Annotated in this window: 43 protein-coding genes (1 of these 43 cut by a window edge); 29 read left to right on the top strand and 14 right to left on the bottom strand. The window is 63.4% G+C overall.

The genetic code is table 11. The annotated features are described in order from the left end of the window. Positions 1–284: hypothetical protein (locus OXT71_07540; protein ID MDE2926232.1), on the bottom strand; the 284-nt coding region annotated here is incomplete at its 3' end. Positions 285–669: 385 nt separating this feature from the next. On the opposite strand from OXT71_07540, the gene OXT71_07545 reads away from it, so the two are divergent. Beyond that, complete coding sequence (locus OXT71_07545) at positions 670–3864, top strand: glycosyl hydrolase (protein MDE2926233.1); 3195 nt, start codon at positions 670–672, stop codon at positions 3862–3864. Positions 3865–3900: 36 nt separating this feature from the next. On the opposite strand, the gene OXT71_07550 is transcribed toward OXT71_07545, so the two are convergent. Continuing rightward, positions 3901–6213 carry a dienelactone hydrolase family protein gene (locus OXT71_07550; GenBank protein ID MDE2926234.1) on the bottom strand — a complete coding sequence of 771 codons (2313 nt, stop codon included), beginning with the start codon at positions 6211–6213 and terminating at the stop codon, positions 3901–3903. Positions 6214–6269: 56 nt separating this feature from the next. After that, positions 6270–6620: a hypothetical protein gene (locus OXT71_07555; protein MDE2926235.1), complete on the bottom strand. Its 351-nt coding sequence runs from the start codon at positions 6618–6620 to the stop codon at positions 6270–6272. A 190-nt stretch (positions 6621–6810) separates the two neighbouring features. Here OXT71_07555 and OXT71_07560 point away from each other — a divergent pair, with 190 nt between their 5' ends. Next, positions 6811–8010, top strand: a complete 1200-nt coding sequence (locus OXT71_07560; GenBank protein ID MDE2926236.1) for a DSD1 family PLP-dependent enzyme — start codon at positions 6811–6813, stop codon at positions 8008–8010. A gap of 59 nt (positions 8011–8069) precedes the next feature. After that, positions 8070–9689: a thiamine pyrophosphate-binding protein gene (locus OXT71_07565; protein ID MDE2926237.1), complete on the top strand. Its 1620-nt coding sequence runs from the start codon at positions 8070–8072 to the stop codon at positions 9687–9689. On the opposite strand, the gene OXT71_07570 is transcribed toward OXT71_07565, so the two are convergent. Continuing rightward, positions 9686–10834, bottom strand: coding sequence for a serine/threonine protein kinase (locus tag OXT71_07570; GenBank protein ID MDE2926238.1), 1149 nt, complete (start codon positions 10832–10834; stop codon positions 9686–9688). The genes OXT71_07565 and OXT71_07570 overlap by 4 nt on opposite strands. Positions 10835–10867: 33 nt before the next feature. Between OXT71_07570 and OXT71_07575 the strand changes: the two genes are divergently transcribed. Together OXT71_07575 and OXT71_07580 are read left to right on the top strand one after the other, a co-directional pair. After that, positions 10868–12055, top strand: a complete 1188-nt coding sequence (locus tag OXT71_07575) for a hypothetical protein (GenBank protein MDE2926239.1) — start codon at positions 10868–10870, stop codon at positions 12053–12055. Between the two features lie 39 nt (positions 12056–12094). Further along, complete coding sequence (locus OXT71_07580; protein MDE2926240.1) at positions 12095–13090, top strand: hypothetical protein; 996 nt, start codon at positions 12095–12097, stop codon at positions 13088–13090. A 125-nt stretch (positions 13091–13215) separates the two neighbouring features. Here the strand turns inward: OXT71_07580 and OXT71_07585 are convergent, their stop codons facing one another. The 6 genes from OXT71_07585 to OXT71_07610 all read right to left on the bottom strand — a co-directional run bounded on the left by OXT71_07585 (position 13216) and on the right by OXT71_07610 (position 23924). Next, positions 13216–14454 (bottom strand): hypothetical protein, encoded by a 1239-nt coding sequence (locus tag OXT71_07585; GenBank protein ID MDE2926241.1) that lies wholly within the window; start codon positions 14452–14454, stop codon positions 13216–13218. Between the two features lie 123 nt (positions 14455–14577). Next, positions 14578–15900, bottom strand: coding sequence for a sialidase family protein (locus tag OXT71_07590; GenBank protein MDE2926242.1), 1323 nt, complete (start codon positions 15898–15900; stop codon positions 14578–14580). 45 nt (positions 15901–15945) lie between these two features. Then, a complete protein-coding gene (locus OXT71_07595) occupies positions 15946–18651 on the bottom strand; it encodes a hypothetical protein (GenBank protein MDE2926243.1) in 2706 nt (901 codons plus the stop codon). Positions 18652–18774: 123 nt separating this feature from the next. Then, positions 18775–20325 carry a carboxypeptidase regulatory-like domain-containing protein gene (locus tag OXT71_07600; protein ID MDE2926244.1) on the bottom strand — a complete coding sequence of 517 codons (1551 nt, stop codon included), beginning with the start codon at positions 20323–20325 and terminating at the stop codon, positions 18775–18777. A gap of 216 nt (positions 20326–20541) precedes the next feature. Then, positions 20542–23205, bottom strand: a complete 2664-nt coding sequence (locus tag OXT71_07605; protein ID MDE2926245.1) for a hypothetical protein — start codon at positions 23203–23205, stop codon at positions 20542–20544. 308 nt (positions 23206–23513) lie between these two features. Beyond that, positions 23514–23924 (bottom strand): hypothetical protein, encoded by a 411-nt coding sequence (locus OXT71_07610; protein MDE2926246.1) that lies wholly within the window; start codon positions 23922–23924, stop codon positions 23514–23516. A gap of 153 nt (positions 23925–24077) precedes the next feature. On the opposite strand from OXT71_07610, the gene OXT71_07615 reads away from it, so the two are divergent. Together OXT71_07615 and OXT71_07620 are read left to right on the top strand one after the other, a co-directional pair. Next, complete coding sequence (locus tag OXT71_07615; protein MDE2926247.1) at positions 24078–25211, top strand: efflux RND transporter periplasmic adaptor subunit; 1134 nt, start codon at positions 24078–24080, stop codon at positions 25209–25211. After that, positions 25208–28339, top strand: coding sequence for an efflux RND transporter permease subunit (locus OXT71_07620; GenBank protein MDE2926248.1), 3132 nt, complete (start codon positions 25208–25210; stop codon positions 28337–28339). Before OXT71_07615 ends, OXT71_07620 begins: the two co-directional genes overlap by 4 nt. A gap of 15 nt (positions 28340–28354) precedes the next feature. Here the strand turns inward: OXT71_07620 and OXT71_07625 are convergent, their stop codons facing one another. Both OXT71_07625 and OXT71_07630 read right to left on the bottom strand, forming a co-directional pair. After that, positions 28355–29407: a threonine aldolase family protein gene (locus OXT71_07625; GenBank protein MDE2926249.1), complete on the bottom strand. Its 1053-nt coding sequence runs from the start codon at positions 29405–29407 to the stop codon at positions 28355–28357. 4 nt (positions 29408–29411) lie between these two features. Further along, positions 29412–30152 carry an isoprenylcysteine carboxylmethyltransferase family protein gene (locus OXT71_07630; GenBank protein ID MDE2926250.1) on the bottom strand — a complete coding sequence of 247 codons (741 nt, stop codon included), beginning with the start codon at positions 30150–30152 and terminating at the stop codon, positions 29412–29414. Between the two features lie 99 nt (positions 30153–30251). On the opposite strand from OXT71_07630, the gene OXT71_07635 reads away from it, so the two are divergent. Genes OXT71_07635 through OXT71_07645 form a run of 3 tightly spaced genes read left to right on the top strand, consistent with a single transcriptional unit; the run spans position 30252 to position 33515 of the window. Next, entirely contained in the window at positions 30252–31727 is a 1476-nt protein-coding gene (locus tag OXT71_07635) for a hypothetical protein (GenBank protein ID MDE2926251.1), read from the top strand. A gap of 37 nt (positions 31728–31764) precedes the next feature. Continuing rightward, on the top strand, positions 31765–32541 hold the full coding sequence (locus OXT71_07640) for a hypothetical protein (GenBank protein ID MDE2926252.1): 777 nt from the start codon (positions 31765–31767) through the stop codon (positions 32539–32541). 8 nt (positions 32542–32549) lie between these two features. Further along, a complete protein-coding gene (locus tag OXT71_07645) occupies positions 32550–33515 on the top strand; it encodes a hypothetical protein (GenBank protein MDE2926253.1) in 966 nt (321 codons plus the stop codon). Between the two features lie 15 nt (positions 33516–33530). Here OXT71_07645 and OXT71_07650 read toward each other — a convergent pair whose 3' ends face one another. Beyond that, complete coding sequence (locus OXT71_07650; protein ID MDE2926254.1) at positions 33531–35066, bottom strand: sulfatase; 1536 nt, start codon at positions 35064–35066, stop codon at positions 33531–33533. A 144-nt stretch (positions 35067–35210) separates the two neighbouring features. Between OXT71_07650 and OXT71_07655 the strand changes: the two genes are divergently transcribed. Next, a complete protein-coding gene (locus tag OXT71_07655) occupies positions 35211–35579 on the top strand; it encodes a helix-turn-helix transcriptional regulator (protein MDE2926255.1) in 369 nt (122 codons plus the stop codon). 5 nt (positions 35580–35584) lie between these two features. Further along, entirely contained in the window at positions 35585–36961 is a 1377-nt protein-coding gene (locus OXT71_07660) for a permease prefix domain 1-containing protein (protein MDE2926256.1), read from the top strand. A gap of 13 nt (positions 36962–36974) precedes the next feature. Here the strand turns inward: OXT71_07660 and OXT71_07665 are convergent, their stop codons facing one another. Next, the gene (locus tag OXT71_07665; protein ID MDE2926257.1) at positions 36975–38297 is read right to left on the bottom strand and encodes a VCBS repeat-containing protein; all 1323 of its coding nucleotides are present in this window, start codon (positions 38295–38297) and stop codon (positions 36975–36977) included. A 282-nt stretch (positions 38298–38579) separates the two neighbouring features. Between OXT71_07665 and OXT71_07670 the strand changes: the two genes are divergently transcribed. The 17 genes from OXT71_07670 to OXT71_07750 form a co-directional block, all read left to right on the top strand. Further along, a complete protein-coding gene (locus OXT71_07670; protein ID MDE2926258.1) occupies positions 38580–38918 on the top strand; it encodes an STAS domain-containing protein in 339 nt (112 codons plus the stop codon). Between the two features lie 193 nt (positions 38919–39111). Then, on the top strand, positions 39112–40302 hold the full coding sequence (locus OXT71_07675; GenBank protein MDE2926259.1) for a SpoIIE family protein phosphatase: 1191 nt from the start codon (positions 39112–39114) through the stop codon (positions 40300–40302). After that, on the top strand, positions 40299–40718 hold the full coding sequence (locus OXT71_07680) for an ATP-binding protein (protein ID MDE2926260.1): 420 nt from the start codon (positions 40299–40301) through the stop codon (positions 40716–40718). The genes OXT71_07675 and OXT71_07680 overlap by 4 nt, the downstream gene beginning before the upstream one ends. 197 nt (positions 40719–40915) lie before the next feature. After that, entirely contained in the window at positions 40916–41785 is an 870-nt protein-coding gene (gene hpnC / locus OXT71_07685) for a squalene synthase HpnC (protein ID MDE2926261.1), read from the top strand. Between the two features lie 93 nt (positions 41786–41878). Next, positions 41879–42766 (top strand): presqualene diphosphate synthase HpnD, encoded by an 888-nt coding sequence (gene hpnD, locus OXT71_07690; GenBank protein MDE2926262.1) that lies wholly within the window; start codon positions 41879–41881, stop codon positions 42764–42766. Positions 42767–42778: 12 nt separating this feature from the next. Beyond that, positions 42779–44056 (top strand): hydroxysqualene dehydroxylase HpnE, encoded by a 1278-nt coding sequence (gene hpnE, locus OXT71_07695; GenBank protein ID MDE2926263.1) that lies wholly within the window; start codon positions 42779–42781, stop codon positions 44054–44056. Positions 44057–44443: 387 nt separating this feature from the next. Continuing rightward, positions 44444–45616 carry an oxygenase MpaB family protein gene (locus OXT71_07700; GenBank protein ID MDE2926264.1) on the top strand — a complete coding sequence of 391 codons (1173 nt, stop codon included), beginning with the start codon at positions 44444–44446 and terminating at the stop codon, positions 45614–45616. An 8-nt stretch (positions 45617–45624) separates the two neighbouring features. Then, positions 45625–47916, top strand: coding sequence for an MMPL family transporter (locus OXT71_07705; protein ID MDE2926265.1), 2292 nt, complete (start codon positions 45625–45627; stop codon positions 47914–47916). Next, positions 47913–48737 carry an outer membrane lipoprotein-sorting protein gene (locus OXT71_07710; GenBank protein MDE2926266.1) on the top strand — a complete coding sequence of 275 codons (825 nt, stop codon included), beginning with the start codon at positions 47913–47915 and terminating at the stop codon, positions 48735–48737. The genes OXT71_07705 and OXT71_07710 overlap by 4 nt, the downstream gene beginning before the upstream one ends. Positions 48738–48850: 113 nt before the next feature. After that, positions 48851–49987, top strand: a complete 1137-nt coding sequence (locus OXT71_07715) for a hypothetical protein (protein ID MDE2926267.1) — start codon at positions 48851–48853, stop codon at positions 49985–49987. A 236-nt stretch (positions 49988–50223) separates the two neighbouring features. Beyond that, positions 50224–50562 (top strand): STAS domain-containing protein, encoded by a 339-nt coding sequence (locus OXT71_07720; protein MDE2926268.1) that lies wholly within the window; start codon positions 50224–50226, stop codon positions 50560–50562. A gap of 168 nt (positions 50563–50730) precedes the next feature. Continuing rightward, positions 50731–51150: an ATP-binding protein gene (locus OXT71_07725; protein ID MDE2926269.1), complete on the top strand. Its 420-nt coding sequence runs from the start codon at positions 50731–50733 to the stop codon at positions 51148–51150. Next, positions 51147–52331 (top strand): ABC transporter substrate-binding protein, encoded by a 1185-nt coding sequence (locus tag OXT71_07730; GenBank protein ID MDE2926270.1) that lies wholly within the window; start codon positions 51147–51149, stop codon positions 52329–52331. Before OXT71_07725 ends, OXT71_07730 begins: the two co-directional genes overlap by 4 nt. After that, on the top strand, positions 52328–54505 hold the full coding sequence (locus OXT71_07735) for an ATP-binding protein (protein ID MDE2926271.1): 2178 nt from the start codon (positions 52328–52330) through the stop codon (positions 54503–54505). Before OXT71_07730 ends, OXT71_07735 begins: the two co-directional genes overlap by 4 nt. A gap of 111 nt (positions 54506–54616) precedes the next feature. Continuing rightward, entirely contained in the window at positions 54617–56050 is a 1434-nt protein-coding gene (locus OXT71_07740; protein ID MDE2926272.1) for a circularly permuted type 2 ATP-grasp protein, read from the top strand. Between the two features lie 80 nt (positions 56051–56130). Then, positions 56131–57522: an ammonium transporter gene (locus OXT71_07745; GenBank protein MDE2926273.1), complete on the top strand. Its 1392-nt coding sequence runs from the start codon at positions 56131–56133 to the stop codon at positions 57520–57522. 30 nt (positions 57523–57552) lie between these two features. After that, a protein-coding gene (locus tag OXT71_07750; protein MDE2926274.1) for an alpha-E domain-containing protein crosses the window boundary here: on the top strand, positions 57553–57671 show its start. The gene runs 871 nt beyond the window's last position; 119 of the gene's 990 nt are visible here — the first part of the coding sequence; its start codon is at positions 57553–57555; its stop codon lies off the right edge, out of view.

Genomic DNA, 57671 nt, shown 5'->3' on the forward strand with positions numbered 1-57671 from the left:
AATGCGGCTGTATTGGCCTCCATTTCGGAGCGCAACGCTGCCGTATTGGCCTCCAAGTCGGAACGCAACGCCGCCGAACTGGCCTCCAGGTCGGAACGCAACGCCGCCGAACTGGCCTCCAGGTCGGAGCGCAACGCTGCCACATTCGAGTCCAGGTCCCGTTTCGTGGCGGCGGTGTCTCGACTCTCCTGAATAGCGAAAACGATCGCCTCGGCCTGTTTGGTTGCAATTCCGGTGGCTTCAAGTCTGCGGGCGGTGGCCAAGGAATCGAATGGAGTGCTCATCTGTGTATCTCCCAAATCATGGCGGAACGGAGTATTGACTTCAATACACACAACGAGTCCGGGGGTGTTTCCATGAATGGCAAGCATTGACCTCGTGCAGGAAAGCAGGACTGCGCATCGCCCGGGAGGAATCCCCACGCCTGCAATCGCGGCGCCGAGTGGGTGTGATTCCGGCGTCCTTCCCCGCGGAACCAGACGATTCCCGGGTTGTGGACTCGATACCTTCGACCCTCTACCATTACTGCCCGTACCAAGAGCCTCCGTGGCATCCGGATGGCGCACGAATGCGTTGGCAATCGGAAAGGGCGGCCGCGGGATTCGCTGCCGTTTCCGCTTGGTCGCGGGACTCTGACCACGGATTGTTATCGCCGACAAGGAGAACTTCATGCCAGTAACTTCATGGACGGAGGAGTCGTTTTCGGGCCTCAGATGGCGTCTGGCGGGACCGTTCCGGGGGGGGCGGGTGGTGGCGGTGGCGGGCCATCCCACCGACCCAATGGTCTTCTACTTCGGCGCCGTCGCCGGCGGCGTCTGGAAGACGGAAGACGGCGGCACCTACTGGGAGAACATCTCCGACGGCTTCTTCAACACCTCATCCATCGGCGCCCTGGCCGTCTCCCCGTCCGATCCCAACGTCATCTACGCCGGGACCGGAGAGACCACCATCCGCACCGACGTCTCCTACGGCGACGGCGTCTACCGCTCCACCGACGGCGGCAAGACCTGGACTCACCTGGGGCTGGAGGAGACCCGGCATATCGGAGAGATTCGAATCCATCCCGAGGACCCGGACCTGGTCTATGTCGCCGCCCTGGGGCACGCCTTCGGGCCCAATCCCGAGCGAGGGGTCTATCGCAGCCGGGACGGCGGCGCCAACTGGGAGCAGGTGCTGTTTCAAAGTCCCCGCGCAGGAGCGGTGGATCTGGCCATGGACGCGGCCAATCCAAGGATCCTCTTCGCCACCGTCTGGCAGACCCACCGCCACTTCTGGGAGCTCTCCAGCGGCGGCCCCGACAGCACCATCTACCGCTCCACCGACGGCGGAGACACCTGGACCGACATCGGACGGAACAAGGGCCTGCCCAAGGGCATCCTGGGAAAAATAGGGATCACCGTCAGCCCGGCCCGGCCGCAACGGGTCTGGGCCATCATCGAGGCTGAAAAGGCCGGCGTCTACCGCTCCGACGACGGCGGGGACACCTGGGAGCGGCTCAACAGCTCCCGGGACCTGTTGAACCGTCCCTGGTACTACCTTCACATCTTCGCGGACCCGCAGGATCCGGAAACGGTCTGGGTCACGAATCTCAGCACCTGGAAGTCGACCGACGGGGGACGAAACTTCTCCCGGATCTCCACCCCCCACGGCGACGACCACGACATGTGGTTCGATCCCGCCGATCCGCAGCGCATGATTCAGGGAAACGACGGGGGAGCCTGCGTCAGCTTCAACGGCGGCGCCACCTGGTCCACCATCTACAACCAGCCAACGGCCCAGATCTACCGCATCGACGTGGACAACCGGTATCCCTACCGGATCTACGGGACCCAGCAGGACAACTCCAGCATCGCGGTTCCCAGCGCCACCGAGTTCGGCGCCATTCCCTGGGGGATGTGTTACGCCGCCGGCACCGGGGAGAGCGGATACATCGCGGTTCATCCGGAGGACCCCGACATCGTCTACGTCGGCGCCGTGGGCAGCTCGCCGGGTGGGGGGGCTCCGCTGCAGCGCTACGACCGGAAGACCCGCCAGATCCGCTTGGTGACGGTCTGGCCTGATCTGGCTTCCGGCCGTCCTCCGGCCGATCTGAAATACCGGTTCAACTGGACTTTCCCCATCCTGTTCTCCCCCCACGACCCCGGTCTGCTGTACGCCGCCGGCAATCGGGTCTTCCGCACCCGGGACGAGGGGAGCAGTTGGCAGCTCATGAGCCCGGACCTCAGCCGCCAGGACCGGTCCAAGCTGACCGCTTCGGGCGGCCCCCTCACCAAGGACGTCAGCGGAGCCGAGGTCTACGCCAACGTCTCCACCCTGGTCGAGTCGCCACTCACTCCGGGGCTGCTCTGGGCCGGGACCGACGATGGCCTGGTCCATGTCACCCGGGACGGCGGCGAGAACTGGAGGGAGATCACGCCCCCCGAGGTGGGCGATTGGTCCCTGATCTCCAGAGTGGCGGCGTCGCCTCACGACCCGGCCGCCGCCTACGTGGCCGCGACCCGCTACAAGCTGGACGATTACGATCCCTACCTCTACGTGACCCACGACTATGGTGAGACTTGGCACGATCTGGGACGAGCCCTGCCGAGAGGAGAAATAACGCGGGTGATCCGGGAGGACCCGGTTCGGAAGGGTCTGCTCTACGTGGGGACCGAGACCGGCGTGTTCGTCTCCCTGGACGCGGGGGAGTCCTGGTTTCGGCTTCGAAACAACCTGCCGGTGGCTCCCGTCTACGACCTGGCGGTCAAGGACGAAGATCTGGTGGCGGCCACTCATGGGCGGTCCATCTGGATCCTGGATGACGTGACGCCCCTGAGAGAGGCGGCAGGCGGAGACCCGGAGGATCCGGCCGCCCTGCTTCCGCCGCGGACGACGACTCGGATGTGGCTCCAGTGGGGCGCGGCCGCGGGCGACCGGCCGGACAAGAACTACATGTTGGGACTGGGAATGGAAGGCACCTACCGCCAGGATCCCACCGAGGAGAACGAGCCCCGTCTCCAGGGCCTGAACGTGGGCGAGAACCCGCCCCGGGGTGTCATCGTCTACTACTACCTGGGCGAGGTCCCTTCCGAGGACCTTCGTCTGACCTTCCTGGACGCAGAGGGAAACGAGATCAAGACCGTTCACCGCAAGCATGAAGGAGACGAGTCTCCGGCCGGTGACGACAACGGCGACGCTTCCAGGAAAGAGCGCTATCTGACCGGGCACGCCGGCGTCAACCGCTTCGTTTGGGATCTCTGCTATCCGGAGGCGGAGAGTTTCGCCGGCGACGTCGCCGCCAAGGGGGCGGAAACCTCCGTGATGGCCGCGCCGGGAACCTATCGAGTGGTGCTGAAGCTGGGGGACCGGAGTTGGACGCAGGATTTCCGGCTCACCAAGGATCCCGGGTCGTCCGCTTCGCAGGAGGACCTGGAGGCCCAGTTCCGGACCCTGATTCGAATCCGGGACAAGGTGACCGTAACCCACCGGGGCCTCGCGCGGATCGCCCGGATTCGGGACCAGGTGAAGCGGTGGGTCGACCGGTTGCAGGAGGCCGGTCCGGAGGAGGCCGCCCGGGAAGCGACGAAACAGGCGGATGGTCTGGGCCGGAAGCTGGATGTGATCGAGGCTGAACTGGTGACCTTCAAAGCCGAGGGAGACTTCGACTGGATCCGGATCCCGGCAGGTCTCAACTTCCGGCTGATCTCCTTGATGAGCGTCGTCTCCTCCGCCGATGAGGCTCCGACGCAGCAGGCTCTGGACGTATTCGAGCACCTCTCGGCCGAAGTGGATGCCGCCCTAGGAGAACTGGACGATGTGGTGGACCGCGAAGTGGCCACTTTCAATCGCCTGGTGGCGGAGACGGGAATTCCTGCGGTGGGGTGACGCCCGGCGCGCCGGGACGGCCGCCCGGACCCGCCGTCACTCTCTCTTTTCCGGCCAGTTCAAGTGCTTGTGCAGGAACGAGAAGGTGCCTTGGCCGTTGATGGTGTGCGGTCCCACGAACCACTCGATCTCGACCCGGTCGGCCAGGCCCAGGCGCGCGGAGTACAGGTGGCGCACCTTGGCGAATTCATAGCCCACCATCTCGTCGGGGGCCACGCCGTCGAAATGTCCCCGCTCCACCATGAAGGGCCGGGGGGCAATCAGGGCCGCCATCTCCGCGTAGTTGAACGTGCTGCCCAGGTCGAACTCGAAGATCTCGTACTCTCCATGGAAGACGTAGCTGTACCTGGCTCGGGATGAGGCGTTCTTCCAGACCCACTCGTTGAAGTCGGCCGAGCAGATGGAGAGGGCGTAGTCGGTCAACAGGGCAGGAACCCGCATGGCCGTCTTCCCTCCATAGCTCAGGCCGTAGAAGCCGATCCGGCCGGGGTCCACCCAGGGGAGGGTCTTGAGCCAGTCCAGGATCTGCTGGTGTTGGGCGGCGATGATGGAGAAGAGGGACTTCTTGAGGGGGTTGGCCTTCCGCTGCAGCGTGCGGAAGCGGTCCCGGAAGATGTAGAGATTCTGAGGGGCGAAGGTGATGAAGCCCCGTTCGGCGAGCTTGGCCGTAAAGTCGTGATAGGCCCTGTGGTCGCCGCGGATGGTTTCCTGGGGCCGCCCTTCCAGGCCGTGCTGGCAGACCACCACCGGCCGCCGCTCGCCGGGGACCAGATCCTTGGGAAGAAGCAGAATCCCGTAGGCGATGACGTCGGGGTAGACGTCGAGGACCACCTCGTGCCCGGTCCAGCCGGGGGCGTCGTAGATCGGGCGGGTGCGGGGATTGAACGGCAGTCGATCGTCGTGGAACCAGCCGATGACCTCCTCCCGGAAGATCTCGCGGTAGTCCCGCGTACTCTTCCGATAGGCTTCCAGGGAGGTGGTGTCCAGATTCTCCATGAAGGTTTGACGGACGTAGGGGCTCTCGGAGAGCAGCCACTGGTTGTGGCGGTCCATTTCGCCGACCTGGCGCTCCATGCGGACCCCGGGATCGAAAGAGTCCGGCAGGAAAGAGGGGGCAGGACCGGAGGGAGCCGGTTCGAGTCCGCTTGAGAGCGATCCAAGCAGAGAGGTCAGGGCGGGGTCGCCGCCTGCGGGACCGGCGCCCCGGGGACCACGGGTCACGAGTTGGATCCGGTCTGCGGGTTTCAGTCCGGCCACGAATTCCTGGGCCCGTCGGACCTCCCGGCGAACGGTTTCGAGTGGCGGCGTGTCCAGAATCGCCGGAGCCCCACCTTCTCCGGGCAGCGTCAACTCGGGACCCCTTGCCGCTTCGACGATCAAGGAACGAGGTGCGATCATCGAGGCCAGTTCCGCGTCCCCGAACTGCTCCAGCAGCCCGAAGACGTTGCGGTCGATGGGTTGTTTCCAAATGTTGCGCCGGTCGCTGAAATACCCGCTCACCAGGGCGGCGTCGATTCGGGTGTCCAGGGCGGCCGCATAGAGCGCGAGGCCACCTCCCTCGCCATAACCGGCAATACCGATACGGGGGTCGCCGCCTTCGGCGTCCTGTGTGAACCAGTCCACCAGGGCCAGGAGCTTCTGGATCTCGTAACCCAGCAGGTGCCGGCCCAGTTCGAAGGCGGACCGGTAGATGAACTCCCGATGCGTCAGGAGGGGACGCCCGATCCGCCTCTTCCTATCCCGGCTGATGAGGGCCGGAACCACGACCCGGCAGCCGCTCTCGGCCAAGCGGCGCGCGAACTGGGATGCGGCAGGGACCCCGGGAATCAGGCCGGCGATCTGTTCCGGGCTCTGGTCCGCGTCCGGGACGGCGATGACGTCGGCGGCAGGCCGGCCCTGCCGGGGAACCAGGAGCAGCCCTTCTCCATGCATCTGGCCGACGGAGGGCCAGCGGATGGAGAACACATCGTAGGATTCGGTCCCCCCGATGCGGGCGCTTTGCCGGACCGTGGCCATCAGTTCCGGACTCGAAAAGGGCACCCGAGGATCCCGGACTCCCAGGATGTGAGCCAGCCTCTTCCGGTTCGGCTCCAGGGATCGGGCGTAGTTCCCGGGGGATGAGAAGTCGCGGTTCCAGTGTCGCGCCCGGGTCCGGCGGGAGTTCTCCAATTTGCCCAGGAGGAAGCGGTCGGCGCCGGCCACCAGGTGGGAAGCGATGTCTCCCGTCATCTCCAATGGCTGCGTCCGGCGCGAGAGCTCTGAAGCGGGCTGCCCGAAGGCTATCCGGCCATCCGCCCAAGACGCCAACAGGACACCCGCCAGAACCAAGAAGGGAGAAATCTTCACCATTGGGACCCTACGGGTGCGGCGGCCGGTTTGCAATTCCAGTTGGCGGACCGTGCCGCTCACAGCGGATAACCTTGGATACGGGCCGAGATCCATGCCGCGACGGCGCCCGCCGCCAGGTAACCGGCCATCCCGGCCAGGAGTCCGGCCCAGAGGCGGGACCGAAGCCTGAGACCCCACCAGGCGCCGGCGATCGCTCCGGCGGTCATCCCTGCAAAGGGGACATAGAATCCGAGCTTCCCCTGGCTGCACCAGGGGCACCAGGGTCCCTGGAGGTTATGCACGTTGCAGGAGGCCATCCCCTCCATGAGCGTGCAGCCGCATCCGAAAAGAAGACCGCAGTAGGCGGTGACGGTGGCCGCCTCCACGACGAGCAGGAGCGCAACGCAGATCAACAGCCGTGCCAGCATATCCGGAACCCAGTGTACACCGCCGCCTCCGTCCCGGCTGGAAAGAGAATGCTCGCCAGGGTGATGGGCGATAATGATCCCGCCGGCCGGGTTTGCCGTCGCTGGCGGGGATTTCGGTCATTTGAACTGCCTTCGGCCCAGCGCATAGTATGGAGGCGTTTTTTACTTGTGGAACGAGAGGAAGGAGGCCATGAGCACCACCGGGAAGACGTTGGCTCGCGGTGATCGGGTTGCAGGGTACAACTTGGAGGAGATTGAGGCGCGCCTGGAGTCCTGCGAGGGGATCTCCGGCGTGTGCAAGACCGATCTTGCCACTCCTTCCCTGCTGCTGGATCTGGATCTCTTCGAGGCCAACGTCGAGACCATGGCCCGCCACGCTGCAAGCCGCTCCATCGGAATGCGGCCTCACTCCAAGACCCACAAATGCCCGGAGGTTGCGCGGCGCCAACTGGATGCCGGCGCTCTGGGAATCTCCACGGCCACCGTCTCCGAAGCCGAGACCATGGCCCGAGCCGGCATTACCGGCCTCCTGATCACCTCCGAGATGGCGGACCCCAACAAATTTCAGCGGCTGGTCCGCTTGACCCGGCGCCATCCCGACACCATGGCGGTGGTCGACCATGTGTGGCAGGCGGAGCAGATGAACCATGCGGCCGTGGCTGGAGGAGTGCACCTCAATATCATGCTGGACATCGATCCGGCCAACCGCCGAACCGGGGTCGAAGCCGGACAGCCGGCGCTCCGTCTGGCCCGGGCCGTGGACCGCCTCTCGAATCTGAATCTGAGAGGGGTCCACTGCTACTGCGGAAAGTCGTCCCACGTCCACGGTTTCGAAGAGCGGCGGCGGCACTCGCAGGAATCCATGGCCGCTCCACTGGAGACCTTCTCCAGGATGCGGAAGGATGGGCTCCCGGTGGAAATCTTCTCCGGTTGCAGCACCGGGACCTACAATATCGATTCCGAAATCGAGGGCATCACCGAGATGCAGGCAGGTTCCTACGTCTTCATGGACCTGGATTACATGCGCATCGGTGGCCGAGGGGGCGATGTCTACGATGACTTCGATCCTGCCCTGACGGTCCTCTCCACGGTCACCAGCAGGAACCTCTCCGGCCAGGCCACGCTGGATGCCGGGCTCAAGGCCTTTTCCACCGATCGGGCCTTCGGGCCGCGGCCGGTGGGGATCGAAGGCGCGGGCTTTCGATGGGGCGGGGACGAACACGGCATCCTGACCCTGGAAGCGGCCGGCGCCGATGTCCGTCTGGGCGACAAGCTGGAATTCTATCCCCCCCACTGCGACCCCACGGTCAACCTCTACGATCGCATCTACTGCACCCGGGGCGATCAGGTGGTGGAAGTCTGGCCGATCCTCGCCCGCGGCCATCGCTAAAAAGGTCCCGCGCCGGCGGTAGATCCGGATGCACCCGGGGGGCACGGAGGGAGGCAAGAATGCAGCTGTCCGAACTGATCGTCCGGGAAGCCAGGGAACGGGGCCTGAACCACTACTTCGGCATCCCGGGAAGCGGGCTGCCCCTGGACATCATGGATTGGGGGCGGCGTCTGGATCTCGACTTCGTCACGGTGGCCCATGAGTCCTCGGCGGCCATCATGGCTGCCTACTATGGACTCGTGAGAGAGACGGCGGGTCTGGCCCTGGCGGTCAAGGGCGTCGGAGCCGGGAACCTGGCGGGTGGGGCCGTCAACGCCTACTTCGAGCGCGTCCCCGTCGTCTGTTGCTGCGAGCGGAGTCCATTGTCCACCGGCCACCTGGAGCTGGTCTGCCAGTGCTCCCACGGGAAGCTCTTCGACTCGGTGGTCAAGTCGCAGTGTACGGTCTCTCTCGACTCGGCTCGGGAGAGTCTTCGCGACGCCTTCTTCCAGGCGTCCGATGGCCGTCCGGGTCCGGTGCTGCTGGACGTTCCTACCGACCTGTCGACGGCTTCCGTGCCGGGTGGGACGCTCGCTTCGCTTGAGGCTCGTCCGTCCGCACAGCCCGACGAATCGAAGCTCGCAGTTCTCCGGAAGGCGTTGTCAGAGTCCCAAAGACCGGTGGTCCTGGCGGGACAGGACGTGGTCCGGGCCGGTGCCTGCGCATTCCTGCACTCGCTGGTCGAATCCCTGGGAGCCGCGGTTCTGGTGGAGATGGACGCCCACGGAGTCTTTCCCGAGTCCCACCCCCTGTGGGCCGGGACCTTCGTGGGACACCAGATTCCCCACACGGTGGAGGGAGAGCTGGTCCCGCAAGCCGACTTGGCGCTTCTGGTCGGCTGCGACAGCCTGGTTTCGGACAAGAAGTGGGAGTCGGCGGCCCCCGTCTTCGAATTGGCCCAGCGGGAAGAGTACGAATCGCTGGCGGCCAGTCCCCGCCTTCGGATCGACGGCGATCTGAAAACCTCTTTGACGCGGCTGCTTCCGCCGGCCCCCCAGGCCGGATTTCCGCCGTCGCAAATCGCGAAGACCCGGGAGCAGGTTTTGCGGCACTTCCGGCGTCCGGGTGACGCCCGGCTGGCGGCTCAGGACATTATCGAGATCACGCGGACCCATCTGCCGGATGACGGCCTTCTGATTTCCGAAACGGGGATCTTCATCCTGATGTTGCATCATCTCTGGCCCGTGGATCGCCCCGGCAGCCATCTCTGCACTTCCGGCGGACGCACCATGGGCCTGATGCTTCCGGCGATCCTGGGGGCCAAACTGGCCCGGCCCGAACAACCCATGGTGGGCATTGGAGCCGATGGCAGCACCTTGATGCGGCTGGGGGAGTTGGAGGTCTTCGCCCGCACCGGAGTCCGGGTCCCTCTGGTGATCCTGAATGACCACGCGCTGGGCACCATGAAGTCGAGGCAGCAAAGCCGGGGTATGGAGGACTACGGGCTGGATCTGCACCCCATCGATCTGGCGGCCGTGGCCCGGGCCTCGGGTCTGGCCGGTGTCGTGGTCCGGACGCCCGAGGAATACGAAACGGAACTCAAGAAGGCTCTGGTTGCCGACACCACCACTCTGATCGACGCGCGGGTGGACCCTCAGGCCTACCAGGACAGCTTCGCCGCCACCATCGGGATCATCTAGCCACCCTCCCGCAACGGCAGCCAGCGGGGGTGATCGGCTCCCCGGCCCTGCAGGCCGCGGGTGAGGCGCCTGGCGTTGGTTCCGTTGGACTCCACGCACCAGATCTCCGGCATCCGCCCTGTCTTGGCCCGGCAGAAAACGATGGTGCGGCCGTCGGGAGATTCGCTTGCCCTCAGGTCCCAAACGGGGGGGCGGCTCCCGGTCAAGTACCGGATTTCGCCGCCGCCGGGGTCGATCCGGCAGATCTCCGTGCCGCCCCGGGCCGATGCTGGCTTGTAGTCGCGGTTGAAATGGTCCGTGTCCGGACGCTGCGGCTGGTATTCCCAGGGCACCTTGCTGCCCGGGAGCTTTCGCGAAAAGAGAATGGCGCCGTCTCGAGTCCAAGAGAGCATATTTGACCCGCCGCCGCGGTTTCCCGGACTGCCGTAGCTGGCGCCGAACCAGTGGGACTGTCCCCGGGTCAGCACCCGCTGCTCCGATCCGTTGGGGCGGCTGACGCAGACATCGGACCAGTCGTGACCCGGATCTTGCCGGAAGCGGCAATCCAGGTAGGCGAGCCATGCTCCGTCGGGCGACCAGGCGGGCCCGAAGTAGAGATGGTCCGGATGGGCCGCAACCAGGGTGCGGCGGCGGCCTTCGAAATCGCTGGTCCAGACCTGGTAACCCGCCGGGCCGGCCAGGTGAAAGGCGACCCGTCTCCTCTCCCGGTTCAGGCTGAAGCCGTAGGGGAGGCCTTCTCCCGCAGCCGTGAACTCGCGGGCATCGCTGCCATCCAGGTTCATGCTGAAGATCTGTCCGACCTGGTTTCGGAAGACCTGCACCAACATGCGTTGGTCGTCCAGCAGCAGTTGGGGAGTGTAGAAGACCGCCATCCGGTCCCGGGTGGCGATTTCGGTGAGACGTTTGTCCTGGAGGTTATAGGTCCAGATATGGGTGGGGGTCCGGGTGTAGTACTGGGCGAAGGGGCGGCCCGGACCGTCCCGGCGCGCTTCCATGCTCAAGAGCAGGATTCTCCGGCCGTCGCGGAAGAACCCGGCCGGCTGCCACGTCACCTGGTCCGGCTCCTGGAAATCCAGAACTTGCAGATCCCCGCCGGCAGCGTCCATGATGGCCGTCCTGCCCGCCGTCGTGAAGATGATACGCATTGCCGAGCCGGGCGAGGCCGACGTCGCGGAGGCATGACGGGCATTCGAGGTCAGGGCGGACGCGGAGAGGAGAGAAACCAGGAGATCGCGGCGGGAAAGGCAGTCTTCCATGGCCCGTTTCTGCTCCGGCCACCAGTGATGGAGAGTCCGCATGGTGACGTCAACCCCCGGGTCTGTAAAGTCGTTGCGGTGAAGGAAGGATCGAGCCGTTCCGCCTCCTTGGCCATCCTTGCGGCGGCATCCCTTCTGCTCGCGGGCTGCGCGGCGGGTCCACGCGATGGGGAGGCTGGTCATGAACCGCCGGCGGATCTGGACTTCCACCGTCTCCAGGTCGAGCCCCTGGTCCACTCCACCTATCCCACCTATCGGCGCTACCACGACGCCCTGGCCCCCCAGGTGGTGGTCATCACGGCACGGGGTCTGGAGCGGATCGGCTGGGAGGATCGTCCTGAGAGGGCCTCCTGGCTCCTCAGGCTGCCGGAGGAGATTTACGTCAATGGACGGAAGCTCCACTACCAGGTGGGGATGCGATGGGTGAATGCGGGAGAGCGGTGGACCTATTCCGGCGCGCCGGTCAGGGATCTCAACGGGCTCTGGAAGCTGGATCCAAAGCACGATTTCTATTACTACCTGCTCGACGAAGCCGCGGCGACGAAAGCTGTTCTGGGCCGTCAGTCGGCCGGCATCCATGCGGACTCCACGGGCGCACACTATTCCGTGTCAGTCACCAACAGCTCCGGTGAACCCTGGAGAGATGTCCATGCATGGATCTGCCTGGACCATTATCACGCGCCGGTCACCGGATACCGGCCCTATCTCAAGGTGGGATCGTCCTGGACCGAATACCAGAGCCTGCCCGGTGTCGGAGCTGCCACGTTTCTTCCGGTGGAGGGAAGAAACGGTGAATTTTTCCGGGTCCGGCCCGGGTCGAAGGCGTCCTCCTCCGTGAGCTTCCCGGGGGTCGTCTGCTGGAACATCACGGACAAGGGGCACCTCCTGACCGCGCATTTTTCGCAAGATGCTCTGGCTGTGCTGGCGAATCAGAATGCCCCCTGCACCGATCTGCTACTCTGGTTCGGCGACCTGCGGCCCGGCCAGCGGGTCACCCGCGGCGGAAGCGTCCTCATCGTTCGCGCCAGCCTGGAGGAATTCCGGCGGCGGGAGGGCAGCGTGATGCGACTCTTGGATCGAAGCGGGAAAGAGAACCCGCCGGGTCCGTAGTATCCTCATGCAGCCGGCTCCCGAACTGGAGACTGAAAAATGATTGTTGCAGGCGACACCCGCGGGACGAGACGCTTCCGAGAGGCCAGGGACAAGGGCTGTGCGTTTCTATTGGACCAATTGCGAACCGACGGCGGCTTCGGAGACTCCGAAAAGGGCCTGCTCGAGTACCACAAAGTCCCTGCGGCCTTGGCCGCGTGCGGCGAAACCTCCGCGGCCAACCGCCTCTGCAGTTGGATTCGGGAGAACGGAACGCTTCCCGACGGGGACTTCGGGCCCAGGCCCGAGGCGATCCGCGGTTACGGCTACACCTACTTCAACGCGTGGGTGATCAAGGCCGCTCACCGCTTGGGACATTTCGACCTTTCGCAGCGGGGCATGGATTTCCTGATGAGTTTCCGGGACAGCCGGACCGGCGGGTTCCTGTCCAGTCCGGTGGAACACGATCCCCTGGAGCAACAGGACCTCTGGGTGGTCGCGGGATGCGGCTGGTCCGCCCTCTACACCGGCAGGATCGAAGTTGCCCGGGGAGTGGGCCGGTGGATGAAGACCCTCATGGAGGTCCAGCCCAACTATCCGGCCCAGTTTTACGCGGTCTACAGCAGGGAACAGGGGTTGCACGTCGAGCATGACGCCGCCGACGCGTTCCGGTATGTCCTGAACCGGGACGCCGAGCGGGATGAACCCTTCTACAACCCGGGAATCGCGGGCGGGTTTCTCGCCCTCCTCTATCAGGCCACCGGCGAGGAAGAGTGGCTGGAACTCGCCAGGGAGTACATGCTTCTGGCGGAAGGCGCCAGTGAATATCTCTACAGCCTGGTCCGCGCCGGAAAACCGGGATGGGCGGCATCCGTGATGTACACCCTGACTGCCGAGGAGAAGTACCGGGAGATGGCGGTTCGCGTGGGCGACGGCCTGATCGCGTCTCAGTCGCCTGAGGGTTGGTGGGGCAACGTCGGCGAGACGGCGGCCAACAGCGACATCACCGCCGAAATGGTCTTCTGGCTGGACCATATCTGCCAGGCCGTTTCCTGACGGCATTTGCGAGAGCATTCCCAACGTCCCGTCTACCGTTGCCCCTTGACCTGCATCCCTACCTGCAGGCCTGTGGAGGCCGCCGAGCCGCGTGGGGTTCTCGACGCCGGGTCCTGAACGCCCGTTCACGGCAATATCCGGGCGTCCGTCAAGACCCGGCGGAAGTTGCCGTAAGTCATGTTCCTGGCAATGACGTAACAGGCGTCCTCGGCGGTATTCACCACGCCGTACCAGTCGAAGTCGCGCCGGATCCCGTTGTAGACCGGCAGCTTCAACTCGCCTCCCTCCGAATCCAGGGCCAACTCGGGGGCGTCAGGTTCCGGCCAGCAGAGCTTTCCGTGGACCTCCCGAACCTGGAGATCGAGACCCTGGACGGGAATCCGGGCGTAGAGCAGAGGATCCTTGAGCCGGCACCAGGCCCGGGTGTACAGACCCACCAGGCGCCCCCCGGTTGCTTCCCAGAGATAAAGGCGCAGGTTGGAATCCAGGTCGACCCGCTCCCGGAATCGGGATCCCATCAGGAACGAGGCGCCGCTGACGGAAAGGTCGTACCGGTTGTCCACGGGGGTCTGAAGCCCCAGATAGGGGGCCAGCATCTGCTTGTAGGTCATGGCGCACTGCTCGAACCCCTCGCCGAAGGCGACTCCCTGCGTCGTGGCGGGATCGTATCTCAGGTTGCGCTTCCGGAATTCGTTCCGGATGTCCCACGCGGCCAGCCGGCTGAAGTAGAGCACCTCCAGCACGGCTGGATTCCAGGTGGCGGCCACGGCGCCGGCTTCGTCGATGGCCTCCCGGATCTCCGCCGCCAACTCCTCCCGGATCTCCGCCGGCACTCCATCCAGGAACTCGTCTCGCCCCGGCAAGTCCGGCTCCGACAGGAATCGCTCCAGAGGATGGTCCAGCTTCCGCCACTCCGCCGGCGGTTGCTTCAGCTCCCGGTCCACGAGAACGGCTCGCCGTCCCAGAGTGCGGCTGGCGTAGTCTTGCAACTCGAGCATGGGTGCCTTGTCGCCGATGGGGAAAAGGAGCAAGACCTCGTCCGCCTTCATCCTGGACATGAGGTCCTTCTGGAGACGGTTGACCTCCAGCTCCTTCCGGTAGGTCGCGTCCCAGACGGGCCGGCTGTAGGGGCTGTGTTCGTCCCAGTCCCCGGGCGGAGGATCCAGTCCCGCCGTCTGCCAGCAGACCGGGTGGAACATGAAGTAGATCTTCCGCACGTCCAGCGGTCCGGGTCCGGCATCGGCTCCTGAGAAAGTTTCTCCGCAGCCGATCAGGGGAAGGATCAGAAGAAGAATGGAGGCCAGGACGCTCAACGGGACGAGAGTTCGCAGACGTGGTGAGCGAGCGCCGAATCGAAAGGTCATTTCTTGTCTTCAGAACCGGTTCTTGGGAGCGAGTCTAGCACGGCCCGGGAAAGGGAATTTCGTATCGGCCTGCCGCGCCGGGGCCGTTGGCGAATGCAGTTCGTTGACGGGAAATCTCCACAGTCAGGGCCGGACGACGATCCGGCGCGCCTCGTAGAGCGTCTTCATGTCCCGCAGGAAATGCTCGCTGTCGTTTTCCCACATCCGGAGTGTTTCACCCAGCGATTTCCCAGGCAAAACGAAACGATAGGAGAGCACGACGCAGGAGTCGGGGCCGGTGGCGGCGATCTGAGTGTACCCTTGCGTCAACGGTTCGGCGATCTTGCGGGGTTGAGTCCAGGTATACCCCTTGTCGGGACTGAACATGACGTAGTCTCCCGCCGCCGCCGAAGGATCTTCAATTCCGACCTGGCTCTTGTAGCGCTTGTGATAGTCGGCGAGGCCCGCGGGGTAGTACCCGCCGTTGGGATCCTCCCAGTAGATGTACCGCATGGGGCGCCAGCCGAAGCTGCAGGCCAGGATCCCATTCTCCAACAGGGTCATTCTCGGCCGCAGGCCCAGCGTCTCCAGGGAGACCGGCTCGCTCCAGGTCCGTCCTCCGTCCATGGAACGGCACTGAAAAAGGGGCGCGTAGCGGCCGGTTCGCATGATCGCCAGCAGTTCCCCGCCGCCGAAATCCACGAGGGCCGGCTCGCAGAAACTCTCCTGCCCGGTCTTGCCGTCGTAGGCAATGGTCGAAAGATATTCCCAATTCTTCCCGTCATCGGTGGAGGCCAATATGTAGGTGCGGTACATGGGCGCGACGCCCAGTTTGGTGTCGAATCCGCTGATGGGCACGTCGTCGCCGACGAAGTTGCCGTAGGAGAGCCCCAGCAGCGTTCCGTCCGGCAGCTCATGGGCGAGCTCGACATGGGGAGCTCGAGACACGGTCTTGTAATCGTCAGCGATGACAGGCTTGAACCGGGGCACGGAGATGGCGGTTTCCTGCCAGGATTCATCGCCAACGTCCTTGAAGTCGCCGAGCCCGTTCAATTTCATATGTCCGGCGAGGAAAACTCCCGGCCGTTCTGACGGCCGGACGCCCCGCTTGAGCAGATAGAACGAACCGTCCCGGCGCTGTAGCGCCTGGTATCTGGAGATCGCGACCGGCTGTTTCCGCCAAGTGCGGCCGCCGTCGGTGGAACGCAGGATCTTGTCCGCGCTCCCAATGAGGATGATGGAACCGTCGAGCAGCTTGAGCAGCGGCGTGTAGCGAGAGTAATAGGGGGGCGCCGCCCCATCTTCGTGCACGATGGAGGGCTCGGAGACGGTCACCGACGTGACCGCGGCCCTTGAATGGAGCAGCATCGGTTTCTCTTGTGGCGGGGCCGCCGGCACGTGCGCGCCGGCAAAGGCAATTCCCAGCAGACGACTCAGCAACAGAGTCCCGGTCACTGCAACAGGCATGGTCTCTTTCCTCGCTGTCCGATTCAGATCAAACGCACCGTGAGTCTATCTGAAGGTGAAACCGTAGAGGCGGGCTCGGCCGTCGAGCGTAAAGCGGAGCCGTAGCGTTCCCGTGCCCGGGTGCTCGACCCTTCGGGTCCGGGTCCACCGGACCGGGACCGCTACTCCATCCTGGTTCAGGACTCGACCGGTGGCCAGCACTTGCCGGGCATCGATCAACTCGACGGCGATTCGGCCCGCGTTACGGGAGAGTCCTTCGACATTCACCTCAAGATCCGGAGGGATAGACTTTCCGGCCAGAGGAATCGTGGTGAACCACCCCGAGTCCTTCCCTTCCGCGACCTCCAGGCTCACGAATCCGTCTTTGCGGATGGTGGCCAGACCGCTCTCCATGGGCAGGTCGATCCAGTCGTGGTACGGCCCGATGCTCACCGGACTGCCCGAGTAGTAGAGCCACAGGTCGTCTCCCACGGCCACCGGCAGATCCGCAGGGGAGGTCCAGCCGCCGTCCCAGGCGCCGGGCGGCCCCAACTCGACGGCGGGGACGCCGTCGAAGACGTGAACGAAGTTGCGCCCGTCCCGGCTCACGGCCAGTTGTTGGGGGCTCAACTGCAGGGCGTCCCAAGCGTCGAACAGACCCAGATACACCTGGCCGGCGATCCAGACGGACATGGCATGTTGCTCCACTTCGGTTCCGGCGCGTGGATAGAAGACCGGATTCCGGGGGTCGGAAGTCCAATGGATCAGGTCGGGGCTCCAGTACCGGCAGGTTCGGCGGGTGTATCGCGGAACCAGCAGGCCGGTCCCGAAACAGTGGCGGCCGAACACTTTCCAGCGGCGCTCCGGATCGGTCTCCAGCGAATCGTGGAACAGATTCCTCCGGTCTCCGAAGCGGCCCGGATTCGTGCCGCCGCCGGGAAGCCGGTTCGGATTGACCAGGATCCCGCCGGACCAGCGGATGCCGTCCGCCGAGTAGTGGAGCCGGTTGCCGTCCGTGTGGTCCACCATCGCCTTGTAGCGCTTCTCCGGGTCGGGATCCCGTTCGTCCTTGACCACCATGGCCCAATGGCCGTGCGGCCGGTAGCTCAGGTCGACGATGTTGTTCCGCTTTGATCCCCGGTGTTCCACCTGGTCGAGAACCGGCTTGACCCAGTGGATGCCGTCTTCGCTCTCGGCGTAACCGACCCGGTAACCGCCCGAGTACCGGTTTCTCACGGTGTCCCGGTCGGTGCCCGAATACCAGATTCGAAATTTGCCGTCGTCGAGCAGAACCTCTCCGTAGGCGATGGCTCGTGCGTCGTCCCAGGTCCCGGGGGAACCTCTGCGCAGGACCGGGTTGGCCGGGTGCTTGCGCATGGGGTGAAAGGAGCGCCGCAGGTTGTCCAGAGCGCTCACTTCCAGCATGTCGAGGAAGAGGATCTTGCGGCCCGGCTCCGGATTCAGGTCCGGGACCTTCAAGGTGTCGAAGAAGACGCCTCCGCCGCTGCCCCGGGTGGCGAGGGCCATCCCCAGGGCTTCCGCGTTCCCTCCCGTCCCTTTGCCCACGGTGTGGAAGTGACTGAGGGCGGGCGCCCGGGTCATCGCCTCGTGGGAAACCGGATCGCCGCCGGCCGTTCGTCCTCTGCAGGCCGCGCCGAACCGGGAGCCCAGCCACCGGGAATAGAAGGTGTGGCTCCGCGTCGTATTGGTCCAGAAGACCCAACCGGCGTCGTGCGGATCCCGAACCAGAATGGGGTGATGGAAATGCTCCGGACTCGAGTGCAGTCCCTGGACGCTCCAGGATTCTCCGTCGAAAAAGGCGTACAGGATCTGATGCTCCACCTTTTCCCAGGCCACCAGGGCGTGCCGGCCCCAGCCGATGACGCTGTGGCTGACGAATCCGGTTCCGGTCCAGGGGACATGGGGGGCGGAGGTGGTGAAGTCGCGCTGACGGTCGAAGCCGTCGGTGAAATTGGGGAATTGGAGATAGAAGAGGAAGTTGAACCCTTTTCTCGAGGAGGTCAGGTGCAATGTGCCGGAGCGGTCCAGATCGGCGACCGGGGCGCCAAAATCGCCCGGACGCGTCAGGGGCCGCCGGATCCAGCCTCCCTCTCTTGGCGAAGCCGCCCAGAGTTGCCGGGCCGGCCGGCGGGCGCGCCTCGAGTACGAATGGCCCTTGTCCCGGAACTCATAGATGTTCTCGGCGGCGGCCGGAACGGCCTGGCTGTAGAGGATCCAGGGCCGGCCCCGGGCATCGGTCACCAGGTCCCCGAATTCGGTCCCCTCGCCGTGATCGATTCTTTCGGGACCTGGGGTCTTGCCGTCGGCCCGGGTCCAATTCTTTCTCCTTCCCAGGCTCGCTGACGGGTCCATGCTTCCGGCTGGGCACCGCGCATACCAGATCCCTTGCGGCTCGGAACTCTGGAAGACCAGGTGCAGGATGTCGTCCCGGCCGATGACCAGGCTCGCCGCCCGCGCGCCCGTGAACGGACCGGTCAGGACCGGCCGGCTCGACCCCCCTGCCATGGCCATGGCAGGGGTGAAATCGCCGGCAAATTCAGGACGGGGGTCTTTGGAGGTCGATAGGAAAACCGTCGGGTTCCCATCGGCGGCGCCGTCGTGGGCCAGGAACCAGATTCCCTTGGAGTTGCCGGCGATCTGTCGTCCATTGGTCCGAGGGAAAGGAGGAACTCCGTTGTGGCTGCCTGTCCGCAGCGTCAGAACCGCAGCCACGTCGGGCGTGGTCCAGAGCACGCAGACGGAAAGAATCATTACACGTATGCAAGCGCGGATTCGGGGCTTGACTGAGACGAAAATCCCTGTTGTGGGGACGATTGCGGCGGAAGAATCGGCACGGAGTGGATTCATCGAGCCGTCAATGATAGCTGATCCGCCCTACCTCTCAGATAGTACGAGCTCCAGTACGGTGGGAATGTCATCTCGGATCGCCACATCCGGAAATACCCGATGAAACGAGCTGTCACCATAGCCGGCAACAGTCAGGGAATAGGTCCCGGCAGGAATGTGCCTGAAGGCAAATTGTCCGTGCTCGGAGAGTATTTTGCTCGACCCTCCTCGACCAGTTTCCTTGTCGTTCAGACTGATACTGAAATCCTGCACCGGCCTACCCTTTTGGTCTACGACCCGGCCCAGGAGTTCTCCGCGGCCACTCAGATGGAGCTCAATGTAGGGTTGGTATTCCTGCATGACCACGGCCTCGGAGAAGCCGAAGCCAAGGTGAACGGCTGAGGCGAATATTCGGACAGGGTACGTCGTGGCGTAGTATTGCTTGTCTTCTCCGGATGCCTTCAAATCGTCACCAGGTGATTCATGTAGCACCAGTCCGTCGTCTTCTAGTGATCTGCCCTCCACCCCTGCATCTTTCACCGGCCTTCCGCTCGGATCGTACACACGCACGGTAAAGATTTCGCGCTTGCTCAGAGTGATATTCCTGGTGATGTCGCCAGTTAGCCTCAGTTGTTCCTGGTGGCTGGAGTAGCCTGAGGCGTTCACAAACATCCTTGCCTTACCCGTAGGTATCATCATTTCAAAATAGCCGTTGGCGTCGGTCGAGGTCCCTCGCCTTGGCATTGCCCTGGGTTTCACAATCAACATTGCGCTGGTAACGGGTTGTCCGGATCCGTCCACCACCTCGCCGGACAATCTGACCAGTCCTGTCTCCTCTGCCAGGATGATTTGAATCGGCTCAGTCCCGGGAATCAGGATCCCCTCCTCCAGAATCGGCTTGTGCAGCAGCTTGCTCACATGAACCTTGTAAGTTCCGCGCGGAATCCCGACCTCAAACCAGCCGCCCTGGCGTGTCTTCGTTCGAAAGAGAGTGCCCTCCGCCTTTCCACGCGTCATGTGCTTGAAGAGTACAGATGCCTCCTCAACTCCCTGGCCATACTGATTCCTCACGATGCCTGTTGCATGGGTCTTGGGCGGGAGGGCGATCGTTCTTCGAATCGTAGGTGTCAGCGAGTCGGCCCGGAAGCGAGGTGACCCTCCGGCCTTGGCGTACTCGGGGTGTCTTGCGGTGACCCGGTATTCGCCGAATTCGAGATTCAGCAGGACTCGCCCGCTCCCGTCACTCGCATGAGATGACTCGACAGTTCTCGTCTGCAAGTTGAGAACTGTAAGAGTCGCCGCCGGGATTGGCGACCGGGAGTCCTCATCCAGGATCAGGATTTCGACACGAGTACTCTCTGCCGTATTCTTTCTCTTGGCTTCACTGAGTCTGTTCCGACGAAATCCCCCTGGCGCGGCTTGAACGGTCTTGCGAGGAGACTCATTCGGGCCGGAGACCGGCTCTGCGAAAGTTGTCCGTGCTTGCTCGCTCGACGTTGTCGTCTTTTCTTGCCGTTTCCAATACTCCAACGAGAGAAGAACGGCCAACGAGACAAGTGCCAGAGTGATCACTCGGCGCCGCATAATTCTGTTCCTCATGCCATATCCTTCTCAACTTGGCTTCTTGACTGTGGTTTGCGGGGCTTTTGTCTGCCCCCTCTTCTTTGTACAACGTCCGGAAGTCAGGTTTGGTCACAGAAAAGTTCTATTTTTTCTGAGTCGCGCGTCGATTGGGCGCTGGAGCGGATTGACGGCTCGACTCAGGCGAGTGGAAACATACGACCGGGAGATTCGCTCAGCAGTCTCATCGAGCCATCACCGATAGGTGATCCAGATAGGGGACGACCAGGCGACATGTCCATCGGCCTGCTGGAGCCGGACGTAGTAGAAGTGGGTTCCGGGCTCCGGATCCGTTTCGAGGAAGGAAAAGTCGACCCGGCTCCCGCCCGGCTTTCGCGTGTAGACGACCCGGTTGTCCCGGATCAGGACCACGTCGGCAACCGGTCCGGTCCCCTCGGCGTGGACCCGCAACGTGGCCCCCGAGTCGGCGTCGAAGGCATCCCCCATGATGTGGATGCGGCCGCCCTGTTCCGCCCTGAAATCGAGGACGATGTTGTCGGTGGCGGCGTAGGCGTGGCGGCGGCGCATGGCGTCCATCAACCCTTCGGCGTCGAAACGCTCCACCAGCAGGCAGGCGTAGGAGTAGTGGGTGGACCAGTGATCGGAGCTGGCCTGGACGCCCAGCCGGTATCCCTTCTCCCAGGCCTTCCAGACGAAGCCCTCCTCGAGATAGCCGCCCCGGTGAGTGGCGTCGTCGTCCCGAACCGCCGCCAGAGGCGCTCCCGGACGTTCGTAGGAGGTCCGGTCCCCCTGGAAGATCTCCACCAGCGGCTCCACGTCCTCGGCATGGTCCCGCCAATCGGTCCCCATGGTCGGGGTTCCCGGCGTATGGGGCATGGCGAGTCCGTCGTACTTCCTGAGGTAGTCGTAGAGGACGTCTCCGCTGTTGACGATTCCCGAACGCTCCTGGGGTGCGGCGTCAAGCACGGGGGCGCCTCTACCGGCGAAGACCACGTTGCGGTGGCCGTTGGGATAACCCAGGTTCCGCTCGTATCCCAGCAGCGGGACGAACCTGCCGGGGAGGTGGAACTGCTGGATCGATTTCTGCGTCTCCCACCAGACGTACTTTCCCGGATAATGGTCGGTGATGGCCAGAAAGTCCAGAGAGGCGGCGTCCAGGGCGTAGCGGTAGGTCTCGTGCAGCGAGCTGTCCAGACCCCCGTCCTGGGAGTAGTCGGTGTGGCGGTGCATGTCTCCCCGGACGATCCGATAGGTCTTTCCCTCCACGTTCACGCGGTAGGAGCGGATCCGGGCCAGGTCGCCCGGCTCGTCCCGGTGGTAGGGTTCGATGGATTCTTCCCGAGGCTGATGATCTTCCAGTTGAGCAACCTCGCCGGTGCGGGACAGCTCCAACCTCCCCACCACCACGTCCTCCTGCAGGGTCCGGGAATCGGGAGATGCGCGGTGGATTCTTCGGTGGTCCGTGAGCCAGGCCATCCAGAGCGTCCCGTTCGCGGAGACGTCCAGCGCCAAGGGCATGTCCAGTCTCCCGATGCTGCGGGGGACCATCATGGGCGCGGACCACGAGGAGCCCTGGTAGAAGACGCCGTAGACTTCCCAACCCGGCCGTAGCGTGGATCCGTCCCCTGCCGTGGACTCCTGGTGGCGAAAGAAGAGCCACATTCGTCCCTGCCGGTCCCAGATCAACCGCGGCAGTTCGTTGTCGTTCCGAAACCGGATTCGGGTTGCGGGCGGGCGATAGATTCTCAGGCCGCTGCGGGAAAGCTTGGAAAAATGGTCTTCCAGGACTTGGGAGACGTCTTCCAGCGGACGGCTCCATCGGTCCCCGTCGTATACGGCGACACGGATGGTCCGCTCGTCCAGGAAGGTCTGCCGGGAACGGTCGACCCAGAAGCCCGAGTCCTTGCCCCAGTTGGGACCCGATTCGTTCCAGGCGATCCAGACCCGGTCCCGGGCGTCGCAGGCCACGTCGGCGTAGCCCTCGAAGTTCCTGGAGCGGGACACCGGGACGACCTCGCCCATTTCCTGGGGACCAACCCGGCGCAGATGAAGATCGTAGTCGCCTCTCTCGTACGTGTCCCAGACCACGTGGACGCCACCCTGGGAATCCACCGCAAGGGCCGGCTTCCAGTCATTGGCCGTCGAGTCGCTCACTCTCCTTGCGGGGCCCCAGGAACCGTCTCGGAGGGTCCTGATCAGCACGTCCGACTGAGAGCCGCGAAACCCCTGCCAGACCAGGTGGACCTCGCCGCTGCGCCCGGCGGCGGCCCGCGGATACAGGTCGGGAAGGGGATCCTGGGTGAGACGCGTCAGCCGCCCCGGCACGCCGTTCTCGCCGGAACGGGCGAACAGGTCCCAGTTTCCATCGATTTGCTCCGACCAGATCCACCAGGTCCGGCCGTCGCTGGAGGTCACCATCTGGAGATCGGAGAGATCCTGGCCTTCGCGGATCTCAATCGGGGAAGACCAGGCTCCGCCGGACAAACGGCGGGTCAGGATCCGCTGGCCTTCGTCCTTGAATTCGATCCAGCCCACCCGGCAGCCGGCTTCCGAGGCCGCCAGGGCCGGGAAATCGTCATACGTCCCTTCACGGGTCAGGATCTGGAACAGAGGGACTTGGCTGGCGGCCACCTGTCCGGCCATTTGGGACCTTCGCACCCCCGGTTCCAAACTGCGTGTATCGATCTTCAGCGGTCCTCTGGAGGTCGAAAAGGTCCACTCTCCAGGTTGCGCCGTCACTGCCAGCAGTCCCGGCCACACCAGCCTGGAGTAGGCGGTGGTGCTGCGGAGTGGATCTCCACCAACGAACAGTTGGTTCCGGGTCGGTTCCTCCCAGTAGGTGGGTTTGCGGGACTCGAATCTCCGGGTCCGGGCGCTCCACGAGGAACCTGGACCCACCGATGTGTCCTCGTTGATTCGCCACGGCAGCAATTGTACGGAACCGGGCTCCGCGTCCAGGCGCCCACTCCAATCGGACGGCCGGGGATCGTCGAGTCCCAATTCGATCAGGAAGCATCGTTTCCCGGATGTCAGGTCCGATGGCAGGGTGGTGTCAGGCGCCGGAACGGTCCCGCAGCCGGAAAAAAAAAGGAGAGTCGAAAAAAGGAGACCGGTTTGAAACACCACTCGCCGCAATGGATGAATCCGATTCACCATGGATTGCCGGCCGGGTTTGGTGACTCCACCGACCGCTTCGCGACGGTCCATCAAGGACGGCTGAGTACCAGCATGACGACAAGGATCGTGGCTGCGATCGTGCCGTGAAACAGACAGAGCGTCCGCGTCCACGCGACGCTCCACGTTGTTCCCACGCTGAAGGCGTGAGTGTTCATCGAGAAATCGACCTTTCCGTCCCCAGCCTCTCGAACCGGGTCGTAGAGCTTCCGAAACAGGCGCTCCTGGCGCAGGAAATACGCATCCAGCGCCCAAAACATGACCGCCGGAAGATACGCCACATAGACGAAGAACCGGTTGGAATCAACAGCGGCGAGGGCGAAAAGTGCAGCCGCCAATAGGACGGTCCATCCTTTGACCTGGAAAGAGTTTCCCGCCATGCGCGTGACGACGGCTTGGATCATTTGAAGATGCGCGATCCTGGCTTCTGCGTCGTTACCCATGTCCTGTCCGGACCCGCCAGCAGAAATCCCACCTTATCAGCCCGAGACGACTTTGGCCACGGACCGCCGGAGGCCGCGCCATGTAGGAGAAAGATTTCCGGCTGATCTTGAATCGAGAAAGGACTACACTGGTCTGATTCCGGGAGAGCGGTCTTGTTGAAGCGGCTTTTCGTCGTCCTGATTCTGGGTGCCCTGTTGGCGTGGGTCGGACTGCGCCTCTACCGTGAGTTGGCGGTGGAGTCCATGGATGCTCCGCAGCGAGGGCCCGCGCTTCTGGTGGAGACCGCCACCGTACGGCCTCACGCGTTCGAGACCAATCTGGACCTCCTGGGCGAGTTGAGGCCCCAAGCGGTGGTCGAGGTCATGTCCCGGATCAGCGGACGCCTCCAGCAGGTTCTGGCCGACCGGGGGGATCCGGTCAGCAAGGGACAACTGCTGGCGGTGGTCGACGACGTGGATCTCCTGCAGCAGATTCACCGGGCCGAGGCCGCCGTGGCCGTGGCCACCGCCGCGGTGAGCCGGGAGGAGGCCACCTACGAGAACCTGAAGGTCCAGGTCGCGCGGTACCGTGAGCTCCACGAAGAAAATCTCATCTCGAATCAGGACCTGGAGGATCTGGTCAGCCGGATGCGGGTGTCGCAGGCGCAGTTGGATCTGGTTCGGGCGCAGGTCAGGCAGGCGGAGGCCTCGCTCAGCGAGTACAAGATTCAGCACGGCCAGACCCGGATCTACTCACCGCTGGACGGCTTCGTCGGAGTCCGTCACCTGGAGCCGGGCGCGCTGGTGAACCCCAGCGTGACTATCGTCTCGGTGCTGGAACTGGAGCGGGTCAAGACCGTGGTCCCGGTCTCGGAAAGCGGAATCAGCAGCATCCGGGTGGGTCTTCCCGCCCGGGTCGTGGTGGACGTCTATCCCGACCGGGTGTACCAGGGAACCGTCACCCGGATCAGTCCCTTCCTCAATCCGGAGACGCGGAGCGCTGACGTCGAGATCGAGATCGTGAACCGCGACGGGATGCTGAAACCGGGGATGTTCGCCCACGTGAGGATCGACGCCAGAATCTCCGAGACGGCGCTCAGCATCCCCCGTTCGGCGTTGCTGACCCGCGGCGAACGGCACGGCGTCTATTTTCTGACCAAGGAACGGACCACGGTGTTCCGTGATATCGCGATCGGCCGCATCGAGGGCGACGTGGTCGAAGTTCTGGCCGGCTTGGAGGATGGATCCGAGGTGGTCGCCTCCGGAGCCCAGAACTTGAACGAAGGGGATGCGGTGAGGTCCGAATGAGTCTTCCCGATCTGGCGATCCGGCGCCCCGTCTTTATCGTCGTCGTCTTCCTCATCGTTGCCCTCATGGGCGGGATCTCCTTTCTCAATCTCCCGGTCGACCTGATGCCGGACGTCTCTTTTCCCACCATCAGCGTGACCACCACCTATCAGGGCGTGGGGCCCCGGGAGATCGAGGAACTGATCACCATTCCTCTGGAACGGGCCCTGGCCTCCACTCCCGGCATCAAGGAAATGACTTCGCGGTCCTCCGAGGGGACCAGCCGCGTGCGGGTCTCTTTCGAGTGGGGAGTGAACCTGGATGCGGGCGCTGAAGAACTCCGCGCCCGGATCGACCGGATTCGCGGACAGTTGCCCGAAGATGCGGATCCGCCGACCTTGTACAAGTACGATCTGAGCATCTTCCCCATCATGTTTCTGGGAATCTCCAGCGAGATGCCCCCCAGGGAGTTGCGCGAATTCGCGGAAAAGCAGATCCAATACCGGTTCGAGAGGATTCCGGGCGTGGCCCAGGCCGATATCTGGGGAGGTTTGGAGCGTGAGATCCACGTGGTGATGGACCGGGCCAAGATGCATACCCTCCGCATCAGCCCGGCCCAGGTCATGGCGGCACTGCGCCGCGAGAACCTGAACGAGCCTGCCGGACACGTCATCGAGGACACGTTCGAAGTGCTGATGCGAACCGAGGGCGAGTACGCCTCGATGGACGAAATCCGTCGAACCATGGTGACCATCCGGCAAGGCACCCCGATTTATATCGAGGACATCGCCACGGTCGAGGACAGCCATCAGGAAATCCGGCACCTGGTGCGTGTCAACGGCGTCCCCGGCATCAGGATGGGTGTCCGCAAGCAGTCCGGCGCCAACACCGTGCTGGTGGCCCGGTCCGTTGACCGGGCCATCGAGCGGATCAATCGGGACTATCCGCAGGTCCGCGTCTACTCGCTGTACGACACCTCCAAGTTCATCACGCGGGCGGTGGGCAATGTTCGGAACGCCGCTTTCTTTGGTTCGCTCCTCGCCGTCTTCATCCTGCTCGTGTTCCTGCGCAACTTCCGCAGCGTGCTGGTGGTGGCCATCTCCATTCCTATTTCCGTGCTGGCCGCCTTCGGCCTGATGTATTTCAGCGGGTTCACGTTGAACGTGATCACCTTCGGCGGACTGGCGCTGGGGGTCGGAGTGCTGGTGGACAACGCCATCGTCGTGCTGGAGAACATCTTCCGGCACCGGCAGGACGGTGAGGAGAAGAAGGCGGCGGCCCGCAACGCCACCAAGGAGGTGGCTCTCGCCATCACTGCGTCGACCCTTACCACCATTGCCGTATTCCTGCCGGTCGTTTTCATGAGCGGCATGTCCGGTCTCATGTTCCAGCAACTGGCCTGGGTGGTTTCCTTCTCGCTGTTCAGTTCGCTGTTGGTGTCGCTCACTCTGGTCCCCTTCCTCTCCAGCCGCTTCATCCGCGTCAGAGAGCCTGATCGAGCCGGCTGGCTCCAGGCTCTATCCCGAAAGGGCGCACAGTGGATGGAAGGATTGGACCGGAGCTATGCCGGCGTCCTCCGCTGGTCCCTGCGGCATCCGGCGCTGATCGTTTCCACCAGCGCCTTGGTGGTGGTGGGCGGGTTTTTGCTGGTGCCCTTCATCGGCCTGGAACTGCAGCCGGAGGCGGACGAGGGTCAGGTCCGGGTCCGCCTGGAGTTGGCCGAAGGGACCCGCCTGGAGGTGACGGACCAGTTGGCGAACCGGGCGGAGAGATTGGTGCGGGAGCGGGTTCCGGAACTCGACAACCTGCTGGTGGAGGTCGGTTCCCGGGGCGGTTGGCGAACGGCCAACACCAATACGGTGACTCTTCGAGTCTATCTGGTCCCGCTGGCCCAGCGGGAGCGGAGCAGCCAGCAGATCGCCGACGCCCTGCGTCCGTTGTTCGCCGACTTCCCGGGAGTGGTCCCCCGGGTCCGCACCAGCGGCGGCAACTATGCCATGCGCTGGGCCACCGAGAGTGAAGGCGATCGCCTCTCCATCGACATTCGCGGGCACGACATGAACGAATGTTTCAACTTGGCCGTGCAGATCAAGCGGATCATGGAGTCGCTGGAGGGAGTTTCCGACGCCGCCATCAGCAGGAGCCCGGGCCGGCCCGAAAGTCACATCCGGATCGATCGGGCCAAGGCGGCCACCATGGGCCTCACCGTCTCCAACGTCGCCACCACCGTACGCGCCAGCATCGGGGGCACCGTGGCCAGCTACTTCCGGGAGGGCGGGGACGAGTACGAGATTCTGGTGCGTTACCGGGAAGAGGATCGGCTGAGCAGCGAGGACGTCATGGCCATTCCGATCCAGACTCCGGCGGGTTCGGTGGTGCCGCTGCGCTCCCTGGTGGATTTGAACCGGAGTGAAGGCCCGAATTCCATCTCCCGGAAGGATCAGCAGAGAATCGTCTCGGTCTCGGGCAACCTCTCGGGAACCCGCGACATGGGATCGGTGGTCCGCGAGTTGGAAGTAGCGGTGAGGCCATTGGCGACGTCTCCGGACATCGCTCTGGTCTTCTCGGGCGAATGGGAGGAGCAGGAGGAGGCCCGGTTCCTGTTGCAGATCAGCTTCCTGCTGGCGGTGATTCTCGTCTATCTGGTGATGGCGGCGCAGTTCGAGTCGTTCAAGTACCCGTTTCTGATCATGTTCTCCATCCCGCTCGCCTTCATCGGAGTGATCCTGGCGTTGTTTCTGACTCAGACCAACTTCAATCTCCAGGGCTTCATCGGCTTGATCATGCTGGTGGGAATCGTGGTGAACAACGCCATCGTCCTGGTCGACTACGTCCTGCAGCTTCATCGCCAACACGGTCTGCCGCTGATGGACGCCCTGTTGACGGGAGGCCGCCGGCGTCTGCGGCCCATACTGATGACCACTCTGACCACGGTCCTGGGACTCACTCCCATGGCCATCGGAATCGGAGAGGGCGCCGAGCTTCAGGTCCCCATGGCCCGGGTCCTCATCGGCGGCCTGATCTCCTCCACCTTCATGACCCTCTTTCTGATCCCCACCCTCTTTCTCGTCCTCGAGCGGGTGTGGAGCCGCCGGCGCCAGGAAAGGCCGGACCTGGCCCTGGGCCAGCCGTCTCGCGTGACGGGTTGATTCCTCTCGAATGACTCATCCGCTACGAATTCTCATGGCCAGCCTGCGCATGGCGGCGGCGGCCTCGTCCACGTCCGCCTCGCTGATGCCGATATAGGTGACGGCTCTCAGAAAGGGCCCGGGCGTGCTGACCCGAACGCCCTCTTCCTCTTCCAGCCGCCGGGCGAACTCGGGACACGAGATGCCGAGACGGGCGGCGTCGAACCGCACGATGTTGGTCTCGACCGCGTCCAGGTCGATGTCCAGACCCGGGATCCCGGCGATGTGGCGGCCCAATCGGCCGGCATTCTCATGGTCCTCGGCCAGGCGGGAGATGTGGTGCCGCAGCGCGTGGATCCCCGCCGCCGCGATGATCCCGGCCTGGCGCATCGCCCCGCCGATGCGTTGTTTCCACTGCCAGGCCTCTTCGATGAACTCCCGGCTTCCGGCCAGGACGGCTCCCACCGGAGCGCCGAGACCCTTGCTCAGGTCGATCCAGACGGAGTCCAGGGTAGCGGCGTAGTCGGCGACGCCGATCCCGCTGGCCACCGAGGCGTTGAAGAGCCGGGCGCCGTCCATGTGGGTCCCCAATCCCCATTCGTGAGCGACTCCACAGACTTCCCGCAACTGTTCCAAGGGCCAGATGCGTCCGCCAGGAGCATTGACCGTCTGCTCAATGGAGACGACGCGCATGGTGGGGCGGTACCGGCTGGGCGGATACATGAGGTTTCTGACCTGCTCCGGCGTGAACATTCCTTCGGGACCGTCGATGGGGTAAGCCGTGGACGCCGCCAGGATCGCCGTCCCTCCCGATTCGGCGATGAGGGGATGGGCGGTCCGGTCCAGCAGGATCACGTCTCCCGGCCGGCAATGGACCGCCAGGCCGATCTGGTTGCACATGGTCCCGGAAGGCAGGAAGACCGCGTCCTCCTTACCCAGCATCTCCGCCACCATCTCCTGCAGCTCGTTGACCGAGGGGTCCTCTCCCTTCTGCTCGTCCCCCACCGGGGCAAAACAGGCGAAACGCCGCATCTCCGGAGTGGGCATGCTCAAGGTGTCGCTGTACAGATCGATCCTGATATCGGGCATCGTTTTACTCCTGGTCTTTGAGAATTCGGGTGGGCACCAGCATCGGGACCCTCTCCCGGTACCGGCGGTAGTCGTCGCCGTGCCGCGTCATGAGGTCGCGCTCCTCCAGGGGAAGGGCAATGAGGATGTAGCCGGTGGCGGCCGCGGCGAACATCAGGTGTCCGGCGCTCATCACGGGAGTGGCCCAGAAGGCGACGATGAGTCCCAGCATGAGCGGATGGCGCACGAGCCGGTAGAAACCCGGCGCTCGAAATCGGTCGGGCGGGACTTCCCGCCGTTTGAACCGGAAGTAGGCCTGGCGCAGGCCGAACAGGTCGAGATGGCCGATCATGGCCGCCGACAGGGCTACGATCCCCCAACCCAGCCATGAGAGTGCGGACAAAAACAGGACTCCGGCGCCATGTTCCACCTGCCAGACCGGTTCGGGCACGGGCCGCCATTGCCAGAACATGACTGCGAGGACGCCGCTGGTCAGGAGGACGTAAGTGCTCCGCTCCAATGGCTCGGGCACGATCCGGGTCCAGACGGCCTTGAATCCGGGCCGGGCCATGACGCTGTGCTGGAGGGCGAAAAGTCCCAGCAGGCCGGCATTCACCGGAATCGCATCCGACAGGGGATACGGGGTCCCGGAGTCGATGCTCTTGGGGACCATCAGGTTGCCCACGAACCCGGCGGTATAGAGAACGGTGGCGAGGGCGACGCCGTAGGACGTGGCCCCGTAAAGAAGCACTGCGAAGCCACTCATGGGTGCGGCCATTCTACCTGATGAAGAAACTTGACTCGGATTTCCAAATGCCGCAAGGTCGGCGTCGATTCGACCCCGACCCATTGGGAGGCCTCATCCATGTGCACACCTTCTCGAATCCGGATCGTTTTGCTGTTGTGGATCGTCCAGGCGGTCCTGCCGTTCTCTGCCGGACTTCATGCCGAACCTCCGGGAGAGGGGGGCCGCGTCGTCCACGTCGGGCCGGAGTACAACCTGGAAGAGCTGTTCCTTCACGACGACACGATCGTGGACCGGAGTCAGGGCCTGGTGCTGGCCCCGGCAACGGTGAGGAGACATCCCGGGAATCCGATCCTGGTCAAGGACCGCCCCTGGGAAGTGGGAATCCTCAACTACACCTGTGTGCTCCAGGACCGGCAAGAGGGTCTCTTCAAGATGTGGTACCAGATCATCCGGCCCAAGGCGGGGGGCGGAGGGAACGAGAGCTGGTGCCTCTACGCCACGTCTCCCGACGGGCTGGTCTGGGAAAAACCGGAACTGGGGATCGTGGAGCACGACGGCTCCACCCGGAACAACATCCTTTTCTACGAGCACGAAGGGATTCGGGGGACGCCGTCCTACTGGGTGGAGAAGGACTATGCCGCCTCCGATCCGTCGCGCCGCTACAAGATGATGCTGCAGCGATGGGACTTCCGGGGACGCGGCGCCGCCATGGCCCATTCCCCCGACGGAATCCATTGGACGATTCCCGAATTCGGCAACCGGCTGGGTCCCTTCGATACCCGGAACATCTTCTTCTGGGACGATATCGCCGGAGCCTACGTGGGCTATTTCCGCAGTCACGTGGGCAGCCGGCGTTCGATTTCCCGGGCCACCAGTCCCGACGGGTACCACTGGTCAAGGCCGGTGACCATCCACACTCCGGACGAGCAGGATCCCCCCACCTGGCATCTCTACACTCCGGGGATCTTCAAGTACGCGGGGGCTCGCAACGCCTACTTCATGCTCACCGCCGGGTTCGACGAGGTCACCCACGCCATGTACGGAGAGTTGGGGACGAGCCGGGACGGCATCGAATGGCATCGTTTCCGCCGGCCCTTCCTGGGGACTTCGCAAGAGGGGGAGTGGGACGGCGGGCACGTCATGCCCATTCCCGCCGATGCGTCCATCGGCGGCGAGACGGCCCTCTTCTACCAGGGGAGCACCAGGCCCGCCCACGACGGCACGGGAAAGCGGGGCATCGGTGTGGCCTTCCTGGGCCGCGGCGCCTTCGTGGGACGGAAAGCGGCGTCCCAAGGGAGTCTTCTCACCCACCCGCTTCGGATTCGGGACAGCCGCAGCCGGTTTTACCTCAATGCCGACGCGGGGGAAGGATCCATCCGGGCCGAGCTGCTGGACGGCTCGGGGCGGGTCCTGGAGGGCTTCTCGCGAGACGACTGCCGGCCGATTCGGGGCAAGGGAAGCCGGTTGCCGGTTCATTGGACCGGGCAGGAGGAGCTGAAGCAGCATCTGCGCAAGGGGACGGTCCGGCTCAAGCTCTACCTGGACCAGGCGACCGTCTACGGCTTCTACTGCCGCCGTCCGCCGCGCCGGTGACGGACCGGGGCTGGCACAGCCTGCAGAGGATGCAAAGATGAATCGTTGGCGCAAGTGTCTCTTGATCCTGTCGTCCGTCCTTTTGACCGTGGCCGCCTGCCAGGTGCCGCGGGAAACTGAGACGGCCCCGGAGCCGACTCCCAACTGGCCTCCCCGCATCATCTACAACACCGACGGCAACTGGGCCTTCAACTACCTGGCCAACCGCGACCCCCGGGACCTGACCGTGATTCTGGATGCGCTCCAGGGAACCGCGGTGGACATCGTCACCGTCCTGGTGGGAATCGACGACGATCTCTCCTGGCGCGGGAGCCCGCACGGCGAGCTCTGGGGCGACAACATCGAGGACTGGGACCCGGACGACGACACCGCCGGGGCTTCGGTGGGCGGCATGAGCATGTCCGACGTGGAGCGCCTGCACCGGAACCTGGCCGCGGTGGCCGACGACGGCCACGATCTCCTGAAGATCTATATCGACCGGGCACGAGAGCTGAATCTGGGAATGTTCGCTTCCTTCCGCATGAACGACGCCCACGTCAATCTCGAGGACCGGGGATGGTACGGCCGGTCCGTCCAAAAGCTGGAGAGGACCGACCTGCTGCTGGGCCATCCGGTCTGGTGGGGACCCGGCCAAGCCGACCGGTGGAACTTTTCCTGGCAGTGGGACTACTCCAAGCAAGAGGTGCGAGACCGCTTTCTGGGCCTTTTCGAGGAGGTATTGACCCGCTACGACTTCGATGGACTGGAGCTGGATTTCGGCCGTGGCGGTCTACTGTTTCGAACCGGGGAGCGTTCCGGAACATCCCGACGCTGACCGGGTTCATGCGGAACGCCCGGGAGATCGTCCGCCGGAAGCAGTCGGGAATAGGAAGGGAGCTCAAGCTCATCGCCCGGGTTCCCGTCAGCATCGACGCCGCTCTGGAGTTGGGTTTCGATCTCGAGACCTGGATCGGGGAAGGACTGGTGGATGCCGTGATCCTGGGTTCTCCTTCCTACTGCGTGCAGCGCATCGACATCGAGCGGGCCGTCGCGGCGGCATCGGGGAGCGGGGTCCTCGTCTACACCGGATTCGACTCCTCGACTCACGCGGCATCGCCCCAGGGGGGGTACGAACGGAATCCGGTCACGGTATTGAGGGCGTCGGCCTTGAACGGCTACAAGCAGGGGGCCGCCGGGGTCCATCTTTTCAACTACGGCTACCGAAGTCATCGCCAAAGTCCCGTTCCGGAAGCCGCCGAAGTGGTGGCCAAGCCGGTGGGGACCGACAGGCCGGGCCATTTCACCGCGTCCGATCTACAGGACCTGAAGGACCTGGGAGACGCCAAGGCCTTGGAGCGTCTGGACCGCTGCTACTATGCCGAATCCCGCGCCATGAACTTTCCCGGGGACTATCCGCCCCAGGTACCCCAGCAACTGTCTCTCGCGGGCCGGGGCGCCGGGCCGGCTCATGCCATTCGGATCCGCGTGGATGACGACATCGCGGCGGGCCGGACCGCCGGCAGAATCCGGAAGACCGAGTTGCGGCTGCGTCTGACACACGTGGAGAAATCGCTGGGGCGCGTCCGCTGCGAAGTCAACGGGGAAGGGGTCGATCTCGCGTCCGCCGGCAGGATCCGGAACCGGAAGGGGGAGGAGTGGCTGGTGGTGGAGAACCCGCCGGTGAAGGGTGGAGTCAATACCGTCCTCGTGGTCCTGGAGGGAAAAAAGACGCCGGAGGAGCACACCCATCGTCGCGCGCCCTGGCCCACCCTGGAGAGCTGCGAGATCATCGTCAGAACGGGGTCCTGACATTTAGCCCCGCCATCACAGCGGAGGTTCGGAGACGCCGTACGCTTCGCGCAGGCGTTCGAGCTCAGCCTTCAGTTCCGCGGTGATCCGTTCCGTGCCTTTCCTCCCATACAGGCTCCGCAGTTCCTGCGGGTCCCGCTCCAGGTCGAACAACTCCCACTCGCCGCTCTCGTAGAAGCGGATCAGTTTGTAACGTTCGGTCCGCACCCCTTCGTGCGCCGGGACGCCGTGAGCCAGTTGGCTCTCGTAGTAGTGGTAGTAGAAGGACCGCCGCCAATTCCGGGGCGGTGCGCCTTTGAGGATGGGCACCAGGCTGCGGCCCTGCATTCGGGGCGGGACCCGGATACCGGCCATCTCGAGAAACGTGGCGGCGTAATCCAGGTTCGAAACCAGTTCGCGGCTGGTCGAGCCGGGCTCGACCGCACCGGGCCACCGGATCACCAGCGGGGTCCGCAGCGACTCCCGGTACATCCAGCGCTTGTCGAACCAGCCGTGCTCTCCCAGGTAGAAGCCCTGGTCGGAGCTGTAGACCACGACCGTGTTCCGGGACAGGCCGGTGGCGTCCAGGTAGCGGAGGAGGCGCCCGACGTTGTCGTCGACGGAAGCGATGCAGCGCAGATAGTCCTTGACGTAGCGCTGGTACTTCCAGCGGACGAGTTCCTTCCCCGTCAGGTTCGCCGCCTGGAAGGCCTCGTTCTTGGGCTGGTAGATGGCGTCCCAGACCGCTTTCTGATCCGGGTTCATCCTTCCGTAGGTCCGGTTCCAGCGGATCATGAAGGGGTCGTCCCGGGGTGTTCCCGGGGGAGGCCGGAACTTCAGGTCGTGGGCGGTCATGTGCCGTCCGATCTCCATCCGGTTCGCGGCCGCCGGCGATGCCCGTCCCGAGTAGTCGTCGAACAGGGTCGGCGGTTCCCACATCTGCTCGCCGTCATAGAGGGTCAGGTGCTCCGGTCCGGGCATCCAGTGGCGGTGCGGCGCCTTGTGTTGGCTCATGAGCAGGAAGGGCTGGCCCGGGTTCCGGTTCTTGAGCCATTCCAGCGAGAGGTCCGTGACGATGTCCGTGGTGTATCCGGTATGCCGGCGGCGCCTGTCGTCCGGACCGACCCGCATGTCCGGGTTGTAATACGCCCCCTGTCCCGGCAGCACTTCCCAATCGTCGAAGCCGGTGGGCGCCGACTTCAGATGCCATTTGCCGAAGACGGCTGTCTGGTATCCGGCCTGCTGCAGCAGCTTGGGAAAGGTCTGCTGCGAGCCGTCGAACGGCAGGAGGTTGTTCAGGACGCCGTTGAGGTGGCTGTACTTGCCGGTGAGGATCACGGCCCGGCTCGGGGCGCAGATGGAATTGGTGACCAGCGCCCGGTCGAACCGCATTCCCTCCCGGGCGATCCGGTCGATGTTGGGGGTCCGGTTCAGCTTGGAGCCATAGGCCCCGACGGCCTGGTAGGCGTGGTCGTCGGTGAAGATGAAGAGGATGTTGGGTGGCTTGGCGGCAGCCGGGCCGAATCCGGCCAGCAGCAGCAACAGCGGCAACGAAGCCGCAATCAGGCGCATCACGGGGGGAATTCTACTATCGGCGCCAGGTGCCGCGCACCGAAAGTCGTTCCACGGGGTTGACATACATAGAAGTACAATGCATTATTCTTCTATGTATCAAGCCATGGACTCTGTCGCCGTCCGGGCGGGAGGCGAGGCCAAATGAATTTCAGCAAGGACCTGGTGGCGGCTTCGGCGACGCCGCTGGTACTGGCGATTCTGGCCGAGGGGGACAGCTACGGTTACGCCATACTCAGGCGTGTCCGGGAGCTCTCCGGAGGGCAGTTGCAATGGACGGACGGCATGCTCTATCCGGTGCTGCACCGAATGGATCGGCTCGGCTACGTCGAGACGCGGTGGGAGACCTCCAGGAGCGGACGGAGGCGCAAGTACTATCGGATCAGCCGGCGGGGACGGACGCAACTGGAGCTCCAGCGGCGGCAGTGGCAAGTGGTGGACGCCACGCTTCGGGCCGTCTGGCACGAGAGGTCCTGGACGGCGACTTGGCAGCCGCAGGCGCAGGAGAGCTGAAGCAAATGTCCGCATCCGGTCGACAACGGGAGGCTCTGGAGGGACAGATCGCGGAGTGGCGCGCCTATCTGCGCCGCCGCCGGGCCATCTTCGACCCGGACGTGGACGAGCTGGAGAGCCATCTGCGGGAACAGGTGAAGGAGTTGATCGACGCCGGGTTGGCGCCGGACGAAGCCTTTCTGTTGGGAGTCAAGCGGATGGGCAGCCTGGACGCTCTTTCGCGCGAGTTCGCGCGGGAGCATTCGGAGCGTCTCTGGAAACAACTGGTGCTGGTGAACGGGGAAGGCGGCGAGCCGGGCCGGGCCGGGTTTGTAGAGACGGCGGTGGCCGTCTGCGTGGCCGTGGCCGCCGCGCTGGCCGTCAAGGCGCCCGAACTCTTCGGCCACTCCCAAATCGGCTACGGCGACGGATTCTACCCCCGGAACATCAGCCTCCTGGTCTTGCCTCTCCTCACGGGCTACTTCGTCTGGAAACGGCGCACTCTCGATCTCCGTTGCCTCTGGTTGGCGCTCCCCTTCGTCGCGGCGGCCCTCTTCATGAACCTTCTCCCCTTCAAGGCCGGCGGGCACACGGAGGTGCTCGCGGCGCTTCACCTGCCGATCGCGCTCTGGCTGGTCGTGGGAGTCGCCTACGCGGGGGGACGTTGGCGCCGCGGGGGCGGGCGCATGGACTTCATCCGTTTCTCCGGCGAGTTGTTCATCTACTACGTGCTGATCGCTCTGGGCGGCGTCGTGCTGACAGGCTTCACCGGGGTCATGTTCAAATCCATCGGCCTGGATGTGGAGGGGCTGGCGGAGGGGTGGCTGCTGCCCTGCGGCGCCGCGGGGGCCGTCATCATCGGGGCCTGGCTGGTGGAGGCCAAGCAGAGCGTCATCGAAAACATGGCGCCCGTCCTGACCCGCCTGTTCACCCCCCTGTTCACCCTGGTCCTGCTGGCCTTTCTGGCGACCATGGCCTGGACCGGCAGCGGCATCGACGTGGAGCGGGAAGTGCTGATCGGGTTCGATTTGCTGCTGGCGCTGGTGCTGGGCCTGTTGCTCTATGCCGTGTCGGCGCGTGACCCGAAATCGCCGCCGGATGCCTTCGACGTGCTGCAATTGGTGCTGGTGGTCAGCGCTCTGATCGTCGACCTTCTGGCTCTGGCGGCCATCGCGACTCGCATCTCCGAGTTCGGATTCAGTCCCAACCGGGTGGCGGCGCTGGGCGAGAACCTGATTTTGCTGGTCAATCTGGCGTGGTCGGCCTGGATCTACGGGCGCTTCCTGGTCGGACGCGGTTCGTTCCTCGCTCTGGAGCGCTGGCAGACGGCGTATCTTCCTGTCTATGCGGTCTGGGCCGGTTTCGTGGCGATCGGCTTCCCGCCGCTGTTCGATTACGCCTGAGTCCGACCCTCCCTCAATCCCCGGCTCCCGCGCCTTGGTTTTGCCACCAGCGGAACTCGTTGCTTCCGATCTCGGCCACGGCCGCCACGTCCAGATCCTGGTCCCCATCCAAATCGGCCATGATGACCATATTGGCGCGGGGCCAGGAAGTCTTCAGGGAGTGGGCGGGCCACTTCGACCGGGGGTTCCCGGGATTCTCGAGCCAGACGACCTGCCCTGCGGGGCCCCACGCCGTGGCCGCCACGTCCGGGTCGCCGTCGCCGTCCAGATCGCCCGCCACCGCCTCGAAGGCGCCGGGAAGAGGTTCCAGGATGGTGTGCCGGGGCCACGGGCCGTCGCCGGGGGTGCCGTCGTTTTCGTACCAGACGACTCCGGACCGGTCCTCCGCGCCCGGCCGCACGCCCATGCCCAGGGCCAGAACCAGATCCGGATCGCCGTCACCATCCATGTCGACCGGATTCCCGTGCGCGGGTCGGACAGGGTCGTCTATGAGGTGACGCTTCCAGGGCCGGGATACCGGATCGCCGCTGTTTTCGTACCAGAGGACCAGCCCGTCGGCGGCCGCCGTTCCCATGAGGTCTTCGTCGCCGTCGCCGTCCACGTCGGCCACCCGGATGCAACGGGTCTCGGCAACGTTGGCGTCAATCAAGTGCTTGGGCCACTCCTGCCCCTCTTCATAACAGAGTTGAGTCGGCGGACCATTGCACAGCGTCCCCGGGTTCTCGAACCAGGCAAACTGGTTCCCCATCCTCCAGGAGGAGGCGGCGACGTCCGGATCGCCGTCGCCGTCCAGGTCCGAGACCGCGACGTTGTAGGCGCCGGCCAGCCGCGTGGTGATGACGTGCCGCTTCCACAGGTCCGGGGTGTCGTGTGTTCCGGGATTCTGGAACCAGAGGAGGTGACCGTACAGATTCTTGACGATCACGACATCGGGGTGGGTGTCCTGGTTGACGTCGCTTACCATGTGCCGCTCCAGCCGCTCCGGATCGTCCTTCTGGATGAAGCGGCGCGTGAAGGTGCCGGAACCGTCATTTCGGAACCAGTAGAGGTTGTTGGCGGGAGTGTAATCCGCACTGGTCAGGTCCAGGTTTCCGTCCTTGTCCAGGTCGGCGGCCCAGATGCCGTAGGGATAGGCGTAGCCGTCCATGATCAGGTGCTCGGTGAAGCGAACCGGACCCGGGTCAGGGGTGGAAACCCTCCCCGGCGGGGCGTCCGCGGGAACCTGGCCGGTCTGGCACCCCGCCAGGACGCCGGACAAGAGCAACAGGCACCCGATCCGGGGCCGGCTCGCAGCAACGCTCCTGAATGCGCGAATTTGAGTTGGAACGGATCTCACGACGTGGCCTCCCTGGTTGGTCCGCGGGGAAGTTCGCCACGGACAGTCTGGTCAGGATAATGCCCAGCCGCGGCAATACCAAATTCGGGTCAACGAGGCTCCCGGGAGACGTCATGTGTCAATGTCCCTTGAGAAACCCACGCAACCGGCGGTACGAAATTCGCCGGCCAAGCTGTTTGGAGCGAATTGTGAACCGGGAATGGCTTTGCTATGATTCCGTGCGGTTACGTTGTCCCCGGGCAGAAGCGAATATCCGGCCCATATCTTCAGGGAGTCTATTTGATGGAGGTTCACGCGGAGCGGGAAGGTGGCGCCTTGATCGCCCGGGCCGAGGGCCGTATCGATGGCGCCAACGCGCGTGAATTCGAGAATGCCCTGCATGCGGCGCTCGGCAAGGATGACAGTTTGTTGATCCTGGATCTGCAGTCTCTCTCCTACATCAGCAGCGCGGGTCTTCGGGTCATTTTGATGGCTGCAAAAATTCTCCAGGGGCGGGGCGGGAAGTTCGTGGTCTGTTCGCTCTCGGAATCAATCGACGAGGTGTTTGAGATCAGTGGTTTCAACCGGATCATCCCGACCCATGAGACCCGTTCCGATGCACTCGCCGCCCTTGGCGAGTAGGCAGTCCCCAAGTACCCTTGATTGGGGGGCGCATCCGTCAGACAGGTGGCGACAACGTCGCATCATGAAAATTTCTGGCCCCCAATGGCGGCCAATGCCGGGAAACGGACGTAATTGCTGCGACCGGCTCCCGGCGTGGTGTATGGATTATCGGAAAGAGTAGGCTTGCGCCGGAGTCTACGGGAGACATGAAGTGGGAACGAATGATTTGGACCTGATGAACCGTCCGTGCAAGATCCTGGTGGTGGACGACGAACCGGATCTAGAGCCGCTCATGCTTCAGCGTATGCGGCGGCCAATACGCTCCGGCCGGTACACTTTCGTGTTTGCCCGAAACGGTGTCGAAGCTCTCGAACGGCTGAACGAGGAGCAGGACATCGACATGGTGCTGTCAGACATCAACATGCCCCAAATGGATGGGCTCACGTTGTTGCAGCAGATCCCCAAGGTCGATCCCAACATCCGTTCCGTCATCATTTCGGCGTACGGTGACATGAAGAATATCCGGACGGCGATGAACCGGGGAGCGTTTGACTTCGTCACCAAGCCGCTGGATTTCAAAGACCTTCGAATCACCATCGACCGGACGGTCCAGCACATGATGGAGTGGCGCGAGGCCCTGGCTTCGCGGGACAAGCTGGTCGCGTTGCAGAACGAACTCAATGTCGCCAACCAGATGCAGCAATCCATCCTTCCCAGTCAGTTCCCCAAGGGCACCGACTACGAAGTGTCCGCCAGCATGGAGGCGGCTCGCAATGTGGGCGGAGATTTTTACGATGTCATCCACCTCCACGAAGGCCGGATCGGCCTGGCCATTGCGGACGTTTCGGACAAGGGAGTGCCTGCCGCGCTCTTCATGATGTCCAGCCGGACTCTGCTCAAGGGCGCCGCCATCGGCACTCTGGATCCGGGCCGGGTCCTGAGGGAGGTCAATAACCTGCTTGACGAGGACAACGACGCCGCCATGTTCGTCACCCTCCTGTACGCGGTGTACGATCCGGCCAGCGGAGAACTGACCTACGCCAACGGCGGACACAACTCCCCGCTGGTCGTCCATGCCGACGGACGCTCCTCTTTGCTTCCTCTCACTCATGGGATCGCCCTGGGTGTGATTCCCGACCTCGATTTCCACGAAAACACCGTGGTCCTTTCACCCGGAGACACCGTGGTTTTCTACACCGACGGCGTCACCGAGGCCATGGACGACGACGGCGAAGAGTTCGGTACGGAACGTCTGTTCGAGATCTTTGCGGATGGGCCCCCGAAAGATTCCGAGGAGGCCAACAACGCGGTCTTCGAGGCGGTCAGGGACTTCGTCGGGGATACTCCTCAATCGGACGACATCACCTGCATGGTGCTCTATCGAAGGGAGAGCGATCGTTGAGCCGGAAGCTGGCCCTGAAGATTGAACCCAGGGCCGAAGAATTGGATACGATCACAGCCGCCGTGGAAGAATTCGGCGACGCCGAGAAATGGCCGCCGCAACTCGTCTTTCGAGTCAATCTGGTGCTCGAGGAGTTGGGACTCAACATCATCAACCACGGCAGGACCGACGATCTCCATGAGATCGAGATCACTTTGACCTCGGAACCGGGATCGCTCACCATCGAGATCGTGGACAATGGCCTTCCCTTCGATCCGTTAGAGGATGCGCCCTCGCCCGATCTGGACTCCGGAGTCGCAGACCGTGCCGTGGGCGGTCTGGGTGTCTACTTGGTGCGCACCATGATGGACGAGATGCACTATCGCCGCGACGGAGGTAGAAACTACCTGACCCTGGTCAAAGAGTTGGCCGAGTGACGCCGAGATCCGCCATGGAGGCGCGCTCCAACTCCTCCCGGCTCCAAGCGCGCCACGCCGGCGCGGCGGGTGGAACGGACGGCAACGTTCGTCATAGCCTGACGTTGGCAGTTCCAGGCTCCCAACCCCCGGTGCTGTCAAACACGCGAGCGATCTGATCGGTCGCCTATGGGTTCGCGATGGACAGGGCCGCTGCCATGGAGACGCCGTCCGGCAAAGCTGCGGCGGATGAGAACTTCCCCGTCGGCTCCTGGTTGTTGCCGGCGCACCTGAGACCTCATATTGCAACCTTCTATGCCTATGCCCGGGCGATCGACGATATTGCCGACAACCCCGACCTGGATCCGGGAGACAAGATCGAGCGACTGGACGGCTTCGCCCGAGCGGTGAGGGGCGCCGAAACAGGTGATCCGGCTTTTGGCAAAGCTCACGCCGTCCGCCGCAGTCTGGAGATCACGCGGGTCACCCATCGGCATTGTGTCGATCTGACGCGCGCCTTCATACAGGACGCGACCAAACTGCGGTATGCCGAGTGGAATGATCTCATCGGCTACTGTGATCTTTCGGCAGCGCCCGTGGGGCGCTACCTGGTCGACCTTCATGGCGAATCGAAGGCCGCGTATCCCGCCTGCGACGCCCTTTGCAACGCGCTCCAGGTGCTCAACCACCTGCAGGACTGCGGACCTGACTACCGTTCGTTGAACCGGGTCTATCTTCCTCAGAACTGGATGGCGGCGGCCGGGGCCGGTGTCGAGGCGCTGGGACGCAGGCGTTCGACTCCGGCGCTCAGGCGAGTATTGAATCGGTGCCTCGATGCAACCGAGAAGTTGTTGGAGTCGGCGGATCGCCTGCCGGACCAGTTTCACAACCTTCGTTTCGCCATGGAAACGGCCGTGATCGTAGCCATCGCCCGGAAGCTCAGCAAGGAGTTGCGCCGGCGGGACCCCTTGGCCGAACGGGTCGTGCTGACCAAGTTTCAGTACGCGGCCTGCTTTTGGCGGGGAATCGGCCGGACCTTGCTCGTGAGGGTCCGGCGCCGGCGCACCGAAGCCGGACAAGTACCATGATCGTCGTGTTTCCGATGAAGAAACGCGGGCTGGAGGGCCGATGTCGCAGTGGTTGTGCGACATGAAGGTTTCCGCCGCGGGAAGGCTGACAACGTGAGGACGGTTTCTCGATCCCAAGCCGGACCGGGCAGCCGGCCAGGCGATCGGATCAATCCCGCGGATCACGTGAATCGTGTCGTAGCGCGTTCGGGCACTTCGTTCCTGTGGGGCATGAGAGCGCTTTCGGCGGAGCGGCGCCGTGCCATCTACGCCATTTACGCGTTCTGCCGGGAAGTCGACGACATTGCCGACGAACCGGGCGAAGACGCCGACAAGAGGCGAGCGCTGGCGGCATGGAGGCAGGAAATCGACCGGCTCTATGCGGGGGAGCCGAATTGGCCGACCACGAGGGCTCTGTTGAAACCGGTGCGCCGTTACGACTTGCCGCAAGAGGAATTCCTGGCGGTGATCGAGGGTATGGAAATCGATGCCGGGCCCACCGTGCGGATGCAGAACCTGGATGATTTGTTGCACTATTGCCGCAAGGTCGCGGGAGCTGTCGGCAGGCTGTCCATCCATGCTTTCGGCGTGCCGCGTCACCCCGGATTTCAAATCGCCGAGACGCTGGGGAACGCTCTGCAACTGACGAATATCCTTCGTGACCTGAAGGCGGATGCGGCGCTTCATCGTCTCTACGTGCCACAGGAGTTGCTGAGCAAGCACGGCGTCGCCGCCACGTCGTTGAACGCAACCCTGAGTCATCCAGGCTTCAGCGCAGCCTGCGCCGAACTGGCCGGTTTCGCTCGAGGTTACTACGCCGAAACCGAAAGACTGATCGCCGAATTCGGATGGCGGAGGATTCGCCCTGCCGTTCTCATGATGGCGGTGTACCGGGAATTGCTCGATCGCCTGGAAGAGCGGGGATGGACGCGGCTCGACGTCGGCATCCGGCTGACGCGGTTCCGGAAGCTGCTGCTCGCTCTGCGTTACGGTCTGTGCTGACGGAGTTTCACCGTGCCCCGAACCCACGTCATCGGCGCCGGTTTGGCGGGTCTCGCCACCGCGGTGTCGCTGGTGCGGCGAGGCCGGGACGTGACGCTCTACGAAGCGGGCGGCCATGCGGGAGGCCGCTGCCGCTCCTACGCCGATGCCAAGCTTGATCGCACGATAGACAACGGCAACCATCTGCTGCTGAGCGGCAACCGCGCCGCGATGCGCTACCTGGCTGACATCGAGGCCGCCGACTCCCTGATCGGGCCGGCTTCCGCCTGCTTTCCGTTCCTGGATTTGCGCACGGGTCAAAGGTGGCTGCTGCGGCCGAATGCCGGACGACTCCCGTGGTGGATCCTGCATTCCGGGCGGCGGGTGCCGGACACACGGGTCTGGAATTACCTTTCGGCGCTGCGGTTCGTCACGGCGGGTGCCGATGCGACCGTGACCGACTGCGTCGGAGAAACCGGCGCTCTCTTCGAGAGATTCTGGAAACCGCTGGCGGTCGGTGCATTGAATACGCCGGCTCGATCCGGTGCGGCGAGGCTCTTGTGGTCCGTTTTGCGTGAGACATTCGCCCGAGGAGAGGCGGCCTGCCGGCCGCGGATCGCCAAGACCGGACTCTCCGCCGCCTTCGTGGATCCGGCGCTGAAGTTCCTTCACCAAAGGGGCGCGACGGTTCGGTTCGGCCGCCGATTACGCAGGATCAGCTACCGGGGCCGCCGCGCGAACGGTCTGGACTTCGGCTCCGAAAGAATACGATTGCGAGAAGGCGGGTCCGTGGTACTGGCTGTTCCTCCTCTGGCTGCGGCGGAGCTGGTGCCGGGGTTGTCCGTCCCCGGCGAAACCCACGCCATCGTCAACGCTCATTTCCGGTTGTCCAAACCGGCCGGAATGCCGCCGAAGCTTCCTCTCCTCGGACTGATCGGGGGAACCGCGCAGTGGCTCTTCATTCGCGGCGACGTGGCTTCCGTCACCGTCAGCGCAGCGGACGCATTGGCAGGCGAGCCGGCAGAAGTCATTGCCCGCAGGAGTTGGAACGACGTTGCGGCGGCGTTGGGCCAGGAGCGCGAAAGGATACCCCGCTGCCGCATCGTCAAGGAAAAGCGCGCCACGTTCGCGCAGACACCCGGCCAGGTGAAGCGCCGTCCCCCGACCGGAAGCGAGTTCGCCAACCTGTTTCTGGCCGGGGATTGGATCGACACGGGTCTGCCCGCAACCATCGAGAGCGCTGTTCGGTCCGGTCAGATGGCGGCTCGCGTCATAGCGGAATCCGGGACGCCTGGTGCGGCGCGCCCGTAGCCGATTGACGGGTTCCGCCAGATTCCCGGCCCGTGGATCAATGACCGGAATGCGACAACGTGCATGGGGCCGGAAACCGCCGGTCGAGCAATCCTGCGGCCGGCAAATTTGATCCGGCAGCGGCCTTCCTGAAGATGGGGGGGCGTACCTGTGTGCTATGATTTGTTGCTGACTGGGACCGGCGAATTGGATCGAGCATAAAACCCTTTACGGCGGGCACTTTCGGCGCAGCCGCAAGTGATCGGCCGGCCCACGTGGCGCATTGATCGGGCCTGGAGATTCACCGTCGATTCTGGAATGGCCTTCGACCGGGACAGTTCTCCGGACGGAGCGTCCTGAAGATCCGCTGCTGTCCATCAGTCAGGCAGACTGTCAGGAGATCGACGAATGCTGCAATCCCCCTCGGCGTATGTCGAGGGCTACCGGGAGGCCCGGCGCTACAACCAGACGCTTGCCGACAGCTATATCCGGCACACGACCGTCGGCGACCCCGCGCTCGATCCGGTGATGGACGAGGTTTCCTCGTTGCCGCCCCACGTGTTGCATCGATTTATCCGAGCCGGGATCGACCAGGACGAAGAGGGTCTTCGCGCCGCGCCGCAGTCACTGCGCGGTTTTTTCGAGAATCTGGAAGATCCCCCCTGGTTCGACTACGAAGCTTTTCGTCCCGGCGTCCGGGCTTTTCACCTGAACACGACGAAAATCCTCGTCGCCTTTGTCACGGGCGTCCTGATCGAGGGATTTGCGACGCTGATCGCCAAGTCTTTCGCCACGACGGGACGCGTCTTGAGCCCCTTGACCGCGAGAAGGCGCCTGATGCAGAACAACCGCCATCTGCTGGAGGTGTTCTTCCCCGGAGGTCTGCGGAGGGATGGAGACGGTTGGAAGCTCTCCATGCGCCTTCGCTTCGTTCACGCCCGAGTGAGGCACCTGTTGGCGAATTCCGACGCTTGGGATGCCGATGCGTGGGGTACGCCGATCAGCGCGGCGCACCTGGGTTTCGCCACCACCGTCTTTTCCATGCGCCTGCTCCAGCATTCGATTTCCGTGGGGGCCAAGTATTCCGAGGAGGAGCGAGAGAGTGTGCTTCAAGTCTGGCGATACGCCGGGTACGTCATGGGGGTGCCCGAGTCCATCCTCTTTTCCAGTGAAAGCCACGCGCGCGAAATATTCGATGTAGCCCACATGTGCGAGCCGACCCCGGACAGTGATTCGGCCACCATGGCCAACGCGCTGGTAGAGGCGATTCCCCTGACGGCGGGAATCGAGGATCCCAAGGAACAGGTCGCCGTGAAGGAACTGGCCTACCGGCTGTCGCGCTCCCTGATCGGAAACAGGCTTGCCGACCAGTTGCAGTTTCCAAAGACGAATACCGTGGGCGTGCTGTTCGCGTACCGGTTGAAACAACGTTTTCAGCATCTGCTCAAGAGCCAGCAGTTGATCAGGTCGGAGAATTTTTGCCAGATGCTCGAAATCTCGGTCTACGACGAGGCCGTGTTGGGCGCGATGAGCTACCGGATGCCCGACCACGTTCGGGCATCGAAATCGAGTCCCTGGTGAACCAGGATATGACGTCGCCCATCTTGGACCGCTACATCGCTGTCGTCCTGAACCACCGCTGGAAGGTGTCCGTGGTTGCGACAGTGGTCATGCTGGTCATGACGGCAGGTGCCCGGTACATCACCACCTCGAACGACTACCGAATTCTGTTCGACGAAGACAATCCCCAACTCGCCGCATTCGATGCCTTGGAGAACACGTATGCCGCATCCAACAGGGCATTGATCGCCATTGCGCCCGGGTCGGGTTCCGTATTCACGCCCGAGGCGCTTGGGGCGATCGAGGAACTGACCGAAGCCGCCTGGGGCGCCCCCTATTCCACACGGGTCGATTCCCTCACCAACTATTCCCATAGCGAAGCGGTCGAAGACGATCTGGTGGTCGAGCCGCTGGTCGATGACGCACAATCTCTGAGCGATGCCGACCTGGCTCGAATCCGGACGATTGCGCTGACTGCTTCCGAGATCGCCGGTCGCCTGGTCTCCACCGACGGCCGCGTCGGCGGCTTGACCATCAATTTCGTCCTGCCCGAAGATCCGGACGCCGCGGTGGCGGAGATCACCGACTATCTCAACGCCGCACTGGAAAAGGCTCGCGGACGCCATCCCGAAATCGCCTATTTCCTGACCGGCGATGTCGTTATGCACCGCGCCTTCGCCGAAGCCACGCAGGACGATCTTCAGATTCTGGTGCCCATCGTGTTTCTGGTGATCGCGGCTTCCGCCGCGATTCTTCTGCGCTCGTTTCTGGCCACCCTGTCCATCTCGATCCTGCTCGTGTTCATCGTCAACACGACAATGGGGTTGGCGGGTTGGCTCGGAACCGTGATGAGTCCGACCAATGCCGGCGTACCCATTATCGTGATGGCGGTCGCCGTCGCGGATTCAATTCACATCGTCACCAGCACCTTGCTGGGCATGAGCCGCGGTCTGAGCAGGAACGCCGCGATCGCGGCATCCGTGCGGACCAATGCTTATCCCGTATTTCTGACGACTCTCACAACGGTGATCGGCTTTCTCAGCCTGAACGCTTCGGACTCGCCTCCGTTTCGCGTCCTGGGCAATCTGGTGGCGTTCGGTGTTTCCTGTGCTTTCGTTTATTCCATGTTGCTTCTGCCGGCGGTGCTTTCGATCCTGCCGCTGCGCGCGCGTCCGCTGCGTCCCGAAAAGACTCTTTTCTTCGAACGCTTCGGCGCTTTTGTCGTGGCCAAGCGCAAGTTCCTGCTTTGGTTCGTTCCCCTGCTCGCCATCGGCCTCATCATGGGCATCCCCCGCAACCAGTTGAGCGACAATTGGCCCAAATATTTCGACGAGCGCTACCAGTTCCGGCGCGATACGGATTTCGTCATCGAAAACCTGACCGGCGTGGATACTTTGGAGTATTCGCTGAAAGCGGGACGGGAAGGCGGCATCACCGATCCCGAATATCTGGATGCCGTCGAGAAATTCGCCGAATGGTACCGCACGCAACCCGAAGTGACCCATGTCCAGGCGTTCCCGGACATCATGAAACGCCTGAACAAGAACATGCACGGCGACGACCCCGGTTACGATCGGTTGCCGGACGACCCCGAACTCGCGGCCCAATACCTGTTGGTCTACGAGATGTCGCTTCCCTTCGGCAATGACCTGAACAACCGGATCGACATCGCCAAGTCCGAGACCCGCATGACGGTGACGGTCCGTGACTCTTCGTCGCGGGGTCTGCGCGAGTTGGACGCTCGCGCTCAAGATTGGCTCCGCGCCAACATGCCCCATCGAGTCGTCCCGGCCACGGGCCTCAGTGTGGTCTTTGCCCACCTTTCTCTTCGAAACATCGAGAGCATGCTGCGGGGGACGATCATTGCCATGGCCATCGTCTCGTTCATCCTGGTCCTGATATTCCGGAGCGTGCGTCACGGACTCATCAGTCTGATTCCCAACTTCGTTCCGGCGGCAATGAGCTTCGGATTGTGGGGCTATCTGGTGGGCAATCTGGGTCTGGCCGGTTCCGTGATGACCGCGATTGCGTTCGGTATCGTCGTAGACGACACGATTCATTTCCTGACCAAGTATCTGAAGGGGCGCCGCCAGGGCCTGGATGCGGCCGCGGCTGTACGTTCCACGTTCAACACTGTTGGAAAGGCTCTGTGGACCACGACTGCGGTCTTGTCGGCCAGCTTCCTGGTGTTCGCTTCATCGGGATTCGAGGTCAGCCGGTCGCTCGGACTCATGGTCACGATCACCATAGTGTTCGCGCTTCTCGCCGATTTCTTTCTGCTGCCGCCCCTGTTGATGGCCCTCGATCGGAGAAAATCATGATTCACTCTTGTTCCGCCCGGTTTCCCCTCGCGCATGTGGTTCCTGCCGTCGTCGTCATGGCCTGTCTGGGTTCGCCGGCGTTCGCCCGTTCCGACGATGCTTCCCCCGAAGAAATCGGCCTCAAGATCGCGCTCGAAGCCCGGGAACACGGAGACGGATTCGGCAATTTTACGGCTCGGCAGACCATGGTGTTGCGGAACAGGCAGGGGAGGGAGAGTCGGCGCCAACTCCGGGTCAGGGTGCTCGAAGTGCCCGGAGACGGAGACAAGAGCATGTTCGTCTTCGATGAGCCGCGCGACGTCAAGGGAACGGCTTTCCTGATCCACGCCCATCGCGACAAGGCGGACGACCAGTGGCTCTATCTCCCGGCGCTGAAGCGGGTCAAGCGGATCAGTTCGTCGAACCGTTCCGGCTCCTTCATGGGCAGCGAGTTCGCCTATGAGGACATGAGCGCGCAGGAAGTGGAGAGATTCAGCTACCGGTACCTGCGGGACGAGCCTTGCGGCGAGTCGACATGCACCGTCTCCGAGCGCGTCCCTGTGGACAAGAAATCGGGTTACCGCAGGCAGTTGGTCTGGCAGGACAAAGACGCGTTTCGCGTTTGGAAGGTGGAATACTACGATCGCAAGGATTCGCACCTGAAGACCCTCACCCTGAGGAACTACCGGCAGTACCTGGATCGCTACTGGCAGGCTGGCGAGATGACAATGGTGAATCATCTCACCGGGAAAAGCACCGTTCTGACATGGACGGAATATGAATTCCGGACCAAAATCAACGAACGCGACTTCACCCGCACCGGTCTGCAACGGATTCGTTAATGCCCCGCCGTCTCGTCATTCGGTGCGCGCGGTTCTGCACTGCGGGGCTTCTCATCTCACTCAGTATTGGCGGACTGCGGGCCGAGATCGTCAGGCACGAGACTTCGGGGCGCGTGAGCCTTGAAAGCCGGTGGCATCCCCAAAGTGCGGCGTACCCCGGCCAGCGTTCACATGCAAGCGGTCTGGTCGTCGAGCCCGAATTCTATCTCGAAGACCATGGAGGCCGAAGCTTCAATCTGGCGCCGTTTTTTCGTTACGACGCCGGGGATCCGAGCCGAACCCACGTCGATCTGCGTGAAGCCTATCTTCTGCTGTTCGGCGGCGTCGCAAATAGCGAGTGGGAACTCCGTCTAGGGGTGGACCGGGTGTTCTGGGGAGTCACCGAATCCCGCCACCTGGTCAACATCGTCAACCAGATCGACCAGGTGGAACATCCCTACAAGGAACCGAAGCTGGGCCAACCCATGGCCCACCTTACTTTTTCCGGCGATTGGGGAACGGCCGAAGTCTTCGGCCTGACGTATCATCGTGCCCGCACCTTTCCGGGCCGCTTCGGGCGTCTGCGTTTCCCGTTCGTTGTGGACAACGACATGGTCTCCTATGAGAGCGACGCCAAGCAGTGGCATCTGGATGTCGCCGGCCGCTACAGTCGCAGTTTCGGGCCTCTCGACCTGGGCATGAGCGTTTTCGACGGCACCAGTCGAGACCCCTTTCTGATTCTGGATCCGGACCGCTCCGGAGAACCGGCCTTTGTTCCAATCTACGAGCAGATCCGGCAGTTTGGGCTGGACGCCCAGGTGACGGCCGGGTCCTGGCTGTTCAAGCTCGAGGCGATTCGGCGAACCGGCGCCCGAAACCGCGTCGGCGTGGAAGAAGACTACTCGGCTTCCACGTTTGGCGGCGAGTACACGTTCTATTCCGTATCGGGCTCGGCGGTGGATCTTACGCTGCTCAGCGAGTGGAACTACGACGGCCGGCGCCAATATGCCACCAACATCTTCCAGAATGATTTTTTCCTGGCCGCGAGGATAGCTTTCAACGACGTTCAGAGCACCGAAATTCTCACCAGCATTCTGCGAGACGCCGACAGTACAGGCCGGGTGCTGACTCTGGAATTGAACCGGCGCATCTCGGATCAGTGGTCTCTGCGTCTGGAGGCGATCACATTTCAGGGTATCCAGGAAGTGGATCTCACGTATTTGACTCGGCGCGACAGCTTCGTCGAGTTGAATTTGATTTACAATTTTTGAGGGTCGCCGGGTTCCATCGGCATCAGGCAGCCGCGCCGCTCAAATCGCCGACTCGGGCGTCCTCAAGCGGGAAAAGGAGTCGGCCTCATCAGTGCCATTCAGCCTTCCGTACCATTTCCCGGCAACGAAAACCATCTGCCGACCGTGGCGTGGTGGTTTCGCTTGAAGGCCCACCGGTGGTAGTATCGCGGCAAATTGTCGGAAGGATTAGGTCACAATATACGGGAGTCAGAGCAATGGAGGTTCACGCCGAGCGGGAAGGAGGGATCTTGATCACCCGAGCGGAGGGCCGTGTCGACGGCACCAATGCCCGCGAATTCGAGGAGGCGCTCCACGCAGTAATCGGGGAGGACGATCGTCTCCTGATCATGGACTTACAAGATCTTTCCTACATCAGCAGTGCCGGCCTTCGAGCTTTTCTGATGATTGCAAAGAAGCTGCAGAGTCGAGGTGGAAAGCTCGTTGTGTGCTCGCTCACCGATACCATCAACGAGGTGTTTGAGATCAGTGGTTTCAGCAGGATCATCCCCACTCACGCCTCCCGGTCCGAAGCCGTCGCCAAACATGGCGGATAGGATCTAATCGTGGAGACCGGAGTGGATGCCGGTCGAGTCTGCTGCGTCGCACTGTCGGGGCGCGCCCGATGACCGGCCGTATTCGCAAGCGGACGGGAATTGCGCCGGTGACAAGGCGCAGTCGCCCGTCGTCTCCTTTATGAGGTTCAGTCTGAGCGAGAGGCGTCGTTGAGCCGAAAGCTGTCCCTGGAAATCGACCCCAGAGTTGAGGAGCTGAGTGTGATTACGGCCGCTGTGGAGCAGTTCGGCGACGCGGAACGATGGCCGTCCGACATGATCTTTCAAATCAACCTGGTGATCGAAGAGCTGGGACTCAACATCATGACCCACGGGAAGACCGAGGAACTCGAGAAGATCGAGATCACGCTGACCGCGGAAGGTGAGTCCCTCACCGTCGAAATCGTGGACAACGGCCATCCGTTCGATCCGACCAGCGAGGCTCCCGAGCCCGATCTGGATGTGGAATTAGGGGAACGCACCATCGGCGGCCTCGGGATCCATATCGTACGCAGCCTGGTGGACAACTTGCGCTATCGGCGTCAAGGGGGGAGAAACCACGTGACTCTGGTCAAGGAGCGGGTCCGGTGAAGCGATGGGCCGGCCGGCCGGCCGGCATCCTCATTTGGGTAGCCGCTTGGTTGCTGACAGCATTGCCGGTTCCGGCGCAGGAACCCGGCGTTTCCGACGACCGCATTCTCTTCGGACAGTCCGCCGCTTTCAGCGGTCCTGCCCAGGAGCTGGGTATCAGCATGCGTCTCGGCATCCAGGCCGCCTTCCACGAGGTCAACCGGGCGGGCGGCATCGATGGCCGGCGGCTGGAGTTGACGTCGCTGGACGACGCCTACGAACCGGAGGCCGCCGTCGCCAATACCCTCGCTCTGATCAGGGAACAGGAGGTCTTCGCTCTCATCGGCGCCGTCGGCACACCCACCTCACGCGCGGCCGTACCGGTTGCCGCGGATGCCAACGTGCCATACATTGCCCCGTTTACGGGCGCCGAGTTCCTGCGCGACGCCGAGTGGAGCAACGTCATCAACCTTCGGGCCTCCTACAACCAGGAGACCGAAGAAATGGTAGCCAGGTTGACCGAGGACATGGGAATCAAGCGGATCGCCGTATTGTTCCAGGACGATTCCTTCGGCCGGGCCGGATACCGTGGGGTTCGGGCCGCGCTCGATCGACGGAATATGACGCCGGTGGCCATCGGCCTTTACCCTCGCAATACCCTGGCGGTAAAGATGGCTCTCCTGGACATCAACGACGGGGACCCCAAAGCCGTGATTCTCATCGGCGCGTACAAACCTCTCGCCACATTCATTTCCTGGGCCCGGTTTTCGGGCCTCCAAGCCGTATTCATGAACATCTCCTTCGTCGGCAGCAACGCGTTGGCGAAGGAGCTCGGCTCCGCCGGCGCCGGTGTTTACGTCACTCAGGTCGTGCCCTTCCCCACCGACAAATCGCGTCCCATCGTCCGCGACTACCATCGCGCCCTTTCCGCCTACGCATCCGGCGTGGTTCCCGGGTTCATCTCCTTCGAGGGCTATCTGGCCGGGCGCCTGGCTATTGCCGGCCTGAAGCATTCAGGCCGTGAGATTAGTCGAGCCGGTTTTCTGGACGGTTTTCGCCAAGCCGGGATGATGGACCTCGGCGGGTTCCGGCTTCGTTTCGGCGACCAGGACAACCAGGGATCGGATGCCGTTTATCTGACCGTAATCGGTCGTGACGGTCAATATCGTCCCATCAGCTCAATGCTGGAAGCGGCGCCGTGATCGAACGACTGAACCGTTTGCTCGGTAGTCTGCTGCAGAGTCGCTTTCGGATCTCGACGCAGCTCTACGCCACCATCGGAGGCGCCGTCGCCCTGACGATCGCCGCGAGTCTCGTGGGCTGGTTCTCCTTCGACCGCGTGGGCGATCTCCAGCGGCGGGTCAATGAACTTCGGTTCCCGGAATTGGAGGCCGCGTTCGGTGTGGCGCAGTACAGCGCCGCCTTGGTCGCGGCTGCGCCTCGGCTGACCACCGCCGAAACGACCGACGACTTCGCCCAGGTTGCGGCAAGCATCGACGAGGCGAAAACGGCGCTCGAGGCGCAGTTGGCCGTTTTGGAGCGCCAGGATTCGGCCGACGAACGTTTCCGGCGCATTCGCGGTCACGCCGATACCTTGAGATCCAACATCGAGGCCATCGAAACCGACATGTCGGCGATTTACGAATTGGCCGAGCGGAGTTCGGCTCTGCGCACCGAACTCGGGAATCTGCAAGGACGCCTGCAGCGGGTCATTTTTCCGACCGTGGATGACCAATTCTTCTACACCATCACGGGACACCGAAACTTGGGGGAGCCTCCGGCTCCTAAATGGCAACATTTTTCGGAAGATCAGTTCGATCGCTTTCGTCACTTGACCGATCTGCTGGCGGACGCCAATACCGCCACCCAACTTCTGGACAGTGCTTTCACGGTTTCGGACGCCTTCCTGATCGAGCCTTTGCGAGACAAGTTCGAGGCGTCTCGCAATCGCATCGAAAGGAGCCTGTCGGCGCTGGGAGAGTCCGAATTGGTTGGGCAGATCTCCGCCGACTTCCAACTTCTGTTCGAGTTGGGCGCCGGAGAGGAGGGCTGCCTCAATCTGCTGGTCCGCCAATTGAGACTGACCGCTCGGCAGAGAGACCTCTTGGCGGAGAACCGCGGAATCGCCATTGACCTGGTGGCGGCGGTCGACGAGTTGGTGAAAGCGTCTCAGGCGAGAGCGGCGGCCGACACTCAAGAATCCACACAGGCCATTCTGGCGGGCCGAATCCTCCTCGTCGCCATCAACGGACTCAGCATCGTCGGCGCCGTGCTCATCGCCTGGCTGATCGTGGGACGGATACTGCTGCGCCGCCTGGCGCTGTTGTCGCAGCGCATGCGGCGAATGGCCGGGGGAGAACTGGAGGGCAAGGTCGAGATCGAAGGAAGGGACGAGGTGGCCGACATGGCCGCGGCCCTCGAAGTGTTTCGGCGCCACGCGCTGGAGGTCCAGCGTCTGAACCTGGTGGAGAAGCTGGCGGAGGAATTGCGGGGTAAGAACGAACAGTTGGAGAGCGTCCTCGCCGACCTGCGGAAAGCTCAGGATCAGATCGTGATGCGTGAAAAGCTGGCGGCGCTCGGTGAGCTCACCGCGGGCGTCGCCCATGAGATCAAGAATCCTTTGAACTTCGTCAAGAACTTCGCGGAGGCGTCGCAGGAACTCATGGAGGAACTCCAGGAAGTCCTGGAAGAAGAAGGCGAGAAACTGAGTAAGGACGACCGTGAGCTGGTCGAGGAGCTGATTCAGGACCTCACCGACAATCTACGCCGCATCCACCAGCACGGCGAGCGGGCCAACCGGATCGTTCACGACATGCTCATGATGGGCCGTGGCTCGGGCGAATGGCAGGTGACGGACGTCAACAACCTGCTCGACGAGCACACCCGTCTTGCCTACCACAGCGCGAGGGCGACCGATCCGGATTTCCAGCTCCACATGGAGATGAGCCTGGACCCGGAGGCGGGTCAGTTCGAAGTCGTTCCGCAGGACATGGGCCGGGTTTTTCTGAACATGGTGGGCAACGCCTGCTACGCCACCGATCAGAAACGGCGCGCGGCGGTCGAGGCGGGGAAAGGCTTTTTCGACTACATGCCGACTCTGTGGGTCGCCACCCGGCGTCACGAAGACCGGATCGAGGTCCGAATCAAGGACAATGGGAACGGAATTCCGCCTGAGATCGTGGACAAGATCTTCAATCCGTTCTTTACCACGAAACCCACCGACCAGGGAACGGGCCTGGGCCTTGCTCTCTCCAACGACATCGTGCGGGAGCATGGAGGATCCATTCGAGTGGAAACCGAACCCGGCGAGTTCACCGAAATGATTATCGAAGTCCCCGTGATGCGCCCCGTTGCCATGGAAGGGGCTTCCGGGTAGCAACTGTAGGATCCCGTCCCGAATTCTCACCGGCCGGTTCCCCGAGCGAGTGTGGTTTCGAGGAACGAGATGTTCTAATATCGGGCGGAATTCCGCACTGCGAGTCAACGTATGGATTTTCGCTCCTACGATCTCGATGCCCGGTACTACGACGAGATGTTCCAGGGGGACGGCACTCCTCGCGAACATTTCCAGTCGCTGCATGAAACCCTGAGCCGTCTGTCGGTCGAGGACGTCGGCAGCATTCAGGAACGGGTCACGCGTTCGTTCTCCAACGAAGGGATCACCTTTACCGTCTACGGCGACGAGGAAGCCGAGGAGCGCATCATTCCCATCGACTGCGTTCCCCGAATCCTGTCCGCCGAGGAATGGCGCTGGCTCGTCACCGGCCTGAAGCAGCGCCTCCGGGCGCTGAACCTGTTTCTGGGCGACATCTACAACCAGGCAAGCATCATCGCGGATGGCGTGATCCCGGTGGACGTGGTGAAGGGCTGTCCCCAGTACCGCAATGAAATGCGGGGAGTTTCGGTGCCCCATGGCGTCTGGGTGGGCGTTTGCGGCACCGATCTGGTGCGTACCAACGACGGTTTCTACGTGTTGGAGGACAACCTGAGGGTCCCCTCGGGAGTTTCCTACATGATCGCCAACCGAAAGGCGGTGAAAGCCAATTTCCGCCTCCTTTATCGAAACTCCCGGGTCAGGGAAGTCGAGCACTATGGAAGGGTCCTGCTCCAGACCCTGCGGGAGCTGGCGCCCAGGGACCGGTCCGGACCCTGCATCGTGTTGCTGACACCCGGTGTCTACAATTCCGCCTTCTACGAGCACATTTTTCTGGCCAACGAGATCGGCGCGGAGCTGGTGGAAGGCCGGGACCTGTTGGTCAATGACGGTTTCGTCTACATGCGCACGACGGTGGGCCTGAAGCGCGTCGACGTGATCTACCGGCGCGTGGACGACGATTTTCTCGATCCCCTGGTCTTTCGTCCCGACTCGCTGCTCGGCGTCCCCGGATTGATTCATGCCTTCAAGCAGGGCAACGTGGCCCTGGTGAACGCTCCCGGCACCGGCGTCGCCGATGACAAGAGCGTCTACGCATTCGTCCCGGATATGATCCGGTACTACTTGGGAGAAGAGCCGCTGCTGAAGAACGTGAAGACTTGGCTATGCCGTCGGCCCGAGGAGCTGGAATATACCCTCGACAACCTGGAGGACCTCGTCGTGAAGCGGGTGGGAGAGTCCGGAGGATACGGCATGCTGGTGGGACCGCACTCGACTGCGGAAGAACGCGATGCCTACGCCAAGCAGGTGCGAGCCAACCCGGCCGATTTCATATCTCAGCCTGTCCTTTCACTCTCGCGTGCGCCTTGTGTGATCGACGGACGGACAGAGCCGCGCCACGTCGATCTTCGCCCGTTTGTTCTCAATGGCCGCCGGATCCGCATCGTCCCCGGAGCGTTCTGCCGCGTGGCGTTGCGCCGGGGCAGCCTGGTGGTGAACTCGAGTCAGGGTGGAGGCGGCAAGGACCTGTGGGTTTTGGAAGATTGAGTTGATGGGGGCGCGAGTTCCACGCGGCGCCCGGCGACGGATCCTGGCGGAATGACTCGACTGCATTTGGGGAGGGAGCAATGAAAGAGGGAACGAAGATGCCGTTGCACAAGCGGCTGGTGCGGGGAGCGGTGGGGAAATTGCTGTTGGTGGCGATCTGCCTGCTGTGCGGGACGACGGCGGCGCAGGCGGCGGTGGACGACGAGGTGCTGTACGTGTTCAACACCTTCTCGTTCATGATCTGGGGCGCCATGGTGATGTGGATGTGCGCCGGGTTCACAATGCTGGAGTCCGGATCGGTGCGGACCAAGAACGCCTCCATGATCTGCATGAAGAACATCGGTCTGTACTCGATCGCGGGGTTGGCCTACTACGTGATCGGCTACAACCTGATGTACGCGGACGTGGGGAGCGTGATCGGGTCGTTCAAGCTGCTGTACGGTCCGTCGGCGCAGGATCTGGCGCTGGTGGCGGGCGAGGACGGAGCGGCGGCGGCGGTGACGGGCGCCGACAGCAAGTACTCGACCATGTCGGACTGGTTTTTCCAGATGGTGTTCGTGGCGACGGCGGCGTCGATCGTCTCGGGAGCGCTGGCCGAGCGGGTGAAGATGTGGTCGTTTTTCGTGTTCGTGGCGGTGCTGACGGCGGTGATCTACCCGGTGGTGGGCGCCTGGACGTGGGGCGGCGGCTGGCTGGGGGAGATGGGCTTCCAGGACTTCGCGGGATCGACGATCGTGCACGGCACGGGGGGCTGGGCGGCCTTGGCGGGGATCCTGATCGTGGGGCCGCGTCTGGGCAAGTTCCGCAAGGACGGGACGGCGAAGCCGACGCCGCCGTCGAACGTGATCGTGGTGACGCTGGGGGTGTTCATTCTGTGGTTCGGGTGGTTCGGATTCAACGGCGGGTCGCAGTTGGCGCTGGGGAGCGCGGCGGACGCGCTGGCCATGAGCCACGTGTTGGTGAACACGAACCTGGCGGCGGCGGCCGGGGTGGTGACGGCGCTGATCGTGTCGCGGCCGATCCTGGGGCGCAACGACCTGTTCGCGACGTTGAACGGGGCGATCGCGGGACTGGTGGCGATCACGGCGGGACCGGACATCGTCTCGCACCACTGGTCGATCGTCATCGGGGCGATCGGGGCGATCCTGTGCACGGCGGGGATCAAGTTCCTGGAGCGGGCGAAGATCGACGACGTGGTGGGGGCGGTGCCGGCGCACCTGTTTGCGGGGATCTGGGGCACGATCGCGGTCTGTATCGCGGCGGGCGGCAACCTCGGGGTGCAGTTGTTGGGCATCCTGGCGGTGGGAGCGTTCGTGTTCACGACGTCCCTGATTCTGTGGAAGGTGCTGGCGATGACGATGAGCGTGCGGGTGTCGGAGCAAGTGGAACGGCTGGGACAGGACGTGGGCGAGTTGGGCATGGAAGCCTATCCCGAGTTCGTGCTCATGCCGGAAGAACTGGACGAGGAATAACGGCCGGTTCTCATCGACTGGGGGTCCAAGTTGCTTTCACGTAGCGCCCAAGGCCTGTACTGGATGGGCCGGTATCTCGAGAGGGCGGAGCATCTCTGCCGCCTGATGCGTTTGCAGGTCGAGGCGTTGGTGGATCGCCCGACTCGGGA

It is taken from the genome of Acidobacteriota bacterium, from assembly GCA_028874215.1.
Classification (GTDB): Bacteria; Acidobacteriota; UBA6911; order RPQK01; family JAJDTT01; genus JAJDTT01.

Coding starts and splice junctions, on each gene's coding strand:
- OXT71_07545 (MDE2926233.1), top strand. CDS start 670: ATGCCAGTAACTTCATGGACGGAGGAGTCGTTTTCGGGCCTCAGATGG.
- OXT71_07550 (MDE2926234.1), bottom strand. CDS start 6,213: ATGGTGAAGATTTCTCCCTTCTTGGTTCTGGCGGGTGTCCTGTTGGCG.
- OXT71_07555 (MDE2926235.1), bottom strand. CDS start 6,620: ATGCTGGCACGGCTGTTGATCTGCGTTGCGCTCCTGCTCGTCGTGGAG.
- OXT71_07560 (MDE2926236.1), top strand. CDS start 6,811: ATGAGCACCACCGGGAAGACGTTGGCTCGCGGTGATCGGGTTGCAGGG.
- OXT71_07565 (MDE2926237.1), top strand. CDS start 8,070: ATGCAGCTGTCCGAACTGATCGTCCGGGAAGCCAGGGAACGGGGCCTG.
- OXT71_07570 (MDE2926238.1), bottom strand. CDS start 10,834: ATGCGTATCATCTTCACGACGGCGGGCAGGACGGCCATCATGGACGCT.
- OXT71_07575 (MDE2926239.1), top strand. CDS start 10,868: ATGACGGGCATTCGAGGTCAGGGCGGACGCGGAGAGGAGAGAAACCAG.
- OXT71_07580 (MDE2926240.1), top strand. CDS start 12,095: ATGATTGTTGCAGGCGACACCCGCGGGACGAGACGCTTCCGAGAGGCC.
- OXT71_07585 (MDE2926241.1), bottom strand. CDS start 14,454: ATGACCTTTCGATTCGGCGCTCGCTCACCACGTCTGCGAACTCTCGTC.
- OXT71_07590 (MDE2926242.1), bottom strand. CDS start 15,900: ATGCCTGTTGCAGTGACCGGGACTCTGTTGCTGAGTCGTCTGCTGGGA.
- OXT71_07595 (MDE2926243.1), bottom strand. CDS start 18,651: ATGATTCTTTCCGTCTGCGTGCTCTGGACCACGCCCGACGTGGCTGCG.
- OXT71_07600 (MDE2926244.1), bottom strand. CDS start 20,325: ATGAGGAACAGAATTATGCGGCGCCGAGTGATCACTCTGGCACTTGTC.
- OXT71_07610 (MDE2926246.1), bottom strand. CDS start 23,924: ATGGGTAACGACGCAGAAGCCAGGATCGCGCATCTTCAAATGATCCAA.
- OXT71_07620 (MDE2926248.1), top strand. CDS start 25,208: ATGAGTCTTCCCGATCTGGCGATCCGGCGCCCCGTCTTTATCGTCGTC.
- OXT71_07625 (MDE2926249.1), bottom strand. CDS start 29,407: ATGCCCGATATCAGGATCGATCTGTACAGCGACACCTTGAGCATGCCC.
- OXT71_07630 (MDE2926250.1), bottom strand. CDS start 30,152: ATGAGTGGCTTCGCAGTGCTTCTTTACGGGGCCACGTCCTACGGCGTC.
- OXT71_07635 (MDE2926251.1), top strand. CDS start 30,252: ATGTGCACACCTTCTCGAATCCGGATCGTTTTGCTGTTGTGGATCGTC.
- OXT71_07640 (MDE2926252.1), top strand. CDS start 31,765: ATGAATCGTTGGCGCAAGTGTCTCTTGATCCTGTCGTCCGTCCTTTTG.
- OXT71_07645 (MDE2926253.1), top strand. CDS start 32,550: ATGCGGAACGCCCGGGAGATCGTCCGCCGGAAGCAGTCGGGAATAGGA.
- OXT71_07650 (MDE2926254.1), bottom strand. CDS start 35,066: ATGCGCCTGATTGCGGCTTCGTTGCCGCTGTTGCTGCTGCTGGCCGGA.
- OXT71_07655 (MDE2926255.1), top strand. CDS start 35,211: ATGAATTTCAGCAAGGACCTGGTGGCGGCTTCGGCGACGCCGCTGGTA.
- OXT71_07660 (MDE2926256.1), top strand. CDS start 35,585: ATGTCCGCATCCGGTCGACAACGGGAGGCTCTGGAGGGACAGATCGCG.
- OXT71_07670 (MDE2926258.1), top strand. CDS start 38,580: ATGGAGGTTCACGCGGAGCGGGAAGGTGGCGCCTTGATCGCCCGGGCC.
- hpnC (MDE2926261.1), top strand. CDS start 40,916: ATGGAGACGCCGTCCGGCAAAGCTGCGGCGGATGAGAACTTCCCCGTC.
- OXT71_07700 (MDE2926264.1), top strand. CDS start 44,444: ATGCTGCAATCCCCCTCGGCGTATGTCGAGGGCTACCGGGAGGCCCGG.
- OXT71_07705 (MDE2926265.1), top strand. CDS start 45,625: ATGACGTCGCCCATCTTGGACCGCTACATCGCTGTCGTCCTGAACCAC.
- OXT71_07710 (MDE2926266.1), top strand. CDS start 47,913: ATGATTCACTCTTGTTCCGCCCGGTTTCCCCTCGCGCATGTGGTTCCT.
- OXT71_07720 (MDE2926268.1), top strand. CDS start 50,224: ATGGAGGTTCACGCCGAGCGGGAAGGAGGGATCTTGATCACCCGAGCG.
- OXT71_07740 (MDE2926272.1), top strand. CDS start 54,617: ATGGATTTTCGCTCCTACGATCTCGATGCCCGGTACTACGACGAGATG.
- OXT71_07745 (MDE2926273.1), top strand. CDS start 56,131: ATGAAAGAGGGAACGAAGATGCCGTTGCACAAGCGGCTGGTGCGGGGA.